A 57671-nucleotide genomic window follows, 5' to 3' on the forward strand; every position below is an offset into this window, starting at 1 on the left:
GATTGGCAAGGCGCGAGGATTCGTTTTCGAAGTGATCTTCCAGTAGCGTCAGCACCGAGTCAGCACGGTCAATGGCGCAGGTGATGGCGTCGATGGGTACACCGGCTTCTGCGGTCGGATTCACGCAGAGCAGATCTTCGGGCAGGGCAAAACTCAGGGCGCTGTTCATTGGACACCGCCTGCGGATTCGAGCGCGCGGGCTTTGGCCATGTGAGCGTTGTAGCGTGAGAGGCGTGTAGCGAGGCTGGAGTTGGCGTGTAAAGCGGCGAGAGCCATTGCACGGTGTGCAGCGGCGCGAATTTTGGACGGATTGAGGGCGTGTTGCATTTGTGAAGGCTCCTTGTACTGAGGAACCGCCACCGTCTGCCGCCAAGCAGATTAGGGTGACGGATTGCGCAGGATTGGCGGACCGGCGTACAAGGAGACCGGCGCACCCGAGGGTGCTCCTACGCAACCCGCCATAACACGGGAAAGCGGGCACAAAAAAAGCGCCTGCAATCGTAATGGGGGCGCTGTTGCGCCTTGTACAGTTTGGGCCGCCAAGCCCAATCGCTGAATTTGCAGCGATGGCCAGAGAGTAACGTCCGTTTTTCGAAAGTGCAACTGCGCTGATGGCTTGCGGTTTTTTCAGGTGCGGCATAAATTGTTCGTACATGTAGATTGACCTCAACGCCTCCGGATCGCCCCCGGAGGCGTTTTTGTTTCAGGCATGGGCTTCCCAGCGCAGGGAGAGAAGGGGCAGGAATCCGCCGCTGAGCATGGAGCGGGCATCTTCGTAGGCGTCGACCTGCTGGCCTTCGTCTACGACCACGGCCCCGGTCTTTTCGCAGTGAAGGGAGAGGGCGCACCAAGTGCCGTCGGCCCAGCTGAGCACGCTGACAACGCGACCTTGCTTGTCCTGCTGGCTGCGGTAGCGTTCAAGGCGCTGCATGACGCGAGTCGAGAAACCGATCCGACGCAACACGGAAAAGGGATGCATCAAAGCGTTGTTTGCAGTCTTGTGGCTCATGCAGCCACCTGATCGCGTGCCTCGATGCGGCTGCGCGCCCACGCTTGAACTTCGGAAAGGACCCAGGCAACAGGGGCGCCGCGTGCGTTGCTGTTGCTCAGCTTGACGGGCTGCGGAAAGCCGCAGTCGGTGCGCTGCATCAGTTTGTAGATGGTCGAACGCTTCATCCCCACGATGCCTTCCACCTCCCGCATGCGGATCAAAGTTGAAGTGGCATCAAAAAGTGAGGTGGCGTTGACGGGAGTCTTGCGGGGAAAATCGGTAACAGAGGTGTTCATAGGTATTGCTCTCGATTGATTTGGACAACGAGAGCAATGGTCTAGAAAATCGTCTGCGGGAAGCAGTTCACTTCCAATTGAAATTTCGGTGAACCTTTGTTCACAGCACGAAGTTGCGCTTGAGTATGGCCTCTACGCTTTTGCGGGTCAGCGCTTTTTCGGTTTCCAGCGTCAGCCACTCCGCGCGCTGCTTGGGCGGTTTGGAAACCTCCCGTTCCAGCCAAGCGTGTACCGCCGTGGTCACGTTTCGTCGTGGCATTCCGCTCGTCACGTAGTGGCGACCTTGCCTAATGATTGCTGTATCCCGTGCGCTGATTTCTTCGTTACGCTCCATTCCGCTGATGATGCCGCCCTTAGTGCGTATAGCGTTCTTGATTGCTCTGTAAGCAGTAGGGGTCAGTTCGTCACTGATCAAGCAGGGTAGGGTTGTTATGGGCTCCAGAAACAGCATGTATTGTTCTAGTGCCTGAATGCGTTCAATGGGATCGACCTGTCCCTCTACGACGAGACAATAAATATCCCACGGACAATCCGTGGGAGGTTCAGCAACATGTGACCATGCCTCGTCTTCCGTGGAGCGCATCCAGTCAGCTAATGCGCTTAGCGCTTTTACTGCGCAGGCCATGACATAGGCTGCATATGCATCGCGCTCCGAAGCTGAAGGGCAGCTGCTGTATTGGCGAACCCAATGTGCAAGACGATTTTTTTTGTCGGTTGAGGCGTACTGAAAAATGGCCTCTTCATGCATCGTTGTCTGTATGCACATGCTGCTCATATCGCTGCTCATATCGCTGCTGATATCGCCGTTCTGGATGCGTACGCAGCATTGATTGATTAGCTCGCATAGATCAGTGATCTGTTCATTGCAGAGCTCATAGAGCGGTTGACCGGAGAGATATTGAAGCAGGCCGGCAGTTAGCGCCGTGTGCAAAATTGGATGAGTTTCAATCATGCCCATGGTTCTCTACGTGTAACGCTCTATCCCTCGCCCTGCGAGTTGGATGCGTTTCCAGCGATATTTGCGCTCTGGCCCAGCTTGGAGAACTTTGGCCCGCAGCATGCGAGGGGCTTATTCTGGTGTTACACGAACGGCGTGCGTTACATCGCATGTACGGAAGGTTGTGCAAGAGTGTAACGGGATTGAAAGTCAATGAATCCGGGCGTTTGGCCGGCATCGTTACACGAGTTACACCTGTAACACGGATTTTGAAGGTGGTATGAATAAGTGCATTCATACCGCTTTTCCAAATTGTCCCTTGATTGCCTTTTCGCTTGCTAACGCATCAAGGTGGTCTGCATACCACTGCATCATCTTCACTCGATGCTCAAGGTATTGAGCCTTGTTGTAGACCCCCGATATTCCCTCTTCTTTGTGAGCAAGCTGCGCTTCGACGTGCTCCTTCGGCCAGCCGTGTTCCCTGAGCAGAGTGCTGGCGGTGTGACGGGTACCATGACCAACCAATCGCCCCTTGTAACCAACTGTCGCGAAGACCTTGTTGATGGTGTTTTCGCTAATCGTTGGGTTCTTAGCGCCCACCCCAGGGAACAGCCAGCGACTACGACCTGTGAGGCAATAAAGTTCTTTGAGAGCGGAAAGCGCTTGCTTAGGGAGTGGACACACAAAGTCTCGGCGCATCTTCATCTTGGCGGCAGGCGTCGTCCATATCGCTTTATCCAGGTCAAACTCTTTCCATTCAGCTAATCGAACCATGCCCGGTCTGGATGCGGTCCAGATGCAGAGCCATGCAGCAGTTCGGGCCGTCAGCCTGCTGGGGGTGTTTTTGAGTGCTTGGAGGAACTCTGCCAACTCTGGCTCCAGCAAATGAGGATGCTGCTGAGTCTTTGGGGCTTGAGCTGCAATATCTCGGAGGCGACTGCCAGGATCGTTTTCCGTGAGGCCTAAGCCGATGGCTCGTCCGAATATCTGATTGATCCACGTGCGGCACTTTTCCGCCACGTTGTGTGCGTCTCGGGCTTCAAGTGATGCTTGGAGCTCCGCACAGTCAGTACGAGTGATTTCGTCCAAGGGTTTATCACCCAGCGCCGGGAGTATGTCTTTGTCGAGATAAGTGCGGATTTTGTTAAGGGTGGAAGGAGCGAGTCCCTTTTCTTCCTTGGCCTTGAGCCAAGCTTCAGCAGCCGCTCGGAAGGTACGAGTCTTGGCAGCATCAATTGCCGCTTTGGCAGAGCGTTTTTGTTCGAGAGGATCGGCCCCGCTGCTCACGACCTTGCGCAGTTCAGCAGCTTTATCCCGTGCCAACGCACCGCTTACTTCTGGGTAACCCCCCAGCCCCATCCAAGCCCAATTGCCCGCCGGACGTTTGTAGCGGAGCTGCCAGGATTTACCACCATCAGGTTTTACCCTGAAGTAGAGGCCGTTTCCGTCCAGCTCTCGGTATTCCTTTAATTCCGACTCCAATCCCGCAAGTGTCGTATCAGCGAGAGGGCGGCGCTTGATGTCTGCGCGCTTCATCCTTGTATCCCAAAGTTCGGTATTTTTCTCAGGATACAAGCAGGGATACAGGGATACAACGGATAAGGGGAGACAGGGATAAACAGACAGGCACAAAAAAACCGGCCAAGTGGCCGGTTTCTCTGGGTCTGAGAGGCAGGTAGAGACTCTCAGATACTGCTATGTGGTGCCCCGAGGGAGACTCGAACTCCCACTCCTTTCGAAAACGGATTTTGAATCCGCCGCGTCTACCAATTCCGCCATCAGGGCTCAATGGCGGCGAAGTATAGAGAGGTGATTACCGTTGGTCAATCACGTTTCATGGTCAATTTTCGATATTTCCGCTAGACTTTCCGGCCCTGCTAGACGAACCCCATCATGCGCGTTGCTGACTTTACTTTCGAGCTTCCTGATTCGCTGATCGCCCGCCATCCGTTGGCCGAGCGTCGCGGTAGTCGCCTGCTGACCCTTGATGGGCCGAGCGGCGCCCTGGCACACCGTCAATTCACTGATTTGCTTGAGCATTTGCGCCCGGGCGATTTGATGGTGTTCAACAATACCCGGGTGATTCCGGCGCGGCTGTTCGGGCAGAAAGCGTCCGGCGGCAAGCTGGAAATTCTCATCGAGCGCGTGCTCGATGCGCACCGCGTGCTGGCGCATGTGCGCTCCAGCAAGTCGCCGAAGCCGGGTTCGAAGATCCTTATCGACGGCGGTGGCGAAGCCGAGATGCTGGCGCGTCATGATGCGTTGTTCGAGCTGGGTTTTGCCGAGGAAGTCTTGCCGCTGCTCGATCGCGTCGGGCACATGCCGTTGCCTCCTTATATAGACCGCCCGGATGAAGGCTCGGATCGCGAGCGTTATCAGACCGTGTATGCCCAGCGTCTGGGTGCGGTGGCGGCGCCGACGGCGGGGCTGCATTTCGATGAGCTGTTGATGCAGGCGATTGCTGCCAAGGGCGTCGAGACTGCATTCGTGACGTTGCACGTCGGCGCGGGGACGTTCCAGCCGGTGCGTGTCGAGAAGATCGAAGATCACCACATGCACAGCGAGTGGCTGGAAGTCGGCCAGGATGTGGTCGATGCGGTCGCTGCGTGCCGTGCGCGTGGCGGTCGGGTGATTGCGGTCGGCACCACCAGCGTGCGTTCGCTGGAAAGTGCGGCGCGCGATGGTGTGCTCAAGCCGTTCAGTGGCGACACCGACATCTTTATCTATCCGGGCCGGCCGTTTCATGTAGTCGATGCCCTGGTGACCAATTTCCATTTGCCGGAATCCACGCTGTTGATGCTGGTTTCCGCGTTTGCCGGTTATCCCGAAACCATGGCTGCCTACAAGGCCGCCGTGGAAAACGGCTACCGCTTTTTCAGTTACGGGGATGCGATGTTCATCACCCGCAATCCCGCTCCAACTGCCCCTGAACAGACAGGCCCAGAGGAAACAGAATGAGTCGCGAATGTCGAATGTCCTTTGAGCTGCTGGCCACCGATGGCAAGGCTCGTCGTGGTCGCCTGACCTTTCCCCGTGGCACCGTCGAGACCCCGGCGTTCATGCCGGTCGGCACCTACGGCACGGTCAAGGGCATGCTGCCGCGCGACATCGTCGCCACTGGCGCGGAAATCATTCTGGGCAACACCTTTCACCTGTGGCTGCGTCCCGGCACTCAGGTGATTAAGGAGCACGGCGACCTGCACGATTTCATGCAGTGGAAAGGCCCGATTCTCACCGACTCCGGCGGTTTCCAGGTGTTCAGCCTCGGCGCGATGCGCAAGATCAAGGAGGAGGGCGTGACCTTCGCTTCTCCAGTCGACGGCGCCAAAGTGTTCATGGGCCCGGAAGAGTCGATGCAGGTGCAGCGCGATCTCGGTTCCGACATCGTGATGATCTTCGACGAATGCACGCCGTATCCGGCTGACGAAGACGTTGCGCGCGTATCGATGGAATTGTCGTTGCGCTGGGCGCAGCGTTCGAAGAATGCCCACGGTGACAACACCGCAGCGCTGTTCGGCATCGTTCAGGGCGGCATGCATGAAAACCTGCGCATGCGCTCGCTCGAAGGCCTCGACAAGATCGGCTTCGACGGCCTCGCCATCGGCGGTCTGTCGGTGGGCGAACCGAAGCACGAAATGATCAAGGTGCTGGATTATCTGCCGGGCCAGATGCCCGCTGACAAACCTCGTTACCTTATGGGCGTTGGCAAACCGGAAGATCTGGTTGAGGGTGTGCGCCGCGGGGTGGACATGTTCGATTGCGTGATGCCAACCCGTAATGCCCGCAATGGGCATCTGTTCATCGATACCGGTGTGCTGAAGATCCGTAACGCGTTCCATCGCCATGATGAATCGCCGCTGGATCCGACCTGCGATTGCTACACCTGCCAGAACTTCTCGCGCGCTTATCTGCATCACCTGGACAAGTGCGGCGAAATGCTCGGCAGCATGCTCAATACCATCCATAACTTGCGCCATTATCAGGTGCTGATGGCTGGTTTGCGCGAGGCTATTCAACAGGGTACATTGGCCGCCTTTGTCGATGCCTTCTACGCCAAACGCGGACTTCCCGTCCCGCCTTTGGACTGAGTTTTCTGACCCCAAGATTCAACATTTGCAACTGGAGTGCTAAATGAGCTTTTTTATCTCTAACGCCATGGCTGACGCAGCTGCACCGGCTGCTGCAAGCCCAATGGGCGGCGGCTTCGAGTGGATTTTCCTGGTCGGCTTCCTGGTCATCTTCTACCTGATGATCTGGCGTCCACAGGCCAAGCGCGCCAAAGAGCAGAAGAACCTGCTGAGCAGCCTGCAGAAGGGCGACGAAGTCGTCACCACTGGCGGCATCGCCGGCAAGATCACCAAGGTTGCCGATGACTTCGTGGTTCTGGAAGTGTCCGACACCGTGGAAATGAAGTTCCAGAAAGGCGCCATCGCCGCCACGCTGCCAAAAGGCACGCTGAAAGCGATCTAAGAGCAACAACTTCTACTCAATCGACGGGGCGCGCAAGGCGCCCCGCGTTCATAACGGGCGGCGTGATGCTGAACAAATACCCTCTGTGGAAATACATTCTGATCCTGGCGGTGCTGGCGATCGGTCTGATTTATTCCGCTCCCAATCTTTACCCCGATGACCCGGCCATTCAGATCAGCGGCGCCAGCACGGCTCTGCAGGTCAATGACGCCGATCTGGCTCGCGTCAGCACGGCGCTGAAAGAGTCCGGCATCAACGTCAAGGCGGCAACGCTGACGGCGGGCGGCAAGGGCGGTCTGATCCGTCTGAGCAAGGCTGAAGATCAGCTGCCGGCCAAGGACGTTGTGCGCAAGGCGTTGGGTGATGACTACGTCGTCGCGCTGAACCTGGCACAGACCACCCCGCAATGGCTGCGCAACCTCGGTGCGCACCCGATGAAGCTGGGTCTGGACTTGTCCGGTGGTGTGCACTTCCTGCTCGAAGTGGACATGGACAAAGCCCTCGATGCACGCCTCAAAGTCTACGAAGGCGACGTCAAGAGCCTGCTGCGCAAAGAGAAGCTGCGCTATCGCAGCCTGCCGCAACTGGGCGGTGCCATTCAGTTGGGCTTCAGCGATGAAGACTCCCGCGAACAGGCCCGTGCGCTGATCCGCAAGAATTTCAACGATTTCGACATTGTTCCGGCCGACCTCAACGGTCAACCGGTGCTGCGTCTGGCGATGACCCCGGCCAAGCTGGCGGAAATCCGTGAATACTCCATCAAGCAGAACCTGACCACGGTACGTAACCGCGTCAACGAGCTGGGTGTTGCCGAACCGATCGTGCAGCGTCAGGGCGCCAACCGCATCGTGGTTGAGCTGCCGGGCGTGCAGGACACTGCCGAAGCCAAGCGTATTCTTGGCAAGACGGCCAACCTCGAGTTCCGTCTGGCCGCCGAGCCGGGCGCTTCGAAAGCTACTTCCGAGTCGTTCGAATTCCGCGAAGGCAACCGTCCGCCAGCGCAGATCGAGCGTGGCCTGATCATCACCGGTGACCAGGTCACCGACGCCAAGGCCGGTTTCGGCGAACACGGCACGCCTGAAGTGAACATCCGTCTGGATGGCCACGGTGGCGAGCTGATGAGCCGCGCGACCCGCTCCAACGTCGGCCGCAGCATGGCGGTGATCTTCATCGAACAGCGTCCGGTCACCACTTACACCAAGCAAGTGGTTGATGGCGTCGAGAAAGACGTTGCGGTGCAGACGTTCAAGGAAGAGAAGAAGATCATCAGCCTGGCGACCATTCAGTCGCCGCTGGGTGCGCAATTCCGCATCACTGGTCTGAACGGTCAGGGCGAGTCGTCCGAACTGGCGCTGCTGCTGCGTGCCGGTGGTCTGGCTGCACCGATGTACTTCGCTGAAGAGCGCACAATCGGTCCGAGCCTGGGTGCTGACAACATCACCAAAGGTATCGACGCTTCCCTGTGGGGCATGCTGTTCGTATCGCTGTTCATCATCGCCATCTACCGCTTCTTCGGCGTCATCGCCACCGTCGCGCTGGCGGTGAACATGGTGCTGCTGCTGGCATTGATGTCGCTGTTGGGCGCCACGCTGACCCTGCCGGGTATCGCCGGTATCGTCTTGACCATGGGTATGGCGGTCGACGCCAACGTACTGATCTTCTCGCGGATTCGTGAAGAGATCGCCGCCGGCATGACTGTGCAGCGGGCAATCAACGAAGGCTTCGGCCGGGCATTTACTGCGATTCTCGATGCCAACCTGACCACCTTGCTGGTCGGCGGCATTCTCTTCGCCATGGGCACCGGCCCGGTGAAGGGTTTCGCAGTGACCATGTCCCTCGGGATCTTTACCTCGATGTTCACGGCCATCATGGTGACCCGCGCAATGGTCAACCTGATCTTTGGCGGACGTGACTTCAAGAAGTTGTGGATTTAAGGGGCTGCCATGTTACGTACAATCAACTTCATGGGCGTTCGCAACTTCGCGTTCGGCGTCACCGTGTTGCTTACCGTCATTGCCTTGTTCAGCGTCGCCACCAAGGGCATGAACTGGGGTCTGGACTTCACCGGCGGTACGCTCATTGAGCTGACCTACGAGCGTCCGGCCGATGTCACCAAGGTGCGCGAGCAACTGGCGACTTCCGGTTATCACGAAGCTGTGGTGCAGAACTTCGGCGCCACTACTGACTTGCTGGTGCGCATGCCGGGTGAAGACCCGCAGCTGGGCCATCAGGTCGCAGACGCATTGCAGAAAGTCGGCGGCGACAACCCGGCGACGGTCAAGCGAGTCGAGTTCGTCGGCCCGCAGGTTGGTGAAGAACTGCGCGACCAGGGCGGCCTCGGCATGCTGCTGGCGCTCGGCGGCATCCTGATCTACCTGGCGTTCCGCTTTCAGTGGAAGTTTGCGGTCGGCGCCATTGTCTCGCTGATCCACGACGTGATCGTGACCGTGGGTATCCTCTCGTACTTCCAGATCACCTTCGATCTGACGGTGCTGGCGGCGGTGCTGGCGATCATCGGTTACTCACTGAACGACACCATCGTGGTTTTCGACCGGGTACGTGAGAACTTCCGTGTGCTGCGCAAGGCGACGCTGATCGAGAACATCAACATCTCGACCACCCAGACCCTGCTGCGCACCATGGCGACGTCGATCTCCACGCTGCTGGCCATCGCGGCACTGTTGTTCTTCGGCGGCGACAACCTGTTCGGCTTCTCCATCGCGCTGTTCATCGGTGTACTGGCGGGTACCTACTCGTCGATCTACATCGCCAACGTGGTGCTGATCTGGCTGAACCTGACCACCGAGGATCTGATTCCTCCGGCCAACACCGACAAGGAAGTCGACGACCGTCCATAACGGCCAGCGATTTCCCGGCTGTCAGCCAACAAAAGGCGCGAGTTGAACTCGCGCCTTTTTTTGTGCTCCAAGGCTGGGAGAAGCGCGGGCGCGTCCCGCATGTGATGGTCAGGAGGTTCATGTGAACAAGTCGTTGCTGGTTGGTGCGGTATTGGGTGCTGTCGGTGTCACAGCCGGGGGTGCTGTTGCCACCTACAGCCTGGTTAAAAGCGGCCCTGAGTATGCGCAAGTATTAGCCGTTGAGCCGGTCAAGACACAGATCAAGACTCCACGTGAAGTATGCAAGGATGTAACCGTGACCCGGCAGGCGCCGGTCAAGGATCAACACCAGATTCTCGGCACGGCGATCGGTGCCGTAGCCGGTGGTTTGTTGGGTAATCAGGTGGGCGGTGGTACCGGCAAGAAGATTGCCACCGTGGCCGGTGCAGTTGGCGGCGGTTATGCCGGTAACAAGGTGCAGGAAGGTATGCAGAACCGCGACACCTACACCACTACGCAAACTCGCTGCAACACGGTCAATGACATCAGCGACAAGGTCGTCGGCTACGACGTGCGTTACTCGCTCGATGGCAAGGAAGGCAAGGTGCGGATGGATCGCGATCCGGGCAACCAGATTCCGGTCGACAAGGAAGGCAAGCTGATCCTGTCGCAGAATGAGCCGGCTCAGTAAGGATTTACGGTTGTGAAAAGAAGCACCCTGCGGGGTGCTTTTTTGTACCCGCGATTCAGGGCAGCGCGCGATTCTCACCTGTGGGAGCGAGCCTGCTCGCGAATACGGTCTAACAGTGGATATTTTCTTTGCTGACACGCCCCATTCGCGAGCAGGCTCGCTCCCACAGGGAATTGTGCTGTTTGGAATTGCAGACATAAAAAAAGCACCCCGGAGGGTGCTTTTTGGTTTCGCGGAAAGCTTAGCGCTTCAGCGAGGCCGGCAGGTGCGGCTGGATCGCCGTCAGCACTGCCTTGAAGCATTTGGTGTTGCCGGCAACGATGTGGCCTTTCTCAAGGAAGTCGTGACCACCGGTGAAGTCGCTCACCAGACCGCCGGCTTCTTGAATCAGCAGGGCGCCTGCAGCCATGTCCCACTCGGACAGGCCCGATTCCCAGAACGCATCGAAACGACCGGCAGCTACGTAAGCCAGGTCCAGGCTCGCCGAACCGGCGCGGCGGATGCCGGCAGTCTGGCCAACCAGAGCGCGGAACATGCCCAGGTAGTTGTCGAGGTTGTCCATCTGGTCGTCACGGAACGGGAAGCCAGTGCCGAGCAGGGCGCCGTCGAGGCTGGTACGACCGCTTACGCGCAGACGACGACCGTTCAGTTGAGCGCCGCGACCACGGCTGGCGGTGAATTCTTCCTGGCGAACCGGGTCCAGAACCACTGCGTGCTCCAGGCGGCCACGATATTTGCAGGCAATGCTCACTGCAAAGTGCGGAATGCCACGGAGGAAGTTGGTGGTGCCGTCCAGCGGATCGATGATCCACAGGTACTCTTCGCCTTCGATGCCGGTGCCAGCGTGCAGGCCGGTTTCTTCACCCTGAATCGAGTGATTCGGGTAAGCCTTGCGCAGGGCATCGATGATTTTCTGTTCAGCGGCGCGATCGACCTCGGATACGTAATCCTTGGCGTCTTTTTCGTCGACCTTGATGGTATCCAGGCGCTCGATGGAGCGGAAGATCAGTTCACTGGCGCTGCGGGCGGCGCGCAGCGCGATATTCAGCATGGGCTGCATGGATGTGTCACCTAAGGTTGTTAAAGAAAGCCGCGCATTCTATCAGAACTTTTCTTCAGGTGAAGGACGCTGTTCGCTTTCATAGCTTAACGGTAGGCTGTTCTGTAAGATTTGCCCCCTTTCCCGTGTCCGAGAGCGCCTCCCTTGCTGCAGAACATTCGTGTCGTCCTGGTCAACACCAGCCACCCCGGCAACATCGGCGGGGCCGCGCGCGCCATGAAAAACATGGGTCTGTCGCGACTGGTGCTGGTCGATCCGCGGGTCTTCCCGCACCACGAGGCCGATGCCCGCGCCTCTGGTGCCGGTGACATCCTTGAAAACGCGCAAGTCGTCGCCACCTTGGAAGATGCTCTGGTCGGCTGCAATCTGGTGCTCGGCACCAGCGCCCGCGACCGGCGTATTCCCTGGCCGCTGCTCGATCCGCGCGAATGCGGCAACAAGGTGGTCGAGGAAGCCGGGCAGGGCGCCGAGATTGCTTTGGTGTTCGGCCGTGAAGATTCCGGCCTGACCAATGAAGAGCTGCAGCGATGTCATTTTCACGTGCACATCCCTTCCGACCCGACGTTCAGTTCGCTGAACCTCGGGGCGGCGGTTCAGGTGTTGAGTTATGAAGTGCGCATGGCCTGGCTGGCCGCACAGGGTCAGCCGAGCAAGGTCGAGAAAGAAGAAGTGGCCTCGGTGAAAAGCGCCGAGCTGGCGACCATGGATGAGCTGGAGCGATTCTATGAGCACCTGGAGCAGACGCTGGTCGCCATCGAATTCCTCGATCCGGAAAAGCCACGGCACTTGATGGCGCGCCTGCGCCGGTTGTACGGACGCAGCTCGGTCAGCCGGGCGGAAATGAATATTTTGCGTGGCATCCTCACGGAAACCCAGAAAGCGGCCCGTGGCGAGCTTCTAAAGCGGAAGGATTGAATGATGTTTGAGCGTTTGCGTGAAGATATCCAGAGCGTATTCCATCGAGACCCGGCGGCGCGTAACGCTTTTGAAGTCCTGACCTGCTACCCCGGCATGCATGCGATCTGGATTCATCGTCTGGCCGGCATGCTCTGGCGCAATGAGTTGAAGTGGCTGGCGCGACTGGTGTCGAACTTCGGTCGCTGGCTGACCGGGATCGAGATTCATCCGGGCGCCAAGGTCGGTCGGCGTTTCTTCATCGACCACGGCATGGGCATCGTCATTGGTGAAACCGCCGAGATCGGCGACGACGTGACTATCTATCAGGGTGTGACCCTCGGCGGCACCAGCTGGAACAAAGGCAAGCGCCACCCGACGCTGGGTGATGGCGTGGTGGTCGGCGCTGGCGCCAAGGTGCTTGGCCCGTTCACGGTGGGTGCCGGCGCCAAAGTCGGTTCCAATGCTGTGGTCACCAAAGAAGTGCCGCCGGGCGCCACGGTGGTGGGGATTCCGGGGCGGATCATCGTCAAGACCGATGAAGAGCAGGACGCCAAGCGCAAAGCCATGGCGGAAAAGATCGGTTTCGACGCCTACGGTGTCAGCGAAGACATGCCCGACCCGGTGGCTCGCGCCATCGGCCAGTTGCTCGATCATCTGCAAGCAGTGGACGGGCGCCTGGAAGGCATGTGCGGCGCGCTGAAGGATCTGGGCAGCAATTACTGTGCGAAAGATCTGCCTGAGCTGCGCGAAGAAGACTTCGCTTGCGTCAAAGGCAAGGACGAATCCAAGGCCGGATAGCGGGCCCCTGTGGGAGCTGCCGGAGGCTGCGATCTTTTGATTTTGCCTTCTTAAGATCAAAAGATCGCAGCCTCCGGCAGCTCCTACAAAGGCGTCCAACGCCCGGTGTGCCATTGGGCTGCAGACCCTGCTATCATTCGCGCGCTCTTTTGCGGGTAAACCCGACTAAAGCACTAGGTCTTATAGTTGACTTAAATGCTCGGGAATTGCATACTCCCGCCCATTCCGAACTCCGTGGTAACTGTCCATGCGACTGACTACAAAAGGCCGATACGCCGTGACCGCCATGCTTGACCTGGCGTTGCACGCGCAGCACGGGCCGGTGTCTCTGGCCGATATCTCCGAGCGCCAAGGCATCTCCCTGTCCTACCTCGAGCAGCTGTTTGCCAAGCTGCGCCGCAGCAACCTGGTTTCCAGCGTTCGCGGTCCGGGTGGTGGCTACCAGTTGTCCCGCGACATGCAGGGCATCCAGGTCGCCCAGGTGATCGATGCGGTGAACGAATCGGTCGATGCCACCAAGTGCCAGGGCCAGGGCGATTGCCATTCCGGTGATACCTGTCTGACCCATCATCTGTGGTGCGACTTGAGCCTGCAGATTCACGAATTTCTGAGCGGTATCAGCTTGGCCGACCTTGTCACTCGCCGTGAGGTACAAGAAGTGGCCCAGCGTCAGGACCAGCGCCGTTGCAGCAGCAAGGCGCCACGCCTGGACAAGATTGAAGCGTCCGCCGTCGAATGACAGCCGAAGAGCTACCCGCGGCACGCCAGCCCTGATTTAGGAGATAGTCCATGAAATTGCCGATTTACCTTGATTACTCTGCAACCACCCCGGTTGATCCGCGCGTTGCGCAGAAAATGAGTGAATGCCTGCTGGTCGACGGAAACTTCGGTAACCCGGCGTCCCGCTCCCACGTGTTCGGCTGGAAGGCTGAAGAGTCCGTCGAAAACGCCCGTCGTCAGGTGGCCGATCTGGTCAACGCCGACCCGCGCGAAATCGTCTGGACCTCCGGTGCCACCGAATCCGACAACCTGGCGATCAAGGGCGCGGCACATTTCTACGCCTCCAAGGGCAAGCACCTGATCACCAGCAAGATCGAGCACAAGGCTGTCCTCGACACCATGCGCCAGCTGGAGCGTGAAGGCTTCGAAGTGACCTACCTCGAGCCGACCGAAGACGGTCTGATCACCCCGGCAATGATTGACGCCGCACTGCGCGAGGACACCATTCTGGTGTCGGTGATGCACGTCAACAACGAAATCGGCACCATCAACGACATCGCTGCCATCGGCGAGATGCTGCGCGCCAAAGGCGTGCTCTTCCACGTCGACGCGGCTCAGTCCACCGGCAAGGTCGAAATCGATCTGCAGAAGCTGAAAGTCGACATGATGTCGTTCTCTGCCCACAAGACTTATGGCCCTAAAGGCATCGGCGCGCTGTACGTCAGCCGCAAGCCGCGTGTGCGCATCGAAGCGACCATGCACGGCGGCGGTCACGAGCGCGGCATGCGTTCGGGCACTCTGGCGACCCACCAGATCGTCGGCATGGGCGAAGCGTTCCGCGTAGCCAAGGAAGACATGGCTGCCGAAAACGTGCGCATCAAAGCCTTGAGCGATCGCTTCTACCAGCAGGTCGAGCACCTGGAAGAGCTGTACGTCAACGGCAGCCTGACCGCCCGCGTTCCGCACAACCTGAACCTGAGCTTCAACTACGTTGAAGGCGAGTCGCTGATCATGGCACTCAAGGATCTGGCGGTATCGTCCGGTTCGGCCTGCACCTCGGCGTCGCTGGAGCCTTCGTACGTACTGCGCGCCCTGGGCCGCAACGACGAACTGGCACACAGCTCGATCCGCTTTACCTTCGGCCGTTTCACCACCGAAGAAGAAATCGACTACGCCGCGCAGAAAGTCTGCGAGGCCGTTACCAAGCTGCGCGCTCTGTCGCCGCTGTGGGACATGTACAAAGACGGCGTCGATATCTCGAAAATCGAGTGGGCGGCACACTAACTATAGAAGCCGCCGGATACAGATCCTGTAGCGACGCGGCGTTAACGCAGCGCAGTTGCAGGGTCTCAAGAGCGGCCCTGATGAGTGAGGATTGAGAATCATGGCTTACAGCGAAAAGGTCATCGACCACTACGAAAACCCGCGCAACGTCGGCAAGATGAACGCGGAAGATCCTGATGTCGGCACCGGCATGGTCGGCGCTCCGGCGTGCGGCGACGTGATGCGTCTGCAGATCAAGGTCAACGATCAGGGCGTTATCGAAGACGCCAAGTTCAAGACCTACGGTTGCGGTTCGGCAATCGCCTCCAGCTCCCTCGCCACCGAGTGGATGAAGGGCAAGACCCTGGACGAAGCCGAAACCATCAAGAACACTCAGCTGGCCGAAGAACTGGCTTTGCCGCCAGTGAAAATCCACTGCTCCGTGCTCGCAGAAGACGCTATCAAAGCGGCTGTCCGCGATTACAAGCAGAAGAAAGGCTTGATCTGAATTTCAAGATTCGGCGACGAGTAAGGAGTCAACGATGGCTATCAGCATGACAGAAGCGGCTGCTCGACACGTGCGGCGCTCCCTCGATGGGCGCGGCAAAGGTGAAGGGATTCGTCTGGGTGTTCGCACCACAGGCTGTTCCGGCCTTGCCTACGTGCTGGAGTTTGTCGACGAGGTAGTGGCGGAGGATCAGGTGTTCGAGAGTCACGGCGAAAAAGTGATCATCGACCCGAAAAGCCTGGCCTACCTGGACGGCACCGAGCTCGACTTCGTCAAGGAAGGGTTGAACGAAGGCTTCAAGTTCAACAACCCCAACGTGCGCGGTGAATGTGGCTGCGGCGAAAGCTTCAACATCTGAGGCTGGTCGTGGGTATTCCTTGTCATTTCGCTTTATTCGAGCTGCAACCGAGCTTCCGCCTGGACCTCGAGCAGTTGGCCACGCGCTACCGTGAGTTGGCGCGCGGCGTCCATCCTGACCGCTTTGCCGACGCTTCCGAGCGCGAGCAGCGCTCGGCACTCGAGCAATCGGCGCGGCTCAACGACGCCTACCAGACGCTCAAAAGCCCGGCCCAGCGCGCACGCTACCTGCTGAAAATCAGCGGGCATGAAGTGCCGATGGAAGTCACCGTCCACGATCCCGAGTTTCTTCTGCAGCAGATGCAATGGCGCGAAGAGCTCGAAGATCTGCAGGACAGCGCCGACCTCGACGGTGTCGCGGTATTCAAGCGTCGTTTGAAGACGGCTCAGGAACAGCTCAACGAAAGCTTCGCAGCCTGTTGGGATGATGCAGCGCAACGTGAACAGGCCGAACGCCTGATGCGGCGCATGCAGTTCCTCGACAAGCTCACCTACGAAGTGCGCCAGCTGGAAGAGCGCCTCGACGATTAACCCAGTGCTGCCCTGATTGCACGCTGACAGACAGACAAGACCTGATCACCATGGCTCTACTGCAGATCGCCGAACCCGGCCAAAGTCCTCAACCGCACCAGCGCCGTCTGGCTGTGGGCATCGACTTGGGTACTACCAATTCGCTGGTCGCTGCGCTGCGCAGTGGTCTTTCCGAACCGCTGGCCGACGCCAACGGGCAGGTCATCCTGCCGTCCGCCGTGCGTTATCACGCCGACCGCGTCGAAGTCGGTGAGTCCGCCAAGCTGGCGGCATCCTCCGATCCTCTTAACACCGTGCTCTCGGTCAAGCGCTTGATGGGTCGTGGTCTGTCCGACGTCAAGCAATTGGGCGAGCAACTGCCGTACCGCTTTGTCGGCGGCGAATCGCACATGCCGTTCATCGACACCGTGCAAGGCCCGAAAAGCCCAGTTGAAGTCTCCGCGGATATCCTCAAGGTCCTGCGTCAGCGCGCTGAAGCGACCTTGGGTGGCGAACTGGTTGGCGCGGTAATCACCGTTCCTGCCTACTTCGACGATGCGCAGCGTCAGGCCACCAAAGATGCGGCCAAACTCGCCGGTCTGAACGTGTTGCGTCTGCTCAATGAGCCGACCGCTGCTGCTGTGGCGTATGGTCTGGATCAACATGCTGAAGGCCTGGTTGCAATTTATGACCTTGGTGGCGGTACCTTCGATATTTCCATTCTGCGTCTGACTGGCGGCGTTTTCGAAGTTCTGGCCACTGGCGGCGACAGCGCGCTGGGCGGCGATGACTTCGATCATGCGATTGCCGGCTGGATCATTGAGAGCGCTGGCCTGTCCGCCGATCTCGACCCTGGCGCACAACGCAATCTGCTGCAAACCGCCTGCGCGGCCAAAGAAGCTTTGACCGATGCAGCCAGTGTGGAAGTGGCTTACGGCGACTGGAAAGCGCAACTGACCCGCGAAGCCTTCGATGCACTGATCGAGCCAATGGTCGCGCGCAGTCTGAAAGCCTGCCGCCGCGCGGTTCGCGATTCCGGTATCGAACTGGAAGATGTCCACGCCGTGGTCATGGTCGGCGGTTCGACCCGCGTGCCACGTGTTCGTGAAGCCGTTGCCGAAGCCTTCGGTCGTCAGCCATTGACGGAAATCGACCCGGATCAAGTGGTGGCCATTGGGGCCGCGATCCAGGCCGACACCCTGGCTGGCAACAAGCGCGATGGCGGCGAACTGCTGCTGCTCGACGTGATTCCGCTGTCCCTGGGGCTGGAAACCATGGGCGGGCTGATGGAGAAGGTGATTCCGCGCAACACCACCATTCCCGTCGCGCGCGCTCAGGATTTCACCACCTATAAAGACGGCCAGTCGGCCATGGCGATCCACGTGTTGCAGGGTGAGCGCGAGCTGATCAGCGACTGCCGCTCTCTGGCACGGTTCGAATTACGCGGCATTCCGGCGATGGTGGCCGGTGCGGCGAAAATTCGCGTGACCTTCCAGGTCGACGCCGACGGTCTGCTCAGCGTGTCTGCCCGTGAATTGGGCTCGGGCGTTGAGGCGAGCATTCAGGTCAAACCTTCCTATGGTCTGACCGATGGCGAAATCACCAAGATGCTCAAGGATTCGTTCCAGCACGCCAATGACGACAAGGTCGCCCGCGTTCTGCGTGAGCAGCAAGTCGATGCCCAGCGCCTGCTCGAAGCGGTGCAGGGCGCGCTGGATGCCGATGGCGAGCGTTTGCTCGATGCCGAAGAGCGTATGGTCATCGAACTGCAAATGCAGGAACTGGCCGAACTGATGAAAGGTACCGATGGCTATGCCATCGAGCAGCAGACCAAGCGTCTGTCGCAAGTGACCGATGCTTTTGCTGCCCGCCGCATGGATCTGACGGTGAAAGCCGCTCTGTCGGGGCGCAACCTGAATGAAATCGAGGATATCTGATGCCGCAGGTCATTTTTCTGCCCCACGAGAAGTTCTGCCCTGAAGGCATGGTGGTCGAGGCTGCGCCCGGCACATCGATTCTCGAACTGGCCCACGAACACCATATCGAGATGGAAAGCGCGTGCGGCGGCGTCTGCGCCTGCACCACCTGCCACTGCATCATCCGCGAGGGTTTTGACTCGCTGGAAGAGGCTGACGAGCTGGAAGAGGATTTCCTTGATCGTGCCTGGGGCCTTGAGGCGCAATCGCGTCTGGCTTGCCAGGCCATCGTCGGTGAGGAAGACCTCACCGTCGAGATTCCGAAATATTCGCTTAACCATGCGGCCGAAGCGCCGCACTGACTGGTAAGACTGTCATGAGCTACGGTTGGAATGATGTTCAACGCATTGCAGAAGAATTGGCGGAAGCCAAGCCGGATGTAGATCCGGTTTATGTCAATTTCGTCGACTTGCAGCGATGGATCATGGAACTGCCTGACTTCGACAACACCTCCGGCCGTGTCGGCGAGAAGGTGTTGGAAGCGGTTCAGGCGCTCTGGATCGAAGAAGTCGACTGATCGTCCTCGCAGGTTAGGCAATACCAAAGAACCCGCGTATAATTCGCGGGTTTAATTTTTCGCAAATTACCGTTTCTGGAGTTACACCATGGCTGTTCAACGTACTTTCTCCATCATCAAGCCTGACGCCGTTGCTAAAAACGTGATCGGCAAGATCACCACTCGCTTCGAAGACGCTGGCCTGCGCGTTGTAGCTTCGAAACTGAAGCAACTGTCCAAAGCCGAAGCCGAAGGCTTCTACGCTGAGCACAGCGAGCGCGGTTTCTTCGGTGACCTGGTTGCTTTCATGACTTCCGGTCCGGTTGTCGTTCAGGTTCTGGAAGGTGAAAACGCTATCGCTCGCAACCGTGAGCTGATGGGCGCTACCAACCCTAAAGAAGCTGCTGCCGGCACCATCCGTGCTGACTTCGCTGAATCGATCGACGCCAACGCCGTTCACGGTTCGGACTCCGAAGCTGCTGCCGCTCGCGAAATCGCTTACTTCTTCGCAGCTACTGAAGTAACCACTCGCTAAGCATTGCTTGCAGAGTGAAGGTGAATCCATGACTACATCGACTGTTAAAACAAACCTGCTGGGTCTGACCCAGCCGGAAATGGAAAAATTCTTCGACTCAATCGGGGAGAAGCGTTTCCGTGCCGGTCAGGTAATGAAATGGATTCACCACTTTGGCGTCGATGATTTCGACGCCATGACGAACGTCAGCAAAGCCTTGCGCGACAAGCTCAAGGCCATTGCTGAAGTGCGTGGTCCGGAAGTGGTCAGCGAGGACATCTCCAGCGACGGCACCCGTAAATGGGTGGTGCGCGTGGCGTCCGGCAGCTGCGTCGAGACCGTGTACATTCCCCAGGGCAAGCGCGGCACTCTGTGCGTTTCGTCCCAGGCAGGCTGTGCCCTGGATTGCAGTTTCTGCTCCACCGGCAAGCAAGGCTTCAACAGCAACCTCACCGCCGCCGAAGTCATCGGTCAGGTGTGGATTGCCAACAAATCTTTCGGCAGCGTCCCGGCCACCGTCGACCGCGCCATCACCAACGTGGTGATGATGGGCATGGGCGAGCCGTTGCTGAACTTCGACAACGTCGTCGCCGCCATGCATCTGATGATGGATGACCTCGGCTACGGGATCTCCAAGCGCCGCGTGACCCTGTCCACCTCGGGTGTGGTGCCGATGATCGATGAGCTGGCCAAGCACATCGACGTATCCCTGGCGTTGTCCCTGCATGCACCGAATGACGCATTGCGTAACCAATTGGTGCCGATCAACAAGAAATATCCGCTTAAGATGCTGCTCGAGTCGTGCCAGCGCTACATGTCCGCCCTTGGCGAGAAACGTGTGCTGACCATCGAGTACACCTTGCTCAAGGACGTCAACGACAAGCTTGAGCACGCAGTGGAAATGATCGAGCTGCTTAAAGACATCCCGTGCAAGATCAACCTGATCCCATTCAACCCGTTCCCGCACTCCGGGTACGAGCGGCCGAGCAACAATGCCATCCGCCGCTTCCAGGATCAGTTGCATCAGGCCGGTTTCAACGTCACCGTGCGCACCACCCGTGGTGAAGACATCGACGCCGCATGTGGTCAATTGGTAGGGCAGGTGCTGGATCGCACCCGTCGCAGCGAACGTTACATCGCCGTGCGCGAGTTGAGCGCCGACAGCGATCTGGCACAGAACGCCGCGAACACTAACTAAGAGAGGATCTCTATGTCCCTGCGCTTTGCGCTGCTGTTGCTGTTGGCCAGCCTGTGCGCTGGCTGTGTCCTGTCGGGTGACTACAACCCGATGAAGACCAGCAAGGGCCGCGATGAAGCGCGGGCTGCCTACGTGCAGCTGGGGCTGGGCTATCTGCAGCAAGGCATGACCGAGCGCGCCAAGGTGCCATTGAAGAAAGCGCTGGAGCTGGACAGTTCCGACCCCGACGCCAATGCGGCCCTCGGTCTGGTGTTCCAAGCTGAAATGGAACCGGCACTTGCCGACGAGCACTTTCGCAAGGCCCTGTCCTCACGTCCCGCCGATGCGCGCATCCTCAACAACTACGGCAGTTTTCTCTACGAAGAACAGCGCTACAAGGAAGCCTACGAGCGTTTTGAACAAGCGGCCGCCGATACCCTGTATCCTGAGCGCTCGCGGGTCTTCGAAAATCTCGGCATGACCGCCGCCAAGCTTGGCCAGCGTGATCTGGCCCAGCAACAGCTGGAAAAAGCCCTGCGCCTGAACCGCCAACAACCACGGGCGTTGCTGGAAATGGCTGAGTTGTCCTTCGAAGACAGGCATTATGTGCCCGCGCGTGACTATTACGACCGTTTCAGCCAGCTCACCGAACAAAATGCACGTAGTCTATTGCTCGGCGTTCGGCTGGCAAAAGTGTTTGAAGATCGCGACAAGGCAGCCAGTTACGGTCTGCAATTAAAACGACTCTATCCCGGTACGCCGGAATATCAGCAATACCTGTCGGAGCAATGATGAAAGCGGCGCATCCCGAAGTTGTAGCAGCGAATCGCGTAAATCCCGGTGAGACCCTGCGCCAGGCCCGCGAAAGCAATGGCTGGTCGCTGGCCGAAGTGGCCCTCAAGCTCAACCTCACCGTGACGTCCCTGAGCAATCTTGAAGCCGGCGCTTTCGACAAGCTGCCGGGGCATACCTTCGCTCGCGGTTACATTCGCGCCTATGCCAAATTGCTCGGCATGGACCAGACCGTTCTGGTTCAGCAATTCGACCAGTCCACCGGTACCGATTCCCAGGGCAGCAACGTTCATGCCCTCGGTCGTATCGAAGAGCCGGTGCGCGTTTCCCACACCATTTTGCGTATCGTCAGCCTGTTGCTGCTGATCGCGGTCATCGGCGGCGGTTTCGTCTGGTGGCAGGATCAGACCTCGCAGCGCACCCGCGATCTGACCAGCCTGGCGCCGGAACACGTCGAAGTCGAAGGCGCTGACGGCACCACGCAGATCCACCCGATCGACGAGCCGGAAGATCAGGCTGTCGCCGAAAATCAGGCCGACAGTTCGACATCGCTGGCCTTGCCGCAGTCGGAAACCAGTGCTGAATCGACCGGCGCCGAATCTGCTGCGCCAGCTACCGAGCCAGCTGCCCCGGCAGTTGCGCCAAGCGCACCGGCACAGACGCCTGCGCCAGTGGTGGCGGCTCCGGCCACTCCAGCGCCGAATGTCCCAGCGACACCTGCCCCGACCGCGCCGGTTGCTCAAGCGCCAAGCGCTGAAGCAGCTGCTCCGGTTGCCGGCGAAGGCCAGGTGCAATTGCAGTTCACCGGCGATTGCTGGGCACAGGTGACCGATGGCCGTGGCAAAGTGATTTTCAGCGGCCTGAAGCATAAAGGCGACAGCGTGAGTGTTTCCGGCAAGCCGCCGCTCGCCGTACGTCTGGGCGTTGCCCGCGCGGCACAGGTCAGCTACAACGGCCAACCGGTCGATATCGCTCCGTTCACCAGTGGCGAGACTGCTCGCCTGAAGTTGGGTCAATAAGTCATGCACGGCGAATCTCCAATCAAACGTCGCGAATCGCGCAAGATCTGGGTCGGCAACGTACCGGTGGGCGGCGACGCGCCGATCGCTGTGCAGAGCATGACCAACAGCGACACCAATGACGTCGCCGCGACCGTGGCGCAGATCAATCGTCTGGAAGCCGCCGGCGTCGACATCGTTCGCGTCTCGGTGCCGGACATGGACGCCGCCGAGGCGTTCGGCAAGATCAAGCAACTGGTCAAAGTGCCGTTGGTGGCCGATATCCACTTCGACTACAAAATCGCCTTGCGCGTGGCCGAGCTGGGTGTGGACTGTCTGCGCATCAACCCGGGCAACATCGGTCGCGAAGACCGCGTGCGTGCCGTGGTCGATGCGGCGCGTGATCGCGGCATTCCGATCCGCATCGGCGTCAACGCCGGTTCCCTGGAAAAAGACCTGCAGAAGAAATACGGCGAGCCGACCCCGGCCGCATTGGTCGAATCCGCGCTGCGCCACGTTGAACACCTCGAACGCCTGAATTTCCAGGACTTCAAGGTCAGCGTGAAAGCCTCCGACGTGTTCATGGCCGTCGAAGCCTACCGTTTGCTGGCGAAAGAAATTGTCCAGCCGCTGCACCTCGGCATCACTGAAGCTGGCGGTTTGCGATCGGGCACGGTGAAATCCGCCGTGGGCCTAGGTATGCTGCTCGCCGAAGGGATTGGCGATACTATCCGCATCTCGCTGGCAGCCGACCCGGTCGAGGAAGTGAAGGTCGGTTACGACATTCTCAAGTCTTTGCATCTGCGTTCCCGTGGCATCAACTTCATCGCCTGCCCGAGCTGCTCGCGGCAGAACTTCGATGTGGTCAAGACCATGAACGAGCTGGAAGGGCGCCTTGAAGACCTGCTGGTGCCGCTGGATGTCGCGGTCATCGGTTGCGTGGTCAACGGCCCCGGCGAAGCCAAGGAAGCCCATATCGGCTTGACCGGCGGCACGCCAAACCTGATTTACATCGACGGCAAGCCGTCGCAGAAGCTGACGAATGACAATCTGGTGGACGAGCTGGAAAAGCTGATCCGCCAGAAAGCGGCCGAAAAGGTCGAAGCTGACGCTGCCGTTATCGCGCGCGGCTGATCGAACGAATTAAGGAAATTTTGTGAGCAAGTCTCTGCAAGCCATTCGTGGCATGAACGACATCCTGCCCGAACAGACCCCGCTGTGGCGTTATTTCGAAGGCACTGTGGCGCGTCTGCTGGATAACTACGGTTACAAGCAGATCCGCATGCCGATCGTCGAGTTCACCGAGCTGTTCAAGCGCTCGATCGGCGAAGTCACCGATATCGTCGAAAAAGAGATGTACACCTTCGAAGACCGCAACGGCGACTCGCTGACCCTGCGTCCCGAAGGCACTGCGGCGTGCGTGCGTGCCGTGCTTGAGCACGGCATCACCGGCGGTGGTCAGGTGCAGAAACTCTGGTACATCGGCCCGATGTTCCGCCACGAGCGTCCGCAGAAAGGCCGTTATCGTCAGTTTCACCAGATCGGTCTGGAGGTGTTCAACCTCGACGGTCCGGACATCGACGCCGAGCTGATCATCATGACCTGGCGCCTGTGGGGCGAGCTGGGCATTCGTGATGCGGTCAAGCTCGAACTCAACAGCCTCGGCACCAGCGAATCCCGTGGTCGCTATCGTGAAGCCCTGGTCGAGTACCTCTCGGCGCACCACGACAAGCTCGACGAAGACAGCCAGCGTCGTCTGAAAACCAACCCGCTGCGCGTGCTCGACACGAAAAATGCCGACACCCAGGCCGTGCTGGTCGATGCGCCGAAAATGGCCGATTACCTCGACGACGAGTCCCGCGCTCACTTCGAAGGCCTGAAGGCGCGTCTGGATGCCGTCGGCATTCCTTACGTGCTCAACCCGAAACTGGTGCGTGGCCTCGATTACTACAGCAAAACCGTTTTCGAATGGGTCACCGACAAGCTCGGCGCCCAGGGCACCGTGTGCGCGGGCGGCCGTTACGACGGTCTGGTCGAGCAGATGGGCGGCAAGCCGACCCCGGGCGTCGGTTTCGCCATGGGCATCGAGCGTCTGGTATTGATGCTCGAAACCCTTGAGCAGATTCCGCAGGAAATTTCCCGTCAGGTCGACGTCTACCTCTGCGCCTTCGGTGAAGAGGCCGAGCTGGCCGGTCTGGCCCTGGCCGAACGTGTTCGCGATGAACTTCCAAACCTGCGCCTGCAAGTCAATGCCGGCGCCGGCAGTTTCAAAAGCCAGTTCAAGAAGGCCGACAAGAGCGGTGCGCTGTACGCATTGATCCTCGGTGACGACGAAATGGCCCAGCAAGTGGTAGGTTTCAAACCCCTGCGTGGCCAGGGCGAACAACAAAGCATTGCCTGGGATGCGCTTGCCGCTCACCTGGCCACCTGCGTCGTGCAGGGTTGAAGCTGTCTTAACAGCCGATTTAGCGATTAAGGAGTATTGGGGTGTCGAGTACCGAAGACGAACAGTTGGCGGATTTGAAGGACTGGTGGACACGCAACGGCAAACCTCTGGTCACCGGCGGCCTGTTGGCGCTGGTCATCGTGTTCGGCTGGCAGGCCTGGCACAAATACCAGAGCAACCAGTCGCAAGGCGCCTCGGTGCTCTATCAGCAATTGCTGGAAACCACGCTGACGCCTGACGGCAAGCCTGATGCCGCCCGCGTTGCGGATCTGGCCGGCAAGCTCAACAGCGAGTACGGCGGTTCTGCCTATGCGCAATACGGCAGCCTGTTCGTCGCCAAAGTGGCGGTCGACAGCGGCAAGCTGGACGACGCGGCAACCGAACTCAAAGCCATCGTCGACAAACCGGCCAACCCGGCGCTGGGCGAAATCGCCCGTCAGCGTCTGGCACAGGTGCTGGGCGCGCAGGACAAGGCCGAAGACGCCCTGAAACTGCTCGACGGCGATGCCGACAAAGCGTTCCTGGCCACTCGCGAAGAACTCAAGGGCGACCTGCTGGTGCGCTTGGGCCGTACCGATGACGCGAACAAGGCGTATCAAAAAGCCAAGGCGGCACTGTCGGATGAAGCGGCGGTCGGTGGCCTTCAAATCAAGCTCGACGACCTGGCCAAAGGGGATGCGTGACGTGATCCGTTGGAAGCATGCAGCATTGCTGGCTCTGGCCCTTCTGGCCGCGGGTTGCAGCAGCAACAGCAAGAAAGAATTGCCACCGGCCGAACTGACCGACTTCAAAGAAGAAGTCGTTCTGCAGAAGCAGTGGAGCCGCTCGATCGGTGACGGTCAGGGCGAAACCTACAACATGCTGGTGCCGGCGATCGACGGTGACACCATCTACGCCGCCGATGTGACTGGTGTGGTGATGGCGCTGGATCGCAGCAACGGCGACGTGAAGTGGGACCAGGATCTGGAACTGCCTGTCTCCGGCGCCGTTGGCGTGGGTTACGGTCTGGTACTGATCGGTACCCTGCGTGGCGAAGTCGTCGCTCTGGACACCAGCAACGGTGAAGAGAAGTGGCGTGCCCGCGTCAACAGTGAAGTGCTCGCGCCGCCGGCCAACAATGGCGACGTGGTGGTGGTGCAGACCCAGGACGATCGTCTGATCGGTCTGGACGCTGCCACCGGCAACCAGCGCTGGGTGTATGACAGCACCCCGGCGGTCCTGACCCTGCGTGGCACCAGTGCTCCGCTGGTGACCAACCGTCTGGCCGTAGCTGGCCTGTCGACCGGTAAAGTGGTCGCGCTGGACATCTCCAACGGCGTGCCGGTGTGGGAACAACGCATCGCCATTCCACAGGGTCGTTCGGAGCTGGAGCGCGTGGTCGACATCGACGGCGGTCTGCTGCTGTCCGGCGGTACGCTGTACGTGGCCAGCTATCAGGGTCGCGTTGCGGCGCTGGACCTGGAAAGCGGTCGTCAACTGTGGCAGCGCGATGCGTCGAGCTACGCCGGTATCGCTCAGGGTTTCGGCAGCGTCTACGTGAGCCTGTCCTCGGGCACCGTTGAAGGCGTCGACGAGCGTTCCACCACCGCACTGTGGAGCAACGATTCGCTGGCTCGCCGTCAACTGTCGGCACCGGAAGTGTTCTCCAGCTACGTAGCTGTGGGTGACCTGGAAGGTTATCTGCATCTGCTGAGTCAGGTCGACGGTCGTTTCGTCGGCCGTGAGCGCATCGACAGCGACGGCCTGCGTGCCCGTCCGCTGGTGGTGGGCGACACGATTTATGTGTATGGCAACAGCGGCAAACTGGAAGCCCTGACCATCAAGTAACAACTATGCTTGGGGTTCATCCCCAAGCGGCCCTGCATCAGCAGGGTTTGCAGCGCCCCCGGGTGTTGCCCCGAGCACCAGCCGCTGCCTCGCAGCGGCTTTTGTATTTTCTGAAATAACGAAGTGGAGAGCCGCATGGTTCCCGTAATCGCCCTGGTGGGCCGACCGAACGTCGGCAAGTCCACCTTGTTCAACCGCCTGACCAGGACTCGTGACGCCATCGTCGGCGACCTGTCCGGTCTGACCCGTGATCGCCAGTACGGTGAGGCCAAGTGGCAAGGGCGTTCCTACATTCTGATCGACACCGGCGGTATCTCCGGTGACGAACATGGTATGGACGAAAAAATGGCCGAGCAGTCGCTGCTGGCCATCGAAGAAGCCGATGTGGTGCTGTTTCTGGTAGATGCCAAGGCCGGTTTTACCGCTGCCGACCAGATGATCGCCGAGCATTTGCGCAAACGTAACAAGCGTTCCCACGTGGTGGCCAACAAGGTCGACAACATCGACCCGGAAATGGCCCGCGCCGAATTCGCCCCGCTGGGCATGGGCCACGCGATCCCGATCGCCGGCGCCCACGGCCGTGGTATCACGCAACTGCTGGAAGCCGCCCTGAGCGAATTCCCGCGCGATGATGACGAGCCGGCTGAAGGTGAAGAGGAAGAAGTCGTTGCCGAAGGCGAGGAAGCCAAGCGCATTCCTGGTCCGAGCGAAAAAGACGGGATCAAGATCGCCATCATCGGTCGTCCGAACGTCGGCAAGTCGACCCTGGTCAACCGCATGCTTGGTGAAGACCGGGTCATCGTGTACGACCAGCCGGGCACCACCCGCGACAGCATCTACATTCCGTTCGAGCGCAATGAAGAGAAGTACACGCTGATCGACACCGCCGGTGTGCGCAAGCGCGGCAAGATCCACGAAGAAGTCGAAAAGTTCTCCGTGGTCAAAACCCTGCAGGCGATCAAAGACGCCAACGTGGTGATCTTCGTGATGGACGCCCGCGAGGGTGTGGTCGATCACGACCTGAACCTGCTGGGCTTCGCGATCGAATCCGGTCGTGCGCTGGTCATCGCGATCAACAAGTGGGATGGCATGACGCCGAGCGAGCGCGACTTCGTGAAAGTCGAGCTGCAACGTCGTCTGTTCTTCGTCGACTACGCCGACATTCACTTCATCTCGGCGTTGCACGGCACGGGCGTGGGCAACCTCTACGCTTCGGTGCAGAACTCTTTCAAGTCCGCTGTTACCCGCTGGCCGACCAACCGTCTGACCCAGATTCTCGAAGATGCGGTGGGCGAGCACGCGCCGCCGATGGTCAACAACCGTCGGATCAAGCTGCGTTACGCTCACCTCGGTGGTGCGAACCCGCCGATCATCGTGATCCACGGTAACCAGATCGAGAAAGTGCCGAAGTCGTACGTGCGCTATCTGGAGAACACTTACCGTCGTGTACTCAAGCTGGTCGGTACGCCGATCCGCATCGAGTTCAAGGGCGGCGAGAACCCGTACGAAGGCAACAAGAACACGCTGACCGACCGCCAGGTCAACAAGAAGCGTCGCTTGATGTCGCACAACAAAAAAGCCAGCAAGAAGCGCCGCGACAAGAAGTGATCCGAGGCCCTGCACAATTTTGTGTGGGGCTTTTGTGGCGAGGGGATTTATCCCCGATGGGCTGCGCAGCAGCCCCAAAACCTGTGTCCGCGGTGTATCAGTCAAACCGCATTCAACGGGTTTGCGACTGCTTCGCAGCCGGAACGGGGATAAATCCCCTCGCCACAGGATTGGGTTTGTTCAATGAGAGAAGGGCGCCGTTTGGCGCCCTTTTTTTATGGGCGCCGGATGGGCTATCCTCGGGCTCTCCCGCGCCGTCGTCAGAGCCGGGTGTTGAGCAGAGAACCCCCGATGATCACCAGCAAGCTGCCGAATGTCGGCATCACTATTTTCACGCAGATGTCTCAGCTCGCGGCGCAGACCGGCGCGATCAACCTGTCCCAGGGTTTCCCGGATTTCGACGGCCCGCAGTCGTTGCGTGATGCGGTCGGGCGGCATATCGCCAGTGGCCATAACCAGTATTCGCCGATGACCGGTTTGCCGGCGTTGCGTCAGCAGATCGCGGCCAAGATCGCGCGCAGCTATGGCGTGACAGTCGATGCCGATCATGAAGTGACGGTAACGCCCGGTGCGACTCAGGCAATCTTCTGCGCGATTCAGGCAGTGATTCACAGCGGCGATGAAGTCATCGTCTTCGATCCGTGCTACGACAGCTACGCACCGGCAACGGAGTTGGCGGGCGGTCGTTGCGTGCATGTGCAGCTGAATCCAGACGATTTCTCTATTGATTTCGATCAGCTCGCAGCGGCCCTCAGTCCGCGGACGAAAATGATCGTCATCAACACCCCGCACAACCCCAGCGGCGCATTGATCAGCCGCGCCGAGCTCGATCAACTGGCGGCGTTGATCCGCGATCGCGACATCTATCTGATCAGCGACGAAGTCTACGAGCACTTGGTGTTCGACGGCGTGCCGCATGTCAGCGTGCTGGCCCATGAAGAGTTGTATCAGCGCGCGTTCGTGGTCAGTTCGTTCGGCAAGACGTACCACGTCACCGGCTGGAAAACCGGCTACGTCGTCGCCCCGCCAGCGCTGACGGCCGAGCTGCGCAAGGTGCATCAGTACGTCAGTTTCTGTGGCGTCACGCCGCTGCAATACGCGCTGGCCGATTACATGGCCGAGCACCCGGAACACGTTGAAGAGCTGCCGGGTTTCTATCAGGCCAAGCGCGATCTGTTCTGCGATCTGCTTGCGCCGTCGCGCTTCAGCTTTACCCGAGTCACCGGCACCTATTTCCAGTTGGTCGATTATTCGCAGATCCGTCCTGATCTGAACGATGTTGAGATGGCCATGTGGATGACTCGCGAGCACGGTGTCGCGAGCATTCCGGTGTCGGTGTTCTACCAGAATCCACCGCAAGGCCAGCGCCTGATACGCCTGTGCTTTGCCAAACGCGAGGAGACGCTGCGTGAAGCGGCGGCGAAACTATGCGTGATCTGAGTGCATTGCCAGACCTGACCCTGGCGCTGATCCAGACGAGCCTGGCCTGGCATGATCGCCGGGCCAACCTCGAGCATTTCGAGCTGTTGCTGGAGCAGGCCCGTGGCGCCGATCTGATTATCCTGCCGGAGATGTTCACCACCGGTTTTTCCATGGAGTCGGAAACCCTCGCCGAGGCGGAAAACGGCCCGACCAGCAAATGGCTGCGGACGCAGGCAGCGAAGTTCGATGCGGTCATCACTGGCAGCGTGATCATCCAGGCGGCTGACGGCAGCCATCGCAACCGCTTGCTCTGGGCGCGGCCGGACGGCGAAGTGCTGCATTACGACAAGCGTCACCTGTTTCGTATGGCCGGCGAGCACAACCATTACACGCCGGGCGAGCGTCAGGTGCAGTTCGAGCTCAAGGGCTGGCGGATTCGTCCGCTGATCTGCTACGACCTGCGTTTCCCGGTGTGGAGCCGCGACGCGCAGGACACCGATTTGCTGCTGTACACCGCCAATTGGCCGGGCGCACGGCGTCTGCACTGGAACCGCCTGCTGCCGGCACGAGCGATTGAAAATCTCTGCTACGTGGCAGCGGTAAATCGGGTGGGCAGCGATGGCAAAGGCTTCGCCTATACCGGCGACAGTCAGGTGCTGGATTTCCAGGGCGAGACGTTGCTGGCGGCGGGGGAGGCGGATGGCGTGTTCAAGGTGGTTCTGGAAGCGGCGCCGTTGGCTGCATATCGCGAGCGCTTTCCGGCGAACCTTGATGCCGACACTTTCGAGTTCACCTGATACTCCCAGCGCCTGTCAGGACGCCTTCGCGAGCAGGCTCGCTCCCACAGGGAAATGCATTCCAAATGTGGGAGCGAGCCTGCTCGCGAAGGGGCCATAAAAGTCAGCCAGAAACCTGTAGGCAAAAAAAGGCCCCGGAGCTCACACTCCGGGGCCTTCGCATTTCAGTGGTCGGATTACGCCGCTTTCGCCTCTGGCTGGCTCAGCGAGCGGTTCAGCGCGCTGAACAGTGCCTTGAAACTCGCCGTGGTGATGTTTTCATCGATACCCACGCCGTGCACCGCACGTTCACCGTTCACCCGCAATTCGATATAGGCCGCCGCTTTGGCATTGGTGCCTGCGCCGATCGCGTGTTCGTTGTAGTCCATGATTTCCACCGGAATCGGCAGGCCGGCGACCAGCGCTTCCAGCGCGCCGTTGCCCTTGCCGCGCCAGTGCAGGTTGGTTTCGCCCTGACCTTTGCTGGCCACTTCCACTTCGACGGCGCTGTTGCCGTTTTCTTCCTGCAGACGATGGCTGACGAGCGCATACGGAGTGTTGGCCTGCAGGTATTCGCTGATCAACAGCGAGTGAATCTGCTTGGCCGTCATCTCCAGGCCCAGGCGATCGGTCTCACGCTGCACGACCTGGCTGAATTCGATCTGCATGCGCCGTGGCAGGCTGATGCCGTATTCCTGCTCCAGCAGGTAAGCGATGCCGCCCTTGCCCGACTGGCTGTTGACGCGGATCACCGCCTCGTAGCTGCGACCGATGTCGGCCGGGTCGATCGGCAGGTACGGCACCTCCCACAGGGTGTCCGGTTTCTGCTGGGCGAAGCCCTTGCGGATTGCGTCCTGGTGCGAGCCGGAGAACGCGGTGTGCACCAGGTCGCCAACGTACGGATGACGCGGGTGGACCTGGATCTGGTTGCACTCTTCGACGACCTTGCGCACGCCGTCGATGTCGGAGAAGTCCAGCTCAGGGTCGACGCCCTGGGTGTACATGTTCAGCGCGACGGTTACGAGGTCGACGTTGCCGGTGCGCTCGCCGTTGCCGAACAGGCAGCCTTCGACGCGATCGGCGCCGGCCATCAGGCCCAGCTCGGTGGCCGCGACGCCGGTGCCCCGGTCGTTGTGGGTGTGCAGGCTGATGATCACGCTGTCACGACGGTTGATGTTGCGACCAAACCATTCGATCTGGTCGGCGTAGACGTTCGGCGTCGCGCATTCAACCGTGGCCGGCAGGTTGAGGATCATCTTGTGCTCAGGCGTCGGGTTCCACACCTCGATCACGGCGTCGCAGACTTCCTTGGCGAATTCCAGCTCGGTAGCGCTGAAGGTTTCCGGCGAGTATTCGAAGGTCCACTCGGTTTCCGGCTGCATGGCTGCGTATTTGACGAACAGCTTGGCAGCGTTGACGGCGATGGCCTTGATACCGTCCTTGTCCTGGTTGAAGACGATGCGACGGAAAGAAGGCGAAGTGGCGTTGTACAGGTGAACGATGGCTTTCTTCGCCCCGCGCAGGGATTCGAAGGTGCGCTCAATCAGGTCTTCACGGCCCTGGGTCAGTACCTGAATGGTGGTGTCGTCCGGGATGTGGCCTTCTTCGATCAGCGTGCGCACGAAGTCGAAGTCGGTTTGCGACGCGGCCGGGAACGACGCTTCGATCTCCTTCACGCCCACCTGCACCAGGGTTTTCCAGAAGCGCAGCTTCTTCGCCGCGTCCATTGGCTCGATCAGCGACTGGTTGCCGTCACGCAGGTCGGAGCTGCACCAGATCGGCGCGGCGTCGATGGTCTTCGACGGCCATGTGCGATCCGGCAGGTTGATGACGGGAAACGCGCGGTATTTCGAAGACGGGTCTTTGAGCATGCTCATCGGGAAATTCCTTGTTGTCTGGGCCGAAAAGAGGCGGCCTGCCGGTTGAACGAATGTTCTTGGAAAAGCGTGGGACGAGGCGCAGCGATTCAGCCTGGCAGTCGTGCGCTGACGAGGCACAGGCTGCGGTGCTGGCGAAGCTGAATGAGGGTGTGAGAGGTTTTCATGGCTTCAACCCTAACCGCGAGGGGAAAGGATGGCAAGCAGTCGAAAAAAATTGAGAGGAATACCCGAAAAGCGGGATTTTGCAGGAATTTATTGCGCCTAAGGCCGTGGAAGTTATTGATGTTTGCGTAAGGCTAGATTGGGGCGCAATTGAGTTTTTTGAGAATCATTGAGTATGGCGGTGTTTTATAGGCCGCCTTCGCGAGCAGGCTCGCTCCCACAGGGGATCTTTGTTGTGAATAAGATCCAGTGTGGGAGCGAGCCTGCTCGCGAAAAGGCCGGTCGCCTCAACCCATATTCAAGGTTGGAAGGCACCAATGAAAATCGCCGGATCCACCCGCGCGTCATTCAGGCTGACGTTCCAGTGCATATGCGGCCCGGTCGCGCGGCCGGTCGCGCCGACCTTGCCCACCACCGCGCCACGGGCCAGTTGCTGGCCGTTCTTCACGTCGATCTTCGACATGTGGCAGAACATGCTGATAAAGCCCTGGCCGTGGTCAACGAACACCGTGTTGCCGTTGAAGAAGTAATTGCCGATCAGAATCACCTTGCCCGCCGCCGGGGTCTTGATCGGCGTGCCCGCTGGCACTGCGAAATCGAGGCCGGCGTGAGGATTGCGCTCTTCGCCGTTGAAGAAACGACGCACACCGAACTTGCTCGACAGCGGCCCGTTGACCGGTTTGTCCAGCAGCAGATTGCTCGGCGTGTTCGGGCTGAAACTGCGGTAAGCCGCGATCTGTTCCGCCAGTTCGCTTTCAATGCGCTTGAGGTTGTCGGCGTTCGGATTGACCTGCTGTTTGTTCTTCAGGGTGATGTGCTGTTCCGGGTATTTCTTGCTGCCCACGGTAAACGGCAGGTTACGCCCGCCACTGCTGATCTGCTGCGCGCCAGGCTTGACCGTCAGCGGCACGCCGACGATCGCCAGCCAGTTGTTCTGCTCTTTGACCACCAGCACCGGTTTGCCTTGATAGGTGGCTTTCGGCGCCTGCGCGGCGGTGCCCAGATCCACCACGGCGACGCCGCCCGGCACCGGTTTGTTCAGCAGCCGAGTGATGTAACTGTCGGCGTGGGCGTTGAAGGTCAGGCAGAGCAACAGCAGCGGAGCGAGAAAACGCGGCATGGATCAGTCCAGTAAAGAGAGGGTGACGGGCGTCAGGTGATTGTCCTCGACGCGCACTTGCAGTTCGCCTTCGCCGAGCTTGGCTTTCAGGCGCTGGCCGGTGTGGGTCTGCGCAGCGTTGCGGATCGCGTGGCCACGCTCGTCGAGCAGGATGCTGTAACCGCGACCGAGGGTCGCCAATGGGCTGACCACGTGCAGGGTCTGCATCTGACTGTGCAATAGCTGACGACGCTGTTTCAGAGCATCGCGCATGGCTCGGGGCAAACGTTCGGCGAGGCTGTCGAGGCGCTGGCGAAGCATCGCCAGTTGGCGTCCCGGATGTTGCCCGGCGAGGCGGGTTTCCAGACGGATCAGGCGTTCGCGGCGGGTATTGAGATGGCGTTCGAAGGCCCGGCGCATGCGCATGTCCAGATCATCCAGACGCTGAGCCTGCTGGCGCAGACGTTCGCCGGGATGGCGCAGCCGTCGGGCCATGCCTTCCAGACGCAGGCGATCACGCATCAAGCGGTCACGCATGCGCATCACCAGACGCCGGTGCAGGCTCTCGACCTGACGGATCAGATGGCTGGAATCCGGAGCGAGCAGTTCGGCGGCGGCCGAGGGCGTGGGGGCGCGGACGTCGGCGACAAAATCGCTGATCGAAACATCGGTTTCATGGCCGACGGCGCTGACGATCGGTGTGACACAGGCATCGACCGCGCGCGCCACCGCTTCCTCGTTGAAGCACCAGAGGTCTTCCAGCGAGCCGCCGCCACGGGCGAGGATCAGCGCGTCAAAGCCACGGGCATCGGCCATTTTCAGCGCGCGAACGATTTGCGCGGTGGCCTCGCGGCCCTGCACAGCGGTTGGAATCAGGGTCAGTTGCACTTGCGGCGCACGGCGGCGGAATACGCTGATGATGTCGCGAATCACCGCGCCGGTCGGCGAACTGATGATGCCGATGCGCTGCGGATGCGCGGGCAGCGGCACTTTGCGTTCGGCACTGAACAGGCCTTCGGCGCTGAGCTTTTCCTTCAGCGCATCGAAGGCCAGACGCAGCGCGCCGTCACCGGCCGGCTCCACGGTGTCGAGGATCAGCTGATAGTCGCCACGGCCTTCGAACAGCGAAACCTTGCCGCGCACCTTGACCGCCAGACCATCCTTCAACGCCTGACGTACGCGCGCGGCGTTCTGCCGGAACAGCGCGCAACGCACCTGCGCGCCGCTGTCCTTGAGGGTGAAATAGACGTGGCCGGACGCCGGGCGCGCGAGGTTGGAGATTTCGCCTTCGACCCAGATGTTGCTGAACACGTCTTCAAGCAACACCCGCGCACGGCCGTTGAGCTGGCTGACGGTCAGGACTTCACGGTCCAGGCCAAGTCTTGCAAAGGGATCTTTAATCATGGGGCGCAGTTTAAAGGCATTTGCCCGCCAATCACCATGACGCCGCACAAAACCCTGTGGGAGCGAGCCTGCTCGCGAAAGCATTGTGTCAGCGGACAACAACGGGAATGACACTCCGCCTTCGCGAGCAGGCTCGCTCCCACATGGGATCAATTTGATATCTGGTCGTGCTGCCCACTACTGGCTACAGTCAGCGCGGTCTTATAAAGGATGCGGACGATGAGCATGATGGAGCTGTTGGGGGCGTGGTCGTGGGGCGCTGGCGGTTGGGCGGTCATCGGGCTGGCCATTGCCCTGGCCTACATCGTCTTCGGCATCGCCGGTTTCGGCACTGCGCTGGTCGCGGGGCCGATGCTGATTCTGTTCATGCCGCTATCGAAAATCGTGCCGCTGCTGGTGCTGCTGGATTTCGTCGCGGCGTTCGGCAATCTGCTGCCCTCGCGGCGCGACGTCGCCAAGCCGGAATTGCTCAGGCTGCTGCCGTGCATGGCAATCGGCTGCACGCTGGGGGTGATCTTCCTGCTGAATCTGAAATCCGATCTGTTGCTGCTGTTGATGGGGCTGTTTATCAGCGCCTATGCGGTTTACAGCCTGTGGGTCAAAGCGCGGCCCGCGCAGTTGTCAGCGGCGTGGGCGGTGCCGATGGGCACGGTGGGTGGGTTGTTCGGCGCGTTGTTTGGCAGTGGCGGCTTTCTTTACGCGATCTATCTGAACAGCCGCCTGCCCAAGGAAGCGGCGCGGGCCACGCAAAGTGCGTTGATCAGTTGCAGCACCGTGGTGCGCTTGAGTCTGTTTGTCATCGCCGGTGTGTATGCCGAGCTACCCTTGTTGATGCTGGCGCTGTGTCTGTTGCCGGCCATGGCGCTGGGCTTGTGGATCGGCCGGCGGCTGACCATGAGGTTGTCCCGTGAGGCGTTTGTGCGGCTGGTGACTTGGCTGGTGCTGGCCAGCGGGATCGCGTTGATGGTGCGCTATTTCAGCACTTGACCGGATTTCTTCAGGGATTAAGCTGCCGGCCGCAGTTCCTTGTGGGAGCGAGCCTGCTCGCGAATGCGGTGGGTCAGCAACAAAAATGCAGCCTGACACTGCGCTTTCGCGAGCAGGCACGCTCCCACATTGGAAATCTTAAATACTGGCAGCAGGCTCCACCATGAACTCGCAAAGCATTATCGTCCCGAAAATCTCCACCCTGCCGGTGCACGAGCCCCGGGCGCGGGCGATCGTGCGCTGGCTGGTGCGCAAGAATATCATCGAAGAACAATTGACCACCTGCGGCCGCACCGGCAACCGTATGGCCCACGCCATCGCTGATGGTGCTCGCGCCGTGGTGCTGCACCCGCAAGCGCTGCCGTTCGGCGAGCCCGTCAATGGCCTGGAGATCGTCACCAAACGCTGCATCTACACCCCGGCCAAGGGCTTTCTCGAAGAGGCCGGTTGCGCCGAGTGCCGTCGCGAAGTGGGCGAGGCGCTGTTCGAGAGTCTTGAAGACTGGTTTCCAGGCCGCACCGACAATTTCACCTGCCCGGAATGCGGACATGAGGACGACATCAACGGCTTCCTGTTTCTGCAGGAATGCGCGTTTTCCAACCTCGGCTTCATTTTCAACAATTGGCTGGAGGCGGGGTTCAAGCAGAGCTTTATCGACGAGTTCGCCGATTGGCTCGATCAACCTGTCTCTTGGGTCAAGGTGGAGCTGTAGGGCCGGGCTTTTCCATCTATCAATTAGGCTGAGTTTTACATTGAACAGCAGGGGGTGTCTGACTATAATGGCGCGCTTCCATTTTCCCGCTCGGGAGCCCCCGCGATGCTGCGTATCAGCCAAGAAGCTCTGACATTCGACGACATTCTCCTAGTGCCCGGTTATTCCGAGGTACTTCCCAACGAAGTCAGTCTCAAGACCCGTCTTACCCGTGGCATCGAACTGAATATTCCTCTGGTTTCTGCCGCCATGGACACCGTTACTGAAGCCCGTCTGGCAATCGCCATGGCTCAGGAAGGTGGCATCGGCATTATCCACAAGAACATGACCATCGAGCAGCAAGCTGCCGAAGTGCGCAAGGTCAAGAAGTTCGAAGCCGGTGTGGTCAAGGATCCAATCACCATCGAGGCCGATGCCACGGTGCGTGATCTGTTCGAACTGACCCGTCTGCACAATATCTCCGGCGTTCCGGTCCTGCACGATGGCGACCTGGTCGGCATCGTCACCTCCCGCGACGTACGTTTCGAAAACCGTCTGGAAGCCACTGTCCGCGAAGTGATGACGCCTAAAGAGCGTCTGGTCACGGTCAAGGAAGGCGCCGACAAGAACGACGTACGCGAACTGCTGCACAAGCACCGCATCGAGCGCGTGCTGATCGTTGACGACAAATTCGCCCTCAAAGGCATGATGACCGTCAACGACATCGAAAAAGCCAAGGCCTACCCGCTGGCCAGCAAGGACGATCAAGGTCGTCTGCGCGTTGGCGCTGCGGTCGGCACCGGTAAAGACACCGGTGATCGCGTGACTGCACTGGTCAACGCCGGCGTGGACGTGGTGGTGGTCGACACCGCACACGGTCACTCCAAAGGCGTGATCGACCGCGTACGCTGGGTCAAAGAGAACTTCCCTGAAGTGCAGGTGATCGGCGGCAACATCGCCACCGGCGCTGCTGCCAAGGCGCTGGCCGAAGCGGGCGCCGACGCAGTCAAGGTCGGTATCGGCCCTGGCTCGATCTGCACCACCCGTATCGTCGCCGGTGTCGGCGTACCGCAAATCAGTGCCATCGCCAACGTCGCCGCTGCCCTTGAAGGCACTGGCGTACCGTTGATCGCCGACGGCGGTATCCGTTTCTCCGGTGACCTGTCCAAGGCCATCGTCGCCGGTGCGTCCTGCGTGATGATGGGCTCGATGTTCGCCGGTACCGAAGAGGCCCCGGGCGAGATCGAACTGTTCCAGGGCCGTTCGTACAAGGCTTATCGCGGCATGGGTTCGCTGGGCGCCATGTCCCAGGCCCAGGGCTCGTCCGACCGTTACTTCCAGGACTCCTCGGCAGGTGCCGAGAAACTGGTCCCGGAAGGCATCGAAGGCCGTGTGCCGTACAAAGGCACCCTGAGCGCGATCATTCACCAGTTGATGGGCGGTCTGCGTTCCTCGATGGGTTACACCGGCAGCGCCAACATCGAAGAAATGCGTACCAAGCCCGAGTTCGTGCGGATCACCGGTGCCGGCATGGCCGAGTCCCACGTTCACGACGTGCAGATCACCAAGGAAGCGCCAAACTACCGCGTAGGTTGAGGCTTCCAGCAAAACGTTAAATCACCGGGGCTGTTCATTCAGCCCCGAGTTGTTTCTGATTCACTACATGAGAATGAGTCATGGCCCTCGACATTCACGCTCACCGCATTCTGATCCTCGACTTCGGTTCGCAATACACCCAGCTGATTGCCCGCCGCGTGCGCGAGATCGGCGTGTACTGCGAACTGCACCCGTTCGACATGGACGAAGATGCGATCCGCGAATTCGCCCCTAAAGGCGTCATCCTCGCCGGCGGCCCCGAGTCCGTGCACGAAGCCAACAGCCCGCGCTGCCCGCAGGCGGTGTTCGACCTCGGCGTTCCGGTGTTCGGCATCTGCTACGGCATGCAGACCATGGCCGAGCAACTGGGCGGCAAGGTTGAAGGTTCCGAACTGCGTGAGTTCGGTTACGCCCGCGTTGACGTGGTCGGCAAGAGCCGCCTGCTCGACGGCATCGAAGACCACATCGACGCCGACGGCCTGTTCGGCCTCGACGTGTGGATGAGCCACGGTGACAAAGTCACCAAGATGCCGGAAGACTTCCACATCCTCGCCAGCACCCCGAGCTGCCCGATCGCCGGTATGTTCAACGACGACCGCGCCTACTACGGCGTGCAGTTCCACCCGGAAGTGACCCACACCAAGCAGGGCGGGCGCATCCTCTCGCGCTTCGTCCTCGACATCTGCGGTTGTGAAGCCCTGTGGACGCCGTCGAAGATCGCTGAAGACGCCATCGCCAACATCCGCGCTCAGGTCGGCACCGACAACGTGCTGCTGGGTCTGTCCGGCGGCGTTGACTCCTCGGTGGTTGCCGCGCTGCTGCACAAAGCCATCGGCGATCAGCTGACCTGCGTCTTCGTCGACAACGGCTTGCTGCGTCTGCACGAAGGCGAGCAAGTGATGGCCATGTTCGCCGAGAACATGGGCGTCAAGGTGATCCGCGCCAACGCTGAGGAGCAGTTCCTCAACAACCTGGCCGGCGAAGCCGACCCGGAAAAGAAGCGCAAGATCATCGGCCGTACCTTCATCGACGTGTTCGATGCCGAATCCTGCAAGCTGGACAACATCAAGTACCTGGCTCAGGGCACCATCTACCCGGACGTGATCGAGTCGGCTGGCGCGAAAAGCGGCAAGGCCCACGTGATCAAGTCGCACCACAACGTGGGCGGCCTGCCGGAAGAGATGAACCTGAAACTGGTCGAGCCACTGCGCGAACTGTTCAAGGACGAAGTCCGTCGTCTGGGTCTGGAATTGGGCCTGCCGTACGACATGGTCTACCGTCACCCGTTCCCGGGCCCGGGCCTGGGCGTGCGCATCCTTGGTGAAGTGAAGAAGGAATACGCCGACCTGCTGCGTCGCGCCGACCACATCTTCATCGAAGAACTGCGCAAGGCCGATTGGTACCACAAGGTCAGCCAGGCGTTCGTGGTCTTCCAACCAGTGAAATCGGTTGGCGTGGTTGGCGATGGCCGTCGTTACGCCTGGGTCGTTGCCCTGCGTGCCGTAGAAACCATCGACTTCATGACCGCACGTTGGGCGCACCTGCCTTACGAACTGCTGGAAACTGTCAGCGGCCGCATCATCAATGAAATCGAAGGCATTTCGCGCGTCACTTACGACGTGTCGAGCAAGCCGCCGGCGACAATTGAGTGGGAATGATCCCTCCTCGTAATAAACAAACGCCCGCGTGACAGCGGGCTTTTGTTTTTTGTCGCGGTACAGGGGTTAAACATTAAGGTTCGGGTTTTGGCGCGAATGTCCCGATGTAAACATAAGGCTCAAGATTAAACGCCTCTTTTAGCTGGCGAGGATTGTACTCGATGACCTGCGGCGTATCAGATAGCGCTGACGTCACCATGGCTAACCTCCAGTCTGGGTTGAGCATTAATCCTGCGTTGTGTTCGTTACGGGTGAGGAAAAAGCGCGGTGTCGTGCCGGCCGTACCCTTAACTTCGACATGTAGCTCTGACTCTTTGCGCTTGAAGAGAAAGTCATATCCGCAGGGAAGGTGTGTTGTACGCTGGTAGCCGTAACCTTGTGCTGTGTAATACGCTATCACGGCGTCCTCAGCGGCAAGCTCAACGGCTTTACGATGTTCAGGGCTGCCAAATCCCCGAAGAGGGTCGGCCTGATCTAGTTCTGGGTCAAAAACGGTGTGTTCGTTGGGGTTGTGTACTGCGACTAGGGCCAAGCGCGTCATTAAGCTCTCGAGCCGAGCCTGCACTCTTTCTTTGTTCTCGGTCTTCGTAACGTTTGGGCCGTCCAGAAAAGAGTACTTCCCTTGTTTCACGGATGGATCCGAGAACGGCAGAACTCGCTCCTCGGGCGGGATGAAGTAAGCGGAATCGCTGGTTATGCAATATGACCAGTCGTAAGCAGGATGGGGGAAATTTGCTGTCGCTGGTCGGTGTTGTTCGGGCGGACAATCCACTCACCATGAAGAGTCGCATTTTCGTACCAGCCGACCACGTGTATACCTGGGGTTGCCGGATTTTTGGCCAGACATACAACCGTCCATCCTTCCGGGTCGTCATGATAAGGCGCGTAGTTGCCTCCTTGAGGGGGAACATAACAGTAGTAAGTCCCATCGACATCTGGCATAAAGTTGTACGCTTCATGGCCTCGTCCTTCGTTTTCCGTGCCTCTATTCTGATTTAGCCAGGCAAAGTTACCGGCGATGTCGCCACCTCGATAATATTCTGACCACCCGAATTTGACCCACAATACCTTATTCATGTAATGCCTTTCCTTTGGGCAGGTTTTTGCATTTTCGCAATCGAGGCAAACTGGTGGAGTGACGATCAGGCCTGAGTCGCTGATCCGAACAAGCTGCTCATGACGCTGGTGTTTGAGATTCGTGGATTTCGACCGGGGCCAAAACAGGCTTTGACGTGTTCCAGAAGGTGAACCCGGCGAGGGCACCGGCGCATACCAATGCCAAGCCGCACAGTCCGGCCATGAGACGACGCTGCTCCCGGCGCAAGCGTGTTTCGCCGCTCTTCTGTTCGTTGCGCAGGGCATGTACCTCGGCTTGACGCTCGGCCCGCTCCTGCTGCCGTTCGCTGCGTTCGTTAAGTAGCGCTTGGCTCTGTTCGGCCAGCACTTCGCGCAGTTCCGAGAGCTGGCGCTCAAGGTCGCGGTGATTTTCGTCCCGCAGCTGCGCTTGAAAGGCTAAGTCGGCATCAAGCCGTTCGGTCTGGCTGGCGGCTTCACGGCGTTGTTCGTCGAGTACGGCGAGCAGACCTCGCTCTACAGCCGTGAGACGTTGTTCCAGGGTTGAGTCGACCGCCTGCTGCAACTTCGTGAGGCGCTGCTCCAAAGTGCTCGCCTGCTCATCTAGGACTTCCCGGAGCAACTGCTGCTGTTCTTCCAGAACCCCCTGCATCTGCTGCATGCGATTGTCAAAGTCCGCCAGCAGACGATCCCGGGTTTCCATCACTTCTTTGGCGATGCTTATCAGCATCTCGCCGTGTTCGTCGGTCAGTCCTTGGACTTTCAACAGGTCTGTGACGTATTGGCGCAAGCCAGCGGCCTGGTGCTTGATCACGGCCTGGTGCTGTTCGAGGCGCGTGTTCTGTCGTGCCAGTTCCTCGGCCTTGGCATCCAAGGTCTTCTGCTGGTCGGCCAGTTGCCCCTGCTGTTCGGTCAGTTGCTGCGCCTGCAGCGAGCTGATCACCATCAACTGGGCGAGAGTTTTGGAGAATTCCGCCTGCACTTGCTGGGCGTCGAGCTGGGCGTTCTTCAGTTCGCCACGATGAAAAAGCCGGCCTAGGAAGTTACGCTGCTCGTGTTCGTCGCGCACCCTCTTGAAATCGTCTAGACGTTTGAAGGTGCTGTGGAATTTCTCGTACACCTCGGCGATGTCGATACGGGCGAGCAGGTCGTCGCTTGGGACGGTGCTGGCGAGTTGGGCAATGACCTTGGACATCCCTTATGTTTCCTTCCTGAACTGCTGAAGCATCGAACCGAGGCGTTCGTTGAACTGTTTTTTGCTATCGATGGCCTGGGATAGGGCGACGATAGTCGAAGCCTGTTCTTCCATGGTGCCTTGCGCGTGCTGCACCGAGGCTTGGGAGGCCTCGGTTGCCTGGTCGAAGCGCTCGGCGATACGCTGATTGAGCTGGGCCATCATCCGGTAGCGCGCCGACAGCCGGAATTGCAGCTCTACCTGTTCGATCATGCGCTCGCCCAGTTCGGCTGTGGCTTGCAGGGTATCGATCTGCGCGTTGATGAAGTCGGTTCCCTTATCCAGCATCCAATCGATCAGCGAGTCGATCGCGTACATCAGCAGGGCGTTGGCGAGGCCGGTCATAAGGCCGGTGAGCACCGGGGCAATCATGCCGGCCAGCGGTGCGAGCACCGGGATGCCAATGATGAACGTGTTCATCGATTGCTCCAGGAGCATACCGGCACCGAGGGTGAGCAGGCCGGCCAGGCTCTTGCTGACGGCGCGCATGACGTCAGCGCCGGACATCTCCTTGGGCGGCCAAAGCAGCAGCTTAAGTGCCTTGAACAGCTCCTGCATGCCTTCGCGGATGATCGTCACGACCTTGGCCGAAGTGGTAATGAGGTTGTTGATTAGGAAGGTCAGCAGGTTGCTCACAAGGCCTTGCAGGCCGCCTTCGAAGAAGGCCTCGAAGGCGGCCTTGAACTTGCTCTGAACGCGCTTGAGCACACGCTCAACTGCTGCCATCACACGGTCGAGCAGGGGCTGCTGATCGTCACGCTGGCTGACCACCTTGTGCACTTCGACGAAGCTGCCGTTGACCACCTCGAACAACAGCACTCCCACTGCCCTGCGGAGGCCTGTCTTGCCGAATTCCTTCGCGCCTGTAATGCCCAACTCCTTGCCGTGATAGAGCAAGCGGTCTTTGGTATCGGGCTGATGCTGGTCGATGGCGGCGCGGGCCTTGTCGATCAGCGGCTTGGTAATGGATTCGTCATAACCGTTTTCGGCAGAAAGCGCGGTCTCTGCGGCGGTATCACTCTTTTCTCGGTTATTTTCAAAGGTGGTGAAATGCAGGTTGTCTTTTTCCGAGGCCAGCGCCTTGCGTTGCTCCGGAGTAAGCATCCAGCCGCCTTCCTTGTGTGCTTGCTTCAGGGGTATGGTGTGATCCAGCTCTGCGTTCATCACCAGCTTGCCATTTGACTTGGCCGTGCGCTTGGTCGGTGCATTTTCATTGGTGTAGGTGTCGATGAAGGTTTGCGAATTCATCGTGCCGTCCTTCACCGCATCCTTCATCTTCTGCTTTTTCGCGGCAGCGTAATCGTAGTCGGCTTCCCGGTCATAATGCTCGGATGCCTTGGCGTAGATATCCTGGTTAGCATTGTGCTGGGTGGTGACGTTGCCACCATCGATGTCCGAGAACATCGCCGGGGTCAATCCGAAGGGGCCGACCACTTGTTGCAGGGCTTCTTCGCGGCAGCGGTCGAGCAACTCCTGGAGGCGCTTGTCTTTCAGTGTCTCCCGTTCGGACCGAGCGCCAGCGGGCATCTGTAGCTGCCGCTGGTCGGCATCGATCACGGAGCTGAGCAGGGCATCGAGATTAGCCGTGAGCAGTGGATCGACTTGCAGGGTCGGTTGGGAGGTCATGCAACAGTCCTTGTCGAAAGAAGCCTTCGCAGCGGGCAAGGCGAAAGATACTATTAGGCCACTATTGGTTGTTCAGGCACAAGCCGCATCCCTCAGGGCTTCCAGATCACTGGATGTCAGAAGCACCCCAAATGTGTACCGCAGGCGGACACTGCTTGGTAACTATCAGCCCAGTACGGATATGGGTAGGCTCGGGTTATCGGCCATTCTTGATTGGATTGCCCCTCGATGCTCACGTCAGGACGCAAGAGGCACTACGTGTGGTTGAGGTTTCGCAAAGCGAAGGGCGGCCTGTGAAGGTTAGGCGAGTCAGTCAAGGGAGTTACTTCCGAATGCCGCGGCATAATCCGCGACAGATAATGAATGATGCGCTGAGATATCAAATGGTATTTTTTATGGTCCTGTACTAATTGCATCGCCAGATGCGCCGTTTTTCCTGACGTTTACCTGCTTATTAATAATAGAGTGGGAATGATCCTGCTGCGGTTCGAATAACGAAAAACCCTCGGCCTCGAGCCAAGGGTTTTTTCGTTTCAGGACCCTGAAAACAGGTCAGGCGGGTAAACGACTTTGCAGGGTCATGCCGAGCTCGATCAGGCGCTCGGCTACTGCGGCGATGTCGCGGAAGACCATGCCGGTGATGCGGCGCATCGACTGGTCCCAGATATAAAACCGGCCATCTGCGGTGCAATGCACCCTTGTTTGCACGATGTTGCTGGCGCTGTTGCGCCGCACGAGTGTGTATGTGCTTGGTTCTGTTTTCCGTATCACGAACATGCCATTGCGAGGCAGAAGCTTTTCCAGCGTTGCATCATTCCATGGCGGCACGGGGGCCTTGACCTGCAATCGCAGGTCAGCGAACAGAGGGTCGAAGGCGCTGTTTGTCGTCGCCCCGTTGTAAAACGGGCCGCGAGCGACTTCCACTCCCGGGTCGATCCTGAGGTCGGCCACCTCGTCGGGCCAGACTTCTTCGATGCGCAAACCGATGCCGCCCCGAAGTTCGCTTATGCCTGCCAGATCTCTGAAGGTATTGGTATTCGTGGCATCGACCAGAGCCACCCACTTGCCGGGTCTGTTGAGCAGCTTGTCACGCTCCATGATCTGCGTTGCGAGGCGCGCCTTGATCATCTGCTCTTCGATCGACGTGAGCGGGACTTTCAGCGTGCAGGTTTCTGCTGCATCCAGTCCATGAACCCGGACGCCATTGGCTTGGGCAGCCCGGATCAATTCGAGCATGTTGAACCGGTTCTCAGGGTCAGTGCCCAGGCTGGACAAATAGGTACTGAGGTCTTCTGACATGTCCCCCGACAGGTAGAAATGGTTGAGGTCATCCTGGGCGAAATCACTCAGCAATCCACGCACGTAGAGGGTTTTGATATGCCGCGCGAACGTTGGCATGTTCTCGATCATGAAGCGCGTGCTGGCGATGCGATCGAGGGTTTCACCGACGGCCAGTCCATCGGTATTGGCAAAGATGAGATCAATCAACTCATCGATCTCCATCTGCGGACTGACGGGCGGAATGACCGGGCGCTGGGGCAGGTTGATCCATTTCAACTCCCGATAGAATGCTTCGGCGTCGTTCAGCAGAGCCGTGCGTTGTTCTCCGAAATGGGCCACGTAGCGGTCGGTCGCCAGCAGATAGCGGCGCCCGGCGCTTGTGGTCTCGGCGGAGGCGTTGGGCAAGTTCATTGCCCATCTTCTCATTCCGGGTATTTCCGTCTCTGAGATACCCTTGAGCTTCGTAACCGGGCGTAGCGGACACGGAACGCCTGGAAGCGGTTCGACGCGTGGCAGGTCCACCGACGGTGTTGCCTCGGTTGAGCTCACATCAGTCTCCGGCAAACATGCCTTGCCCACGCATTGACCGCCTCCGCGCAGCCGCAGCGCTGGCATGCGCTCCCACTTGCCGGCGCTTCCCAGGCGGACCGGCAACGAATAAGCGAACTGATTGGGACGCTCGGGATTGATGATTGCCCAGTTGCCACCGTCGTGCGAGTCGGCGAAGTAGCGCACGTAATAGGCGGCGCCATCCATTTCGATGGCATGACCGGGTTCTTTGTCGAGGCGGTAGATGCCTTCGTATTTCCCCGGCGTCGCCTCTACAGCGTGTTGCGCAAGTAACTCGTTGCATCGATAGCTGGCCGGTACTTGCGCAAAAGTCGAACCTTGCGGCAGAGCAGGCGTAATCAATGGCTCAGTGACATCGACGAATGCCGTTTCGCCAGGGATTTCGTTTGCCAACTCGCTGGCAGTTTCATTGGACGACGTGACGGGCGGGGGATCCAGAGGCGGCAATGACCGCGAGTCAGCCGAAGTAAGTTCGATCAGCCCGCGCATCTCTTCAGCCTCGGCATACTCAACCTGTGGCCCAACTTCCAACTGCGCGCCAGTGCCAATCAGGAACGGAACATTGAATACGGTTTCGATAGCGCTGAGCACCGCACCGATAACCCCGGCTCTACGCTCGGTCGCCGTAATGCCGTTGATCGCCTGATCGATGTTCAGCCCCGTGTTGACGACGCCCGCCCCAATCAACGGCAAAGCTGCAGGCCAGCCCACGGCCGCCATCGGGCCGAACACTTTCAGCCCGGCGCTCAGATAGCCGGTCCAGAGTTTCTTGCGCAGGTCACTGTTGGACGTGAGCACCAGATGCGCCTCGGCAACCATGCCCGTGCGGGTCGACTCGCTTAACCACGTGAAGGCGTCACCGCTGATCGCAACGTTGCTGCGGTTGATCATCCGATGATCGCTGTGGCCCCAGGTGCTCACCAAACGGTTCATCAGATCAGTGAGGTTCTCGGTGATGTGATTGCTGTCAGCCAGCGAGAAGTGCTTGAGAAACAAAGAGCGTTTCTGCTCTGAATTCATCTGCTCAAGCAGCCACCAGTGCAGATCCGCGGCAGTGTCCATCAGCCGAAAGGCCTGGGCCTGTCCCGGCAGGTAAAGGGTCTGCCGGCCACTGTCTTCGACAAGACGCAGCACGTTGGTGGCGACATGACCGTCCAGATCCAGCGTGCGCACCTGCGCGCCGACCGGGTACGTCGATCGGAGCATTTGCAGGGTTACCGGCCAGCTCACGGGGCCGATCAGCGAGGTGACGATGCGTTGAAAGTCATTGCCGTCAACGTCCCCCTGTTGCAGCGCCTGCACCGCCTGACTGAGGAAGTTGCACTTGGCCAGGGCGCGGAAATCGTCCGACGAGGTTTGCCAGAATTTGGTCAATTGACCGCTGTAACGCGTGCTGAAATCAACGGCCCAGAATGCCTTCAGCACATCGCTGCCAAGCAGTCGCACTTCGTTGCTCTGATTGAAATTCTCCGCGCCCGGGCCATCCGAGTAGAAGCCGCAGTAAAGGCCCAGCAAATCTGCGTTGTCTTGGTCGGTGGCGCGAAATCGATGGACGACCAGTTGCGTGAGGGTGAGCGTTTCATAAGGCTTTTCGAGCAAGTGCTCCCAACCGGTAAAGGTCAGCGTGCTGCTTTGCGCCGTTTTGAAACGATGGAAATAAACCTGGTCGGGATCAAGGCCAGATAGGCCCTTGGCGGTCAGCAGTTCGATCGCGACTAGCCGGGCCTCATCCAGCAGGCTTGGGCAGTTCTGCACAATGGTAGTGGCGATGGCTTTGAGGGCGGTTTTGTCCGCTGCGTTTGGCAGCAGACGACGTTCGGGAGCGGTCATTCGGGTGTTCATCCTTGAGACACAAAGGCAGAAGATGGCCCATGCGCTCAAGGGGAGGGTGTTAGCCGGTTATCGCGTGTTGTCCTTTTGAAAGTGAGCCAATGCCTTCGCAGATATCAAAGATATTCAGACCGAATAAGATCCGTATCGAACGGAGTCAGCCCTTGTTCAGGTGCGAATACCCTCTGCGCCTGCTCTGCAGAGGCCACTCGTTCGCCTCGTGCTCGCACGTGTAAATCGAAAAGCGTGTGCAGGTCCGGCCTTGGTGTATGCACCAGGGCGCGCAGCATCAACGAAACTCCGCTGAGGTTGTTGTCGACGTTGTTCCAGCGGGGCGATGAAGTCAGCCCCAGATCGGCCCAGATCATGCGACGTTCCACCAGGTCCATCACGAATGGCAGGCAGATACTCGTGTCGGAGGCGATATCGATGCGGTCGACTACGGTGCGCGGCTCGAACACTTCGCCAGATGCCGTATCGGCGCGGGCCATCCAGCCCGCGAAGCATTCAGGAAGGTCACAATATGGCTGCCAGGTAAATGAGTTGAGGGACGTAACGACATAGCGGACGCCCTTTTTGACGAGAGCATCAAGGTCGAGGTCGATGAACTCGGAAGCGCCATTAGGCGCGTCGACGATGTCGCCGCTGTGGTAACCGCCATAACCTTTGAGGTTGTAATAGGCGACCGCTTCCTTGAAGACGAAGTCGCTGTCGAAGAAGGCGGCGGACAAGTCGATGTCCGTGCGGTCACGACCGTTCTTCCACCACAGGAATAGGCGAATGAATCGCGTATCGGGCATTGGCAAGCGACTGCCGCGTACAAGTGTTCGCAGTGACTTCGCTGCGGCGCGCTGTGCCAATGGCACCCGGTATTCGCGCAATGCCGGATCGACAAAGCAGCGGCCCAGCGGTGGCAGCGACGCGAAACGTGCGATCAGGGCGTTCTCGCAAATCTGTGCGGCACGTGCCAATACCTGCGGTGCGATCGACTCTCGACGATCAGCAGTGCCGAAGACTTTCGCCAGCGCTCCTTTAGGTGTGAACGCTCGCAAGGGCAGGGGGCGCGGGGCATTTACCTGGGCCAGTAATTGCAGCAGCACAGGTGAGGACACTTGCGCCGCGACAGCCGCAAAGGCGTCGAGCACCGCGTCCGGTTCTGTGGCACGCCGTAACATCACGTCCAGACGGCGCGCGAATTCTCCGGGACGATCCTGCAGCACCGACGTAAGCGCGGCGATCTGGCGTTGGGCAAGCATGGTTTCGACACGCGACCCGAACGAGGCCGGCGGATCATTGCGTCGCGCTGCGGTGATGGCCGCAAATGCTCGCGGATACTTCTCAGCGTAATCGCCTGGATGCAGGACTTCGGCCAGACGTTTCCAGCGTTCGGCCTGGCGCATCACATCCTCGGTAGCGTTGGGCATGCGGTCGAGCAGGCGCAACAGCTTGCGACGCATCGAACGTTTCATTTTGCTAAAGCGCGTCAACGCTGTCGCCAGCGACACGTCTCCACCATGCAGTGCGATCGCCACGCGCAGCACGTCCGTCGCCGTTTCGACATTTTGCTCAAGGAAAGCCTCAACCTGTGCATCGTCGCCGATATGCAGGATTAGCGCGCCGCCAACGAGCGCGCGAATCTCGCGAAACGGAACGGTCTCGGGCAGTAGACGGAACACATCGCTTTTGTACGTTCGGATAAACCAGCTGACATCCGCAGCTTCCTCTTCGGACAGCGAGGTGCGCGATGAGACCAGCGGCTCGAGCAATGCCTCGAACTCGCCGACACTTCCCGGTTCGATGACCCAATGGATGAAGTTGCCTTCAAGCATGGCTGGCCGAACCTGTTCGCTGGGTGGCAGGCGCCGAAGTGTGTGGTAGTGAATGACGGCGTTGAGATACAACTCCGCCTCTGTCGCTTCGAGGACTTGATTGGGGAAGTCAGGATAAAACGGTCGGTGATGTACATGAGCACCGCTGCGACGGCGCAGGACTCGAATGACTTCACGCAGCCAGTTCTTGAGTTCTACCGCAGAGAGCATGCCGATTCGCTCGATCAGCGGTTCAGAGAGTACATATCGAAACGCCGCGACTTCTTTGACCGCTGATGCGACCTGCGCGCGCGTGGCTCCGCCAGAGCCGGCAGGGACGTGAAGTTTTGTACGGCGCCGCAGGAACAGCTCCTGATTGATCATGATTTCTTCCTTGGTCGCCGTTTCCAGTGAGCCGATGCTCACCTGTGCAATCGATACGAAAACGCCTGCAATAAGCAGGCGCGGTGTGGAGAGCGGAACCCCTAGTTCATGGAGGATAGAAGGAAGGTGTTCCATAGCCACGGCGGCATACTACCGGAGGTCATCGCGGCTTGTCAGCCAATCACATATTTTGAAATGGGCTCGCCTGTTGGCGAACGTCAGCGCCGCGCCACATCGGAAAAATAGAACTTGTCCAGCGTATGCCGCGATTCGGTGTACTCGAACTGGCGGCCGTCCTGCAGGAAGGTCTGGTTGCTGACCACGATGACATGGCTCTGGCCGTCGAGGTCCAGATGGTGGTGGTCGTCCTTGCTGCACGGCACGGCTTCGATGGTGCGCTGGGCGTAGGCGATCTGCAGTTGCAGGGTCTGTTCGATGTGGGCGTAGATCGAATGTTCGGCGATGTCTGCAGACAGGTCGGGAATCACCTCGCTGACGAAGTGGTTGATGTCGAGGATGACGCGTTTGCCGTCGATGCGCCGCACCCGTTTGATCCGGGTGATCGGGCTGCCGGGCTCGGCATTGATATGTTCAAGCAATGCACCTTCCAGCGGCACCTGACACATCTCGACCACTTCGGTGCTGACGTCGTTGCCCAGTCGCGGGTGGGTCTCCTGGAAACTGACGATGCCGCCGAGCTGGAATTCGATCGGGTTGGTCGACAGCACGAACGCGCCTTTGCCGTGAATCTTCTGAGCGAAACCGCGTTCCTGCAACTGGTCGATGGCCTTGCGTACCGTGCCACGGCTGGCCTGATAGGTGTCCATCAGCTCGGTTTCGGAAGGCAGCCGGGCGCCGCGCTCCAGGCGCTGCGTGGTGATGCTGGCAAGCAAATCGCTGTAGATCTGGTTGTATTTGCTCATGGCTGGACTCTGTGCCGACGGTGCTCAAAACCCCGAACCTTAAGGGCAGGGTAGGGGTTTGTCCATGCGGACGAAGGAAAACATCTTAGGTCGGAGTAGGAAGAATCCGCATTTTTCTGACGTTCATCCACGGACGCAAACTCGTACAGACGAGTTGTTGCATTAACTCGTACAGACGAGTATTTTTCCTCTCGGCGTGCTGCCAATAACAACAATCCACGACGGAAGAACAAGCATGAGCCATGACTACCCGAACATCGCCAAGGAGCTGCTGGAAAGCCTCGGTGGCCGCGACAACATCGAGCAGGCGGCGCATTGCGTGACGCGTTTGCGCCTGGCGCTGAAGAACCCCGCGCTGGTGAATGTGGCCGCGCTCAATGGCGTCGATCTGGTCAAGGGTTCGTTCTTCACCGGCGGCTTGTATCAAGTGGTCATCGGCCCGGGCGATGTTGAAAAGGTTTATGCCGAACTGCGCCAGCAGACGGGCCTGGCGGCATCGACCATCGCCGACGTTAAACAGAAAAGCGCCGAGAAGATAAACGCCATGCAGCGGCTGGTGCGGGTGTTTTCCGATGTGTTCATGCCGATCCTGCCGGCGCTGATCATTGCCGGCCTGTTGATGGGCATCAACAACCTGCTCGGTGCCAAGGGCATGTTCATCGAGGGCCAGACCCTGCTGGATGCCTATCCCAACCTCGACGGGTTGTGGAGCCTGATCAATCTGATGGCCAACACCTCGTTCGTGTTCCTGCCGGCGCTGGTCGGCTGGTCGGCGGCCAAGCGTTTCGGCGGCAGCGAAATCCTCGGCATTGTCCTCGGTCTGATGCTGGTACACCCGGACCTGCTCAATGCCTGGAATTACGGCAAGGCCGTGGCCGGGCTGGACGGGCAGCAACTGCCGTACTTCGACATCCTCGGCCTGTTCCAGGTGGAAAAGGTCGGCTACCAGGGGCAGATCTTGCCGATCCTGCTGGCGGCGTACGTGATGAGCGTCATCGAAAAATGGCTGCGCGCGCGAGTGCCCAACGCCGTGCAATTGCTTGTGGTGCCGATCACCACCATCGTTGTCACTGGTGTGCTGGCGCTGGCGATCATTGGCCCGGTGACCCGGCATATCGGCATCTACATCACCGAAGGGCTGGTGATGCTGTTCGATCTGGCGCCGTTGGTGGGAGGTCTGATTTTCGGTTTGCTGTATGCGCCGCTGGTAATCACCGGCATGCACCACATGTTCCTCGCCGTGGATCTGCAATTGATCTCCAGCCAGGGCGGCACCTTCATCTGGCCGATGATTGTCATGTCCAATCTGGCGCAGGGCAGTGCGGCCCTGGCGGTGTTCTGGATGACGCGCAATGCGCGAGACAAGAGCATGGCTTCTACCTCGGCGATTTCTGCGTATTTCGGCATCACCGAGCCGGCGATGTTCGGCGTCAATCTGCGCTACAAGTTTCCGTTCTACGCCGCGCTGGCCGGTTCGGCGCTGGGTTGCATGTTCCTCTCGCTGAACAAGATCCAGGCCTCGGCCATCGGCGTCGGTGGCCTGCCCGGTTTCATCTCGATCATTCCGCAGTTCATCCCGATGTTCGTCATCGGGATGCTGATTGCAATGCTCGTGCCGTTTGCCCTGACCTGCGTGCTGAGCATGAAGATCGTCCGCCCGGGTTACCGGGTTGCCTGAAATTGAACTGTAGAAGCTGCCGGAGGCTGCGATCTTTGATCTTGCCTTTCAAAATCGAAAGATCGCAGCCTCCGGCAGCTCCTACAGAGATCGTAAAATTCAAGAGGGAAATCCGCCATGCAAGACTGGCAACGTTCGGTGATCTACCAGATCTACCCGAAGAGCTTTCACAGCCATGCCGGCAACGCCACCGGCGATCTGCTCGGCATCGTCGCCAAGCTCGATTACCTGCAATGGCTGGGGGTCGATTACCTGTGGATCACGCCGTTCCTGCGCTCGCCGCAGCGCGATAACGGCTACGACATCAGCGACTACTACGCGGTCGATCCGAGCTACGGCAGCATGGCCGACTGTGAACTGCTGATCGCCGAAGCGGGCAAACGCGGAATCAAGTTGATGCTCGACATCGTGGTCAACCACACCTCGATCGAGCATGTGTGGTTCCAGCAGGCGCGCAGCAGCCTCGACAACCCTTACCGCGACTTCTATATCTGGCGCGACCAGCCGAACAACTGGGAATCCAAGTTCGGCGGTTCGGCCTGGGAGTACGAAGCGCAGACCGGCCAGTATTATCTGCACCTGTTCGACCACACCCAGGCGGATCTCAATTGGGACAACCCCAAGGTCCGCGACGAAGTGTTCAAGATGATGCGCTTCTGGCGCGACAAGGGCGTCGGTGGCTTTCGTCTGGACGTGATCAACCTGATCTCGAAACCGGCGGACTTCCCCGAAGACGACAGCGATGGTCGGCGCTTCTACACCGACGGGCCGAACGTGCACACCTACTTGCAGCAGATGCACCGCGAAGTCTTCGAAGGGCATGAGCTGATCAATGTCGGAGAAATGTCTTCGACCCGCCTCGAACATTGCATTCGTTACTCCAACCCGCAGTCGAAAGAACTGTCGATGACCTTCAACTTTCATCACCTGAAGGTCGATTACCCGAATCTGCAGAAGTGGGTGCGCGCCGATTTCGATTTCCTCCAGCTCAAGCAGATTCTCTCCGACTGGCAGACCGGCATGCAGGCGGGTGGCGGCTGGAATGCGCTGTTCTGGTGTAACCACGATCAGCCACGCGTGGTCTCGCGGTTCGGCAATGACGGCGAATACCGCGAGTTGTCGGCGAAGATGCTTGGTACCGCGCTGCACTTTCTGCAGGGCACGCCTTTCGTCTATCAGGGCGAAGAACTGGGCATGACCAATCCGGGGTTCGAGAGCATCGAGCAATACCGTGACGTCGAGACCCTGAATATCTTTCGCCTCAAGCGTGAAGCCGGGGCAAGCGACCTCGACAACATGGCAGCGATCATGCAGAAGTCCCGCGATAACGGGCGCACGCCGATGCACTGGCACGCCGGGCACAACGCCGGCTTCACTCGCAGCGAACCATGGATCGGTGTGCCGGCCAATGCCGCACAGATCAACGTCGCGCATCAACTGCACGACCCGGAATCGGTGCTGCATCACTATCGGCGCCTGATCGCTTTACGCCGCACTGAAGCGTTGATCTCCGATGGCATCTATCGGCAGTTGTTGCCGGAGCATCCACAGGTCTGGGCGTACCTGCGCGAGGGGACGGGAGAACGCTTGTTAGTGGTGAACAACTTCTATGGCACTGCCTGTGAGGTCGAGCTACCGGCGCTGATCGACGAAGCCCAGGAGCAGCGCCTGCTGATCAGCAACTACCCGGACTGCCCGCAACGCACGAGTTTGCTGCAGTTGCGACCTTACGAATCCTTCGTGCTGCACCTGACCGACCCCTGATTTTTTAACTGAATAACAACCTTTGAAAAAAACACGCAGAACGCTGCGCGGGGATTTGTGCGCGCTGAATTCCTGCAACCACACAATAAAAACAACGGGTGGCATATATGAGAGCAACCATAAATTACAGTCTGGCAGTCGCGGGGATTTGTCTGGCAATGCCCACGTCATCACAGGCGCTGGAGTTCGGCGGCTATCTGCGCAGCGGTGTCGGAACCTCGGTCAACAGCAGCAGCCAGTCGTGTTTCCAGTTGCCCGGCGCGCAGACCAAATATCGCCTCGGTAACGAGTGCGAGCAGTACGGCGAGCTCGAGCTGCGCCAGGATCTGTACACCCTCGAAGACGGCTCGGTGCTGAGCGTCGACGGCATGGCATCGCTGTACAACCGCTACGACCGCAGCCTGACGTTCAAGGAAGACAACGGCTCGATTCGCCTGCCCCAGGCTTACGCGCAATGGTCGGCGATGCCTGCGCTCAATGGCGGCTCGCTGTGGGCCGGTCGGCGCTACTACAAACGTAACGACATCCATATTTCCGATTTCTATTACTGGAACCAGAGCGCCACCGGTGCAGGCATTGAAGACGTGTTGCTCGGTGGCCTGAAATACAGCTACGCCTTTTCGCGCAAGGACAACCTTTACCAAAAGGATTACATCAACCGCCACGACTTCAACGTCGGCGGTTTCAACAGCAACCGCGGCGGAGAACTGGAGTTCGGCCTCAGCTACATCGACAAGCCCGACAGCCGCGACGCCCACCGTGGCTGGGCGATTACCACTCAGCACGTGCAGCAGGACTTTCTCGGCGGCAAGAACAAACTGGCGCTGCAATACGGCGAAGGGCCGGGCACCGGATTGGGCTATACCGGTAACGTCAGGCTTGATGACCGCAACAAGAGTTATCGGATCGTCGAGTTCTTCGACTGGCAACTGACGCCACGTTTTGGCGGACAATTCCAGGCGGTGTATCAGAAAGATATTCGTCAGGGCGACGCCGACCAGAACTGGCTGTCACTCGGTGTGCGCCCGGCCTATGCACTGAGCGAGCAGTTCAAACTGGTGACCGAACTGGGTCACGATCAGGTCGAGGCGGCGGACGGCACGCGCAAGCTGAGCAAGTTCACCTTTGCACCGACCTGGTCACCAAAAGGCCCGGAATTCTGGGCGCGGCCCGAAGTACGTCTTTATTACACCTATGCCAGCTGGAACCAGGCAGCCAAGCGTGCCGCCAACCTGTTGGCCAAAGGTTCGGCGCTGTCCGACACCGGCGCCTTCGGCAACGCACGGCACGGGGCCAATGTCGGGCTGCAGGTTGAATACTGGTGGAAATAAGCAAAGCGGCTGCGACCGCTCATTCAATCAATACACGCTCAGGTGATGTCATGGCCACACCCCAACAATTGCAGCTGCTGGCTCCTTTATCCGGCGTGCTGATGGCGCTGGACCAGGTGCCCGACCCGGTGTTTGCCGGGCGGATCATCGGCGACGGTTTGTGCATCGACCCGACTTCGTCAACGCTCTGCGCACCGTTGGCCGGTTTGATCAGCGATGTGCAGACCAGCGGGCATGCGCTCACCATCACCAGTGATGCGGGTGTGCAGGTGTTGATGCACATCGGCCTGGACACGGTGAATCTCGCCGGCGAAGGATTCACCCGCCGCGTTGACGTGGGGCAGCGGGTCGAAGCGGGGCAGCCGCTGATCGACTTCGATGCTGACTACATTGCCCTGCACGCGCGCAGTTTGTTGACCTTGATGCTGGTGGTCAGCGGCGAGACGTTCGATTCACTCGTTGGCTCAACCGGGTTGGTCGAGGTGGGCCAGCCAGTGCTGGAGGTCGTGGTCGGCGCAGCCATCGGCGAACATCCAGCGCCGGTGCCGGGCGACGCGGTGTTCTCGCAGCCGATCAACCTGCCCAATCCCAATGGCCTGCACGCGCGGCCGGCGGCAGTATTCGCCCAAGCGGCCAAAGCATTTTCAGCGACCATCCATCTGCACAAGCTGCAAGCTCAAGCCAACGGCAAATCCCTGGTGGCGATCATGGCGTTGCAAACGGCCCATGGCGACAGCGTGCAGGTCAGCGCCGAAGGTGGAGATGCCGAGGCAGCGGTCGCGGCGCTGACACGCTTGCTGGGCGAAGGCTGCGGTGAAGCGGTCACAGCGCCCGCGCCGGTCGAAGCCGATGCAGCGGAAATGCCGAACATCCTGCGCGGTGTCTGCGCCTCGCCCGGTTCGGCGTTGGGGCAAGTCATGCAGATTGTCGAAGCGTCGCTCATGGTCAACGAGTTCGGCGCCGAGCCGCCAGTTGAACTGGAGGCGTTGAGCCAAGCCCTGATCGAAGCCGACATGGCCCTGCAACATCTGCGCGACACCGCCAGCGGCCTAGCGCAGGCGGAGATCTTCAAGGCGCATCAGGAACTGCTCGCCGACCCGAGCCTGCTGGATCAGGCCCGGGCGCTGATCGACGCGGGCAACAGCGCGGCGTTTGCCTGGAAGACCAGCACCGACGCAACGGCGGCGATGTTTCGCTCGCTGGGCAATGCCTTGCTGGCTGAGCGCGCGGCGGATCTGGATGATGTCGGCCAGCGCGTGCTGAAGCTGATCCTCGGTGTTCACGAACAAGCGCTGGAGTTGCCGGACGACACCATTCTGATCGCCGATCAGTTGACCCCGTCCCAGACCGCCGGGCTCGATACGCGCAAAGTGCTCGGGTTTGCCACCGTCGGCGGTGGCGCCACCAGCCATGTCGCGATCCTCGCGCGAGCCTGCGGTTTACCGGCGATCTGCGGCATGCCGGCGCAAATGCTCGGGCTCGGCAACGGCACGCGGGTGCTGCTCGATGCCGACAAAGGCGAATTGCAGTTGCACCCGGACGCCGAGTCCATTGATCAATTGCGCACGCGGCATGAGCGCCAGCGCCAGCGTCATCAGCAGGAACTGGCGCAGGCCAGCGAGGCGGCCTGCACCCGTGACGGTCAGCACATCGAAGTCACCGCCAACGTTGCCTCGCAGGGCGAAACCGCCCAGGCCATGGAGCTGGGCGCGAGTGGCGTGGGGCTGCTGCGTTCGGAATTTCTCTACCTGGGCCGTCAACAGGCGCCGAGCCATGACGAACAGGTGGCCACTTACAGCGCCATCGCGCGCACCATCGGGCCGGCACACAATCTGGTGGTGCGCACCCTCGATGTCGGTGGCGACAAACCGCTGGCTTATGTGCCGATGGACAGCGAAACCAATCCTTTCCTCGGTTTGCGTGGCATTCGTCTGTGCCTTGAGCGACCGCAACTGTTGCGCGAGCAGTTCCGTGCAATCGTCGCCTGCTGTGAACTGACGCGTCTGCACATCATGTTGCCGATGGTCACGAATTTGGCCGAACTGCGTCTGGCGCGGCAGATTCTCGAGCAAGAAGCGCGGGTGCTGGGCCTGGCGCACCTGCCAAAGCTGGGAATCATGATCGAAGTGCCTGCCGCTGCGCTGATGGCCGATGTGCTGGCGCCGCACGTGGATTTCTTTTCCATCGGCACCAACGATCTCACCCAATACACCCTGGCCATGGACCGCGATCATCCGCGTCTGGCCAGTCAGGCGGACAGCTTTCACCCTTCGGTGCTGCGCCTGATTGCCATGACGGTGAAGGCTGCGCATGCCCACGGCAAA

The 57671-nt window shown here is 59.6% G+C and carries 51 protein-coding genes and 1 tRNA gene (2 of these 52 running past the window's edge); 35 read left to right on the forward strand and 17 right to left on the reverse strand.

What is annotated here, in order from left to right; genetic code table 11:
- From ACZZ0K_RS02510 to ACZZ0K_RS02535, 6 genes are all read right to left on the reverse strand, one after another.
- A protein-coding gene (locus tag ACZZ0K_RS02510) for a hypothetical protein (protein WP_463558953.1) crosses the window boundary here: on the reverse strand, nucleotides 1-169 show its 5' portion. Its footprint begins 116 nt before the window's first position; the window shows 169 of its 285 coding nt (coding positions 1-169); it begins with the start codon at nucleotides 167-169; its stop codon lies beyond the left edge, outside the window.
- A 534-nt stretch (nucleotides 170-703) separates the two neighbouring features.
- Nucleotides 704-1009: a hypothetical protein gene (locus tag ACZZ0K_RS02515; protein WP_085606852.1), complete on the reverse strand. Its 306-nt coding sequence runs from the start codon at nucleotides 1007-1009 to the stop codon at nucleotides 704-706.
- Nucleotides 1006-1287: a helix-turn-helix transcriptional regulator gene (locus ACZZ0K_RS02520; protein WP_169431792.1), complete on the reverse strand. Its 282-nt coding sequence runs from the start codon at nucleotides 1285-1287 to the stop codon at nucleotides 1006-1008. Before ACZZ0K_RS02520 ends, ACZZ0K_RS02515 begins: the two co-directional genes overlap by 4 nt.
- A 100-nt stretch (nucleotides 1288-1387) precedes the next feature.
- Entirely contained in the window at nucleotides 1388-2239 is an 852-nt protein-coding gene (locus ACZZ0K_RS02525) for a hypothetical protein (protein WP_463559740.1), read from the reverse strand.
- 279 nt (nucleotides 2240-2518) lie between these two features.
- Nucleotides 2519-3760, reverse strand: a complete 1242-nt coding sequence (locus ACZZ0K_RS02530) for a tyrosine-type recombinase/integrase (protein WP_463558954.1) — start codon at nucleotides 3758-3760, stop codon at nucleotides 2519-2521.
- 164 nt (nucleotides 3761-3924) lie between these two features.
- Nucleotides 3925-4009 (reverse strand) — tRNA-Leu (locus ACZZ0K_RS02535).
- A 108-nt stretch (nucleotides 4010-4117) separates the two neighbouring features.
- On the opposite strand from ACZZ0K_RS02535, the gene queA reads away from it, so the two are divergent.
- The 6 genes from queA to ACZZ0K_RS02565 all read left to right on the forward strand — a co-directional run bounded on the left by queA (nucleotide 4118) and on the right by ACZZ0K_RS02565 (nucleotide 10222).
- Nucleotides 4118-5182 (forward strand): tRNA preQ1(34) S-adenosylmethionine ribosyltransferase-isomerase QueA, encoded by a 1065-nt coding sequence (gene queA / locus ACZZ0K_RS02540; RefSeq protein ID WP_095181702.1) that lies wholly within the window; start codon nucleotides 4118-4120, stop codon nucleotides 5180-5182.
- Between the two features lie 14 nt (nucleotides 5183-5196).
- A complete protein-coding gene (gene tgt, locus ACZZ0K_RS02545) occupies nucleotides 5197-6312 on the forward strand; it encodes a tRNA guanosine(34) transglycosylase Tgt (protein WP_160768392.1) in 1116 nt (371 codons plus the stop codon).
- Between the two features lie 43 nt (nucleotides 6313-6355).
- Nucleotides 6356-6694 (forward strand): preprotein translocase subunit YajC, encoded by a 339-nt coding sequence (yajC, locus tag ACZZ0K_RS02550; protein ID WP_016773317.1) that lies wholly within the window; start codon nucleotides 6356-6358, stop codon nucleotides 6692-6694.
- Nucleotides 6695-6759: 65 nt separating this feature from the next.
- Entirely contained in the window at nucleotides 6760-8628 is a 1869-nt protein-coding gene (gene secD / locus ACZZ0K_RS02555; protein ID WP_016773318.1) for a protein translocase subunit SecD, read from the forward strand.
- A gap of 9 nt (nucleotides 8629-8637) precedes the next feature.
- Nucleotides 8638-9552, forward strand: coding sequence for a protein translocase subunit SecF (gene secF, locus ACZZ0K_RS02560; protein ID WP_041479932.1), 915 nt, complete (start codon nucleotides 8638-8640; stop codon nucleotides 9550-9552).
- A gap of 121 nt (nucleotides 9553-9673) precedes the next feature.
- Entirely contained in the window at nucleotides 9674-10222 is a 549-nt protein-coding gene (locus tag ACZZ0K_RS02565) for a glycine zipper 2TM domain-containing protein (protein ID WP_041479931.1), read from the forward strand.
- A gap of 241 nt (nucleotides 10223-10463) precedes the next feature.
- On the opposite strand, the gene suhB is transcribed toward ACZZ0K_RS02565, so the two are convergent.
- Nucleotides 10464-11282, reverse strand: a complete 819-nt coding sequence (gene suhB, locus ACZZ0K_RS02570; protein WP_016773320.1) for a type III secretion system regulator SuhB — start codon at nucleotides 11280-11282, stop codon at nucleotides 10464-10466.
- Nucleotides 11283-11426: 144 nt separating this feature from the next.
- Between suhB and trmJ the strand changes: the two genes are divergently transcribed.
- From trmJ to ACZZ0K_RS02675, 21 genes are all read left to right on the forward strand, one after another.
- Nucleotides 11427-12197, forward strand: a complete 771-nt coding sequence (gene trmJ, locus ACZZ0K_RS02575) for a tRNA (cytosine(32)/uridine(32)-2'-O)-methyltransferase TrmJ (protein ID WP_041479930.1) — start codon at nucleotides 11427-11429, stop codon at nucleotides 12195-12197.
- Between the two features lie 3 nt (nucleotides 12198-12200).
- On the forward strand, nucleotides 12201-12977 hold the full coding sequence (gene cysE, locus ACZZ0K_RS02580; RefSeq protein ID WP_024014221.1) for a serine O-acetyltransferase: 777 nt from the start codon (nucleotides 12201-12203) through the stop codon (nucleotides 12975-12977).
- A gap of 247 nt (nucleotides 12978-13224) precedes the next feature.
- Nucleotides 13225-13716 (forward strand): Fe-S cluster assembly transcriptional regulator IscR, encoded by a 492-nt coding sequence (gene iscR, locus ACZZ0K_RS02585; protein WP_016773323.1) that lies wholly within the window; start codon nucleotides 13225-13227, stop codon nucleotides 13714-13716.
- Between the two features lie 50 nt (nucleotides 13717-13766).
- On the forward strand, nucleotides 13767-14981 hold the full coding sequence (locus ACZZ0K_RS02590; protein ID WP_039761430.1) for an IscS subfamily cysteine desulfurase: 1215 nt from the start codon (nucleotides 13767-13769) through the stop codon (nucleotides 14979-14981).
- Nucleotides 14982-15081: 100 nt separating this feature from the next.
- Complete coding sequence (gene iscU / locus ACZZ0K_RS02595) at nucleotides 15082-15468, forward strand: Fe-S cluster assembly scaffold IscU (RefSeq protein WP_003227907.1); 387 nt, start codon at nucleotides 15082-15084, stop codon at nucleotides 15466-15468.
- A gap of 34 nt (nucleotides 15469-15502) precedes the next feature.
- Nucleotides 15503-15826: an iron-sulfur cluster assembly protein IscA gene (gene iscA, locus ACZZ0K_RS02600; RefSeq protein WP_003227904.1), complete on the forward strand. Its 324-nt coding sequence runs from the start codon at nucleotides 15503-15505 to the stop codon at nucleotides 15824-15826.
- 8 nt (nucleotides 15827-15834) lie between these two features.
- The gene (gene hscB / locus ACZZ0K_RS02605) at nucleotides 15835-16356 is read left to right on the forward strand and encodes a co-chaperone HscB (RefSeq protein WP_056790165.1); all 522 of its coding nucleotides are present in this window, start codon (nucleotides 15835-15837) and stop codon (nucleotides 16354-16356) included.
- Between the two features lie 50 nt (nucleotides 16357-16406).
- Nucleotides 16407-18272: a Fe-S protein assembly chaperone HscA gene (hscA, locus tag ACZZ0K_RS02610; protein ID WP_463558955.1), complete on the forward strand. Its 1866-nt coding sequence runs from the start codon at nucleotides 16407-16409 to the stop codon at nucleotides 18270-18272.
- A complete protein-coding gene (gene fdx / locus ACZZ0K_RS02615; RefSeq protein WP_016773327.1) occupies nucleotides 18272-18613 on the forward strand; it encodes an ISC system 2Fe-2S type ferredoxin in 342 nt (113 codons plus the stop codon). Before hscA ends, fdx begins: the two co-directional genes overlap by 1 nt.
- 14 nt (nucleotides 18614-18627) lie before the next feature.
- The gene (gene iscX / locus ACZZ0K_RS02620) at nucleotides 18628-18828 is read left to right on the forward strand and encodes a Fe-S cluster assembly protein IscX (RefSeq protein ID WP_252868237.1); all 201 of its coding nucleotides are present in this window, start codon (nucleotides 18628-18630) and stop codon (nucleotides 18826-18828) included.
- Between the two features lie 88 nt (nucleotides 18829-18916).
- Complete coding sequence (gene ndk, locus ACZZ0K_RS02625) at nucleotides 18917-19342, forward strand: nucleoside-diphosphate kinase (protein WP_024014216.1); 426 nt, start codon at nucleotides 18917-18919, stop codon at nucleotides 19340-19342.
- Nucleotides 19343-19370: 28 nt separating this feature from the next.
- Entirely contained in the window at nucleotides 19371-20519 is a 1149-nt protein-coding gene (rlmN, locus tag ACZZ0K_RS02630; RefSeq protein ID WP_024014215.1) for a dual-specificity RNA methyltransferase RlmN, read from the forward strand.
- A 12-nt stretch (nucleotides 20520-20531) separates the two neighbouring features.
- The gene (gene pilW, locus ACZZ0K_RS02635) at nucleotides 20532-21290 is read left to right on the forward strand and encodes a type IV pilus biogenesis/stability protein PilW (RefSeq protein WP_252876855.1); all 759 of its coding nucleotides are present in this window, start codon (nucleotides 20532-20534) and stop codon (nucleotides 21288-21290) included.
- The gene (locus tag ACZZ0K_RS02640) at nucleotides 21290-22309 is read left to right on the forward strand and encodes a RodZ domain-containing protein (protein ID WP_252884799.1); all 1020 of its coding nucleotides are present in this window, start codon (nucleotides 21290-21292) and stop codon (nucleotides 22307-22309) included. Before pilW ends, ACZZ0K_RS02640 begins: the two co-directional genes overlap by 1 nt.
- 3 nt (nucleotides 22310-22312) lie before the next feature.
- Nucleotides 22313-23422: a flavodoxin-dependent (E)-4-hydroxy-3-methylbut-2-enyl-diphosphate synthase gene (gene ispG / locus ACZZ0K_RS02645; RefSeq protein ID WP_016773332.1), complete on the forward strand. Its 1110-nt coding sequence runs from the start codon at nucleotides 22313-22315 to the stop codon at nucleotides 23420-23422.
- 22 nt (nucleotides 23423-23444) lie between these two features.
- A complete protein-coding gene (hisS, locus tag ACZZ0K_RS02650) occupies nucleotides 23445-24734 on the forward strand; it encodes a histidine--tRNA ligase (protein ID WP_024014212.1) in 1290 nt (429 codons plus the stop codon).
- Between the two features lie 41 nt (nucleotides 24735-24775).
- Entirely contained in the window at nucleotides 24776-25417 is a 642-nt protein-coding gene (locus tag ACZZ0K_RS02655; protein ID WP_056790153.1) for a tetratricopeptide repeat protein, read from the forward strand.
- The gene (gene bamB, locus ACZZ0K_RS02660; protein ID WP_016773335.1) at nucleotides 25410-26561 is read left to right on the forward strand and encodes an outer membrane protein assembly factor BamB; all 1152 of its coding nucleotides are present in this window, start codon (nucleotides 25410-25412) and stop codon (nucleotides 26559-26561) included. The genes ACZZ0K_RS02655 and bamB overlap by 8 nt, the downstream gene beginning before the upstream one ends.
- A gap of 135 nt (nucleotides 26562-26696) precedes the next feature.
- Nucleotides 26697-28169 carry a ribosome biogenesis GTPase Der gene (der, locus tag ACZZ0K_RS02665; protein ID WP_024014210.1) on the forward strand — a complete coding sequence of 491 codons (1473 nt, stop codon included), beginning with the start codon at nucleotides 26697-26699 and terminating at the stop codon, nucleotides 28167-28169.
- A 291-nt stretch (nucleotides 28170-28460) separates the two neighbouring features.
- Nucleotides 28461-29609, forward strand: a complete 1149-nt coding sequence (locus ACZZ0K_RS02670) for a pyridoxal phosphate-dependent aminotransferase (protein ID WP_122602386.1) — start codon at nucleotides 28461-28463, stop codon at nucleotides 29607-29609.
- Nucleotides 29597-30388, forward strand: a complete 792-nt coding sequence (locus ACZZ0K_RS02675) for an amidohydrolase (RefSeq protein ID WP_150741868.1) — start codon at nucleotides 29597-29599, stop codon at nucleotides 30386-30388. The genes ACZZ0K_RS02670 and ACZZ0K_RS02675 overlap by 13 nt, the downstream gene beginning before the upstream one ends.
- A gap of 176 nt (nucleotides 30389-30564) precedes the next feature.
- On the opposite strand, the gene leuA is transcribed toward ACZZ0K_RS02675, so the two are convergent.
- The 3 genes from leuA to xseA form a co-directional block, all read right to left on the reverse strand.
- Nucleotides 30565-32244, reverse strand: a complete 1680-nt coding sequence (leuA, locus tag ACZZ0K_RS02680; RefSeq protein WP_016773339.1) for a 2-isopropylmalate synthase — start codon at nucleotides 32242-32244, stop codon at nucleotides 30565-30567.
- A 463-nt stretch (nucleotides 32245-32707) separates the two neighbouring features.
- Nucleotides 32708-33529: a peptidoglycan DD-metalloendopeptidase family protein gene (locus tag ACZZ0K_RS02685; protein ID WP_076564044.1), complete on the reverse strand. Its 822-nt coding sequence runs from the start codon at nucleotides 33527-33529 to the stop codon at nucleotides 32708-32710.
- A gap of 3 nt (nucleotides 33530-33532) precedes the next feature.
- Nucleotides 33533-34912 (reverse strand): exodeoxyribonuclease VII large subunit, encoded by a 1380-nt coding sequence (gene xseA / locus ACZZ0K_RS02690; protein ID WP_252882629.1) that lies wholly within the window; start codon nucleotides 34910-34912, stop codon nucleotides 33533-33535.
- Between the two features lie 219 nt (nucleotides 34913-35131).
- On the opposite strand from xseA, the gene ACZZ0K_RS02695 reads away from it, so the two are divergent.
- From ACZZ0K_RS02695 to guaA, 4 genes are all read left to right on the forward strand, one after another.
- Nucleotides 35132-35899: a sulfite exporter TauE/SafE family protein gene (locus tag ACZZ0K_RS02695; RefSeq protein WP_056790143.1), complete on the forward strand. Its 768-nt coding sequence runs from the start codon at nucleotides 35132-35134 to the stop codon at nucleotides 35897-35899.
- 163 nt (nucleotides 35900-36062) lie between these two features.
- On the forward strand, nucleotides 36063-36611 hold the full coding sequence (locus tag ACZZ0K_RS02700; RefSeq protein WP_041479923.1) for a sugar ABC transporter ATPase: 549 nt from the start codon (nucleotides 36063-36065) through the stop codon (nucleotides 36609-36611).
- 105 nt (nucleotides 36612-36716) lie between these two features.
- Nucleotides 36717-38186, forward strand: coding sequence for an IMP dehydrogenase (guaB, locus tag ACZZ0K_RS02705; protein WP_016773343.1), 1470 nt, complete (start codon nucleotides 36717-36719; stop codon nucleotides 38184-38186).
- Nucleotides 38187-38266: 80 nt separating this feature from the next.
- Nucleotides 38267-39844: a glutamine-hydrolyzing GMP synthase gene (gene guaA, locus ACZZ0K_RS02710; protein ID WP_016773344.1), complete on the forward strand. Its 1578-nt coding sequence runs from the start codon at nucleotides 38267-38269 to the stop codon at nucleotides 39842-39844.
- A gap of 73 nt (nucleotides 39845-39917) precedes the next feature.
- On the opposite strand, the gene ACZZ0K_RS02715 is transcribed toward guaA, so the two are convergent.
- From ACZZ0K_RS02715 to treR, 7 genes are all read right to left on the reverse strand, one after another.
- Nucleotides 39918-40475, reverse strand: a complete 558-nt coding sequence (locus ACZZ0K_RS02715; protein ID WP_463558956.1) for a protein NO VEIN domain-containing protein — start codon at nucleotides 40473-40475, stop codon at nucleotides 39918-39920.
- Nucleotides 40476-40537: 62 nt separating this feature from the next.
- The gene (locus ACZZ0K_RS02720; protein ID WP_463558957.1) at nucleotides 40538-40921 is read right to left on the reverse strand and encodes a hypothetical protein; all 384 of its coding nucleotides are present in this window, start codon (nucleotides 40919-40921) and stop codon (nucleotides 40538-40540) included.
- A gap of 97 nt (nucleotides 40922-41018) precedes the next feature.
- Nucleotides 41019-42113, reverse strand: coding sequence for a coiled-coil domain-containing protein (locus ACZZ0K_RS02725; RefSeq protein WP_258707154.1), 1095 nt, complete (start codon nucleotides 42111-42113; stop codon nucleotides 41019-41021).
- A gap of 3 nt (nucleotides 42114-42116) precedes the next feature.
- Nucleotides 42117-43778, reverse strand: a complete 1662-nt coding sequence (locus ACZZ0K_RS02730; RefSeq protein ID WP_258707153.1) for a hypothetical protein — start codon at nucleotides 43776-43778, stop codon at nucleotides 42117-42119.
- Nucleotides 43779-44330: 552 nt separating this feature from the next.
- A complete protein-coding gene (locus ACZZ0K_RS02735; protein ID WP_258707152.1) occupies nucleotides 44331-47459 on the reverse strand; it encodes a membrane-targeted effector domain-containing toxin in 3129 nt (1042 codons plus the stop codon).
- Nucleotides 47460-47575: 116 nt separating this feature from the next.
- Entirely contained in the window at nucleotides 47576-49786 is a 2211-nt protein-coding gene (locus tag ACZZ0K_RS02740) for a TerD family protein (protein ID WP_252886068.1), read from the reverse strand.
- A gap of 83 nt (nucleotides 49787-49869) precedes the next feature.
- Complete coding sequence (treR, locus tag ACZZ0K_RS02745) at nucleotides 49870-50574, reverse strand: trehalose operon repressor (RefSeq protein WP_056790138.1); 705 nt, start codon at nucleotides 50572-50574, stop codon at nucleotides 49870-49872.
- Nucleotides 50575-50809: 235 nt separating this feature from the next.
- Here treR and treP point away from each other — a divergent pair, with 235 nt between their 5' ends.
- From treP to ptsP, 4 genes are all read left to right on the forward strand, one after another.
- Nucleotides 50810-52252 (forward strand): PTS system trehalose-specific EIIBC component, encoded by a 1443-nt coding sequence (treP, locus tag ACZZ0K_RS02750; protein ID WP_041479919.1) that lies wholly within the window; start codon nucleotides 50810-50812, stop codon nucleotides 52250-52252.
- A 117-nt stretch (nucleotides 52253-52369) separates the two neighbouring features.
- Entirely contained in the window at nucleotides 52370-54016 is a 1647-nt protein-coding gene (gene treC, locus ACZZ0K_RS02755) for an alpha,alpha-phosphotrehalase (protein ID WP_056790136.1), read from the forward strand.
- A gap of 107 nt (nucleotides 54017-54123) precedes the next feature.
- Complete coding sequence (locus ACZZ0K_RS02760) at nucleotides 54124-55347, forward strand: maltoporin (RefSeq protein WP_252884795.1); 1224 nt, start codon at nucleotides 54124-54126, stop codon at nucleotides 55345-55347.
- Between the two features lie 50 nt (nucleotides 55348-55397).
- Nucleotides 55398-57671, forward strand: the 5' portion of a protein-coding gene (gene ptsP / locus ACZZ0K_RS02765) for a phosphoenolpyruvate--protein phosphotransferase (protein ID WP_252884794.1). Its footprint extends 255 nt past the window's final position; 2274 of the gene's 2529 nt are visible here — the first part of the coding sequence; its start codon is at nucleotides 55398-55400; its stop codon lies off the right edge, out of view.

This window comes from Pseudomonas sp. AC255, assembly GCF_979258175.1.

What these genes read in the sequence shown, in the direction of transcription:
- ACZZ0K_RS02515 (WP_085606852.1), bottom strand. Translation starts at nt 1,009, where the DNA reads ATGAGCCACAAGACTGCAAACAACGCTTTGATGCATCCCTTTTCCGTG.
- ACZZ0K_RS02520 (WP_169431792.1), bottom strand. Translation starts at nt 1,287, where the DNA reads ATGAACACCTCTGTTACCGATTTTCCCCGCAAGACTCCCGTCAACGCC.
- ACZZ0K_RS02525 (WP_463559740.1), bottom strand. Translation starts at nt 2,239, where the DNA reads ATGATTGAAACTCATCCAATTTTGCACACGGCGCTAACTGCCGGCCTG.
- ACZZ0K_RS02530 (WP_463558954.1), bottom strand. Translation starts at nt 3,760, where the DNA reads ATGAAGCGCGCAGACATCAAGCGCCGCCCTCTCGCTGATACGACACTT.
- queA (WP_095181702.1), top strand. Translation starts at nt 4,118, where the DNA reads ATGCGCGTTGCTGACTTTACTTTCGAGCTTCCTGATTCGCTGATCGCC.
- tgt (WP_160768392.1), top strand. Translation starts at nt 5,197, where the DNA reads ATGTCCTTTGAGCTGCTGGCCACCGATGGCAAGGCTCGTCGTGGTCGC.
- yajC (WP_016773317.1), top strand. Translation starts at nt 6,356, where the DNA reads ATGAGCTTTTTTATCTCTAACGCCATGGCTGACGCAGCTGCACCGGCT.
- secD (WP_016773318.1), top strand. Translation starts at nt 6,760, where the DNA reads ATGCTGAACAAATACCCTCTGTGGAAATACATTCTGATCCTGGCGGTG.
- secF (WP_041479932.1), top strand. Translation starts at nt 8,638, where the DNA reads ATGTTACGTACAATCAACTTCATGGGCGTTCGCAACTTCGCGTTCGGC.
- suhB (WP_016773320.1), bottom strand. Translation starts at nt 11,282, where the DNA reads ATGCAGCCCATGCTGAATATCGCGCTGCGCGCCGCCCGCAGCGCCAGT.
- cysE (WP_024014221.1), top strand. Translation starts at nt 12,201, where the DNA reads ATGTTTGAGCGTTTGCGTGAAGATATCCAGAGCGTATTCCATCGAGAC.
- iscR (WP_016773323.1), top strand. Translation starts at nt 13,225, where the DNA reads ATGCGACTGACTACAAAAGGCCGATACGCCGTGACCGCCATGCTTGAC.
- ACZZ0K_RS02590 (WP_039761430.1), top strand. Translation starts at nt 13,767, where the DNA reads ATGAAATTGCCGATTTACCTTGATTACTCTGCAACCACCCCGGTTGAT.
- iscU (WP_003227907.1), top strand. Translation starts at nt 15,082, where the DNA reads ATGGCTTACAGCGAAAAGGTCATCGACCACTACGAAAACCCGCGCAAC.
- iscA (WP_003227904.1), top strand. Translation starts at nt 15,503, where the DNA reads ATGGCTATCAGCATGACAGAAGCGGCTGCTCGACACGTGCGGCGCTCC.
- hscA (WP_463558955.1), top strand. Translation starts at nt 16,407, where the DNA reads ATGGCTCTACTGCAGATCGCCGAACCCGGCCAAAGTCCTCAACCGCAC.
- fdx (WP_016773327.1), top strand. Translation starts at nt 18,272, where the DNA reads ATGCCGCAGGTCATTTTTCTGCCCCACGAGAAGTTCTGCCCTGAAGGC.
- iscX (WP_252868237.1), top strand. Translation starts at nt 18,628, where the DNA reads ATGAGCTACGGTTGGAATGATGTTCAACGCATTGCAGAAGAATTGGCG.
- ndk (WP_024014216.1), top strand. Translation starts at nt 18,917, where the DNA reads ATGGCTGTTCAACGTACTTTCTCCATCATCAAGCCTGACGCCGTTGCT.
- rlmN (WP_024014215.1), top strand. Translation starts at nt 19,371, where the DNA reads ATGACTACATCGACTGTTAAAACAAACCTGCTGGGTCTGACCCAGCCG.
- pilW (WP_252876855.1), top strand. Translation starts at nt 20,532, where the DNA reads ATGTCCCTGCGCTTTGCGCTGCTGTTGCTGTTGGCCAGCCTGTGCGCT.
- ACZZ0K_RS02640 (WP_252884799.1), top strand. Translation starts at nt 21,290, where the DNA reads ATGAAAGCGGCGCATCCCGAAGTTGTAGCAGCGAATCGCGTAAATCCC.
- ispG (WP_016773332.1), top strand. Translation starts at nt 22,313, where the DNA reads ATGCACGGCGAATCTCCAATCAAACGTCGCGAATCGCGCAAGATCTGG.
- bamB (WP_016773335.1), top strand. Translation starts at nt 25,410, where the DNA reads ATGCGTGACGTGATCCGTTGGAAGCATGCAGCATTGCTGGCTCTGGCC.
- der (WP_024014210.1), top strand. Translation starts at nt 26,697, where the DNA reads ATGGTTCCCGTAATCGCCCTGGTGGGCCGACCGAACGTCGGCAAGTCC.
- ACZZ0K_RS02670 (WP_122602386.1), top strand. Translation starts at nt 28,461, where the DNA reads ATGATCACCAGCAAGCTGCCGAATGTCGGCATCACTATTTTCACGCAG.
- ACZZ0K_RS02675 (WP_150741868.1), top strand. Translation starts at nt 29,597, where the DNA reads ATGCGTGATCTGAGTGCATTGCCAGACCTGACCCTGGCGCTGATCCAG.
- leuA (WP_016773339.1), bottom strand. Translation starts at nt 32,244, where the DNA reads ATGAGCATGCTCAAAGACCCGTCTTCGAAATACCGCGCGTTTCCCGTC.
- ACZZ0K_RS02685 (WP_076564044.1), bottom strand. Translation starts at nt 33,529, where the DNA reads ATGCCGCGTTTTCTCGCTCCGCTGCTGTTGCTCTGCCTGACCTTCAAC.
- xseA (WP_252882629.1), bottom strand. Translation starts at nt 34,912, where the DNA reads ATGATTAAAGATCCCTTTGCAAGACTTGGCCTGGACCGTGAAGTCCTG.
- ACZZ0K_RS02695 (WP_056790143.1), top strand. Translation starts at nt 35,132, where the DNA reads ATGAGCATGATGGAGCTGTTGGGGGCGTGGTCGTGGGGCGCTGGCGGT.
- ACZZ0K_RS02700 (WP_041479923.1), top strand. Translation starts at nt 36,063, where the DNA reads ATGAACTCGCAAAGCATTATCGTCCCGAAAATCTCCACCCTGCCGGTG.
- guaB (WP_016773343.1), top strand. Translation starts at nt 36,717, where the DNA reads ATGCTGCGTATCAGCCAAGAAGCTCTGACATTCGACGACATTCTCCTA.
- guaA (WP_016773344.1), top strand. Translation starts at nt 38,267, where the DNA reads ATGGCCCTCGACATTCACGCTCACCGCATTCTGATCCTCGACTTCGGT.
- ACZZ0K_RS02720 (WP_463558957.1), bottom strand. Translation starts at nt 40,921, where the DNA reads ATGAATAAGGTATTGTGGGTCAAATTCGGGTGGTCAGAATATTATCGA.
- ACZZ0K_RS02725 (WP_258707154.1), bottom strand. Translation starts at nt 42,113, where the DNA reads ATGTCCAAGGTCATTGCCCAACTCGCCAGCACCGTCCCAAGCGACGAC.
- ACZZ0K_RS02730 (WP_258707153.1), bottom strand. Translation starts at nt 43,778, where the DNA reads ATGACCTCCCAACCGACCCTGCAAGTCGATCCACTGCTCACGGCTAAT.
- ACZZ0K_RS02735 (WP_258707152.1), bottom strand. Translation starts at nt 47,459, where the DNA reads ATGACCGCTCCCGAACGTCGTCTGCTGCCAAACGCAGCGGACAAAACC.
- ACZZ0K_RS02740 (WP_252886068.1), bottom strand. Translation starts at nt 49,786, where the DNA reads ATGGAACACCTTCCTTCTATCCTCCATGAACTAGGGGTTCCGCTCTCC.
- treR (WP_056790138.1), bottom strand. Translation starts at nt 50,574, where the DNA reads ATGAGCAAATACAACCAGATCTACAGCGATTTGCTTGCCAGCATCACC.
- treP (WP_041479919.1), top strand. Translation starts at nt 50,810, where the DNA reads ATGAGCCATGACTACCCGAACATCGCCAAGGAGCTGCTGGAAAGCCTC.
- treC (WP_056790136.1), top strand. Translation starts at nt 52,370, where the DNA reads ATGCAAGACTGGCAACGTTCGGTGATCTACCAGATCTACCCGAAGAGC.
- ACZZ0K_RS02760 (WP_252884795.1), top strand. Translation starts at nt 54,124, where the DNA reads ATGAGAGCAACCATAAATTACAGTCTGGCAGTCGCGGGGATTTGTCTG.